The sequence below is a fragment of the uncultured Eubacterium sp. genome, assembly GCF_934295145.1.
Lineage (GTDB): Bacteria > Bacillota > Clostridia > Lachnospirales > Lachnospiraceae > Eubacterium_I.
In genome coordinates, this window is record NZ_CAKRAS010000014.1 from 1 (window position 1) to 56,375 (window position 56,375).

The following is a 56,375-nucleotide window of genomic DNA, read 5'->3' on the forward strand; positions in this document are numbered from 1 at the left end:
AGGTCGATTACCGACGGCGAGAAACTCAAAAACAGTTTCATTTTTCCGTCGCTGACAACAGTGTAGCAGTTCTTTTTATATATGGTCAAGGGTAGCGTACGTTGCTCAACTTTTAAATTCGGTTCATTTTTCAATATGTTAATCTGCACATGCAACATAACAGTTATTTTGCCATTAGCTTATATGCATGCGTATCACGCGGTGCCACGGCGTAAATGGAACAAAGCAGAAACGAACTCCAACGGAAAGAACCATTGTAAAATTTTCGTTGTGACCGCTGCGTCTAGCTCGACCGCGGGAGTGTGTCTGAGCACGCCGGTTTTGCGGGCGAGTTCGCGGGAGCGGTCGGAAATAAGCGACGCAGTGGTCACAGAAAATTTTTCAGGTTCTTGTTGGAGTTCGTTTCTGCTTGTTCCAACTTACCCTAAACAAGAACTTAAAGTAACTGAATGCCAGCTTCTTTCAGCTCGGCTTCCATTTCTTCCGGCCAGAGAGAACACTGTACTTCTCCGATATGTGCCTTACGCAGGAAGAACATACAGATACGGGACTGTCCGATTCCACCACCCATGGTGTACGGAAGTTTTTTCTCCAGAATGGCCTTCTGGAACGGAAGTTCTGCACGTTCCGGGCAGCCGGCTTTGTCAAGCTGCTCTTTCAGAGAAACTTCATCTACACGGATACCCATGGAAGAAAGCTCCAGTGCGATATCAAGAACCGGATAGTAAACAACAATATCTGCGTTCAGAGCCCAGTCATCATAATCCGGTGCGCGGCCATCATGTGGTTCGCCACATTCCAGTTCATCACCGATCTGCATGATGCAGACAGCACCTTTTGCCTGAGCAATATAATATTCTCGCTCCTTTGGTGTATTATCAGGGAACATTTCTTCTAATTCATGTGTTGTTACAAAGAAAATATCTTTTGGCAAAATCTCATGGATATAGTCATACTGAATGGACATATATTTTTCAGTCTTGCGCAGTACTTTGTAAACCTGACGAACCGTTTCTTTTAATGTATCCAGATTACGCTGATTTTTATCAATGACTTTTTCCCAGTCCCACTGATCTACAAAGATGGAGTGGATGTTATCTGTAATCTCGTCACGGCGGATGGCATTCATGTCGGTATACAGACCGGAACCAACTTCAAAATCGTATTTGTCCAGTGCGTAACGTTTCCATTTTGCCAGAGAATGTACAACTTCTCCGATACGTCCGTTCTGCTCTGCAATGTCAAAACTTACCGGGCGCTCCACACCGTTTAAGTTGTCATTCAATCCAGATGCCGGATCTACAAAAAGCGGTGCAGATACACGGGCAAGGTTCAGCTCCTGAGCCAGACGTGTCTGAAAAAAATCCTTTACTGTCTTGATCGCAATCTGAGTATCATGCAGATTGAGGTCAGATTTATAACCTTTTGGAATAGTAATGGTACCCATAAAAATCTCCTCTATTATCATTTCTCATTATTTTTTCATAATTATTCAGCGTCAGGAAATATACCTGATTCTGGATGATTATAAAGTACTTTGTGTCATGCGCTGAGCAAAAAAAATTGGATGACTCAGCCATTGTTTATTATATCATCTAACTATGATTTTTCAAGATTTGATACTTATTTCACATAGAAAAATACAAAAAAAGAATTTTGTTATGAAGGGGAGATTTTTCGTGAAGGGAGGAGCATTCATTCTGAACTGAGAGATAAGATGAATAAAAAATTGCTATTGTGGGGCGGGTGACATATAATAAAAAATAATCGAACAATTTTGGTGGAAAAAATTTAAAAAAGATGTTTCCCAAATAAAAAAGTTCAAGAATGCCCTTGGCATTCTTGCTGCAAGAGGGCTTTGAATCGTGAAAAAGAGGGAGGAATATGATGGACAGAGAACGACTGGAACGTCAGTTTGATTTTATAAAAGAAATTGATAAGGAAAAGTTTATTCAGAGGCAGACGAGATTGTCGGATAATGTGCGCCGGGAAAATGACGCAGAACATGCATGGCATATGGCGATTATGACGGTGCTTCTGTCAGAATACGCCAATGAAAAAATAGATGTGTTGCGGACAGTTATCATGCTTCTGATCCACGATATCGTGGAAATTGATGCGGGAGATACATATGCTTATGACGAGGAAAGACAGAAAACACAACATGAACGGGAAAGTCAGGCCGCGGACCGTATTTATGCGCTGCTTCCGGAGGATCAGCAGAAAAAAATGAGAGATATCTGGGAAGAATTTGAGGAGGCAAAGACCCCGGAGGCAAAATTTGCACATACTATGGATAACCTGCAGCCGGCCATGCTGAATACGGTGAACGGCGGTGTGGCGTGGAAGGAACGTGGTATCGCAATGAGTCAGATCATGAAGCGCAATGTACACACGGCAGAAGGTTCGCAGGATTTGTGGGATTATGCATATGAAAACTTTTTTAAGAAAAATATAGATGCCGGAAATATTGTAGATGACAGTGAAAAGCGACTGCGTTCATGAGCAAGTAGCGAAAGCGGATTGCGAATGTTCGTTTTACACTGTGACAAAAAAGAAACAGAGTGACAGTCTGGGAGGAGATTCTTATGAAAGAAAAAATTGATGTTCATGCACATTATTTTCCGCCTGCGTACAATCAGATGCTGGAAAAAAGAGGAATGAAGTTATTGGACGGCGGCTTTCCAAAACCGGAGTGGAATGAGGAGATTCAGCTGGCTTCCATGGAGACGCTTGGAATAAGCTACAGTGTTCTCTCGATTTCTTCCCCACATTTACATATGGGAGATGCAGCAGAGGCAATTGAGGTTGCAAGAGCATCCAACGAATATGGTGCAGAATTGATGAAGAAATATCCGGAAAAAATCGGTGTGCTGGCAAGTTTACCGTTGCCGGAAATTGATGCTGCGGTAGAGGAAGTAAAATATTGCAGAGAAAATCTGCAGGTGACAGGATTTGCGCTGCAGACCAATTCCTGTGGTCTGTATCTTGGTGACGAAAAACTGGATCCGGTGATGGATGTACTCAATCAGTCAAAAGAAGTGGTGCTGATCCATCCGACAGAACCGGCGGCAATTCCACAGGGAGTTAATGAGACGTTACCATATCCGATGATGGAGTTTTTCTTTGACACCTGTCGCGCAGTGATGAATCTGATTTTGACGGGGACATTGAACAAATACCCGGATATTCGTTTTGTGATTCCGCATGCGGGTGCGTATCTGCCAATCATCAGTGACCGAGTGGCTTCCATGTCAAAAATGCTCTGCCCGGATGGAAGTGTTGATATTCGAAAATGCCTGGCGGCTCTGTATTATGATCTAGGTGGAACAGCTATGCCAAAGCAGTATGGAAATCTCTGCCAGATGACGACGAAGGATCATATTTTATATGGCAGTGACACTCCGTTTACGCCGCTGCCGTTGTGCTGCAAGCTGGCAGAGGCTATGGATGAGGGGCTGACAGCAGAAATGCAGGAACTGGTTTACCGGGAAAATCCGAAGAAGCTGCTAAGTGTCTTCTTATAAATGGATACATATCACGTTGCGTGGTGTCTGCATAAAAAATAGTTTTCAGGAAAATATATAAAAAAGTCACAGTGTAGAAATAATGGAACAATGAGTGAGAAAGAGAAATTTTGGATAACCATTGTTCTGACTTTTAAAAGCTGTGAAAAATAGATACTGACCTGGAGGAAACGGATATGAACAGACAGAAAGCAGCAATCATCGGTTGTGGATTTGTGGGAGCATCCACGGCATTTGCACTGATGCAGAAAGGACTTTTTTCGGAGCTAGTGCTTATTGATGCAGATCAAAAAAAAGCCCATGGCGAAGCGGCGGATATTGCACATGGACGACCTTTTGCACATATGATGCAGATTTATGCAGGAGATTATTCTGATGTAGGAGACTGCGGACTGATCATTATTACGGCGGGAGCGGCACAGAAGCCCGGCGAGAGTCGGACAGCGCTGGTGCATAAAAATGTGGAAATATTCAAGACAATTATTCCGCAGATCACCGCGCAGAATTTTGAAGGGATTTTACTGATCGTCAGCAACCCGGTGGACATTCTGACGTATGCGGCATGGAAGATTTCCGGTTATCCGAAGGAGCGGGTGATTGGCAGTGGAACGGTTCTGGATTCCGCGCGTTTCCGTTATCTGCTCAGTGAACATCTGCAGGTGGATTCTGCCAGTGTACATGCCATGATCATTGGAGAACATGGGGACAGTGAACTTGCGGTGTGGAGTGGTGCCAACGTATCTGGAATTCCAATTCATGATTTTTGTGAAATTCGAGGTCATTATGACCATGAACAGGCGATGGAGCAGATTTATCGCCGGGTGCGGGAGAGTGCGTATCAGATTATCGAAGAAAAAGGAGCCACTTATTACGGTGTTGCCATGGCGGTGACGCGCATCGCGGCGGCGCTGATTCGGGATGAGGGCGCAGTGTTGCCAGTATCAAGCTTGATGCAGGGGGAATACGGACTATCCGATCTGTGTATCAGTGTACCGGCGATCATTGGTGGAAATGGAGTGCAGAAGGTGTTGGAAATCCCATTAAATGAAAAGGAACATACGGAACTTCTTCGTTCAGCAAATGGATTGAAAGAAATCTTGCAGAAAATTTGGCTATAAGAAATGATTTGTATAAAAAATAAGAGGGGGCAGGGGCTTGCGGTTAGGTGCAAGCCCCCGTTTTTATATTAAGAAAGAAGGGGATTGCTGATGTTCCATGAATAGTCTGGATCCTGAACAACACATTTGCCACCGGTAACTTCAAGAACTTCTCCTGTGATACCGCTTGCAAGGTCAGAGGCTAAAAAGACCATAGCTGCGGCAATTTCTTCCGGTTCTCCCATTCGTTGTAACATAGAACTTTTTCCAAGGGAACGATAGTCGTCCGGATCCGGATGATTTTTTTTGACCATATCAGTGCCTACCATGCCGGGAGCAATGGCATTTACCCGAATATTTTTATCGGCTAATTCCTCTGCAAGTGACCTGGTATATACATTTACACAGCATTTGGTGATTGCGTAGATACTTCGCACCGTTGCAGCAATTCGGCCACATAAGGAGGATGTCGACAGAATACAGCCATATCCCTGTCTTTCAAAATATGGAATAATGAGATTGCAGGCATCGATAACGGCGGATAAATTTACATTTATTTCCCGAAACCAGAGGTTATCATCAATCGTAAGAAAACCATCCGGACATCCCATCCCGGCATTATTGATGAAAATATCAATTTTTCCGAATTTTTCAATGGTTCTGTTTAATAAATTTTCCATCTGGGAATGGTTGGTAATGTCTGCAACGATGCCTGATAACGGGAGATGCATGGAAATTGCACGCTCATTTATCTGATCAATCAGATCCTGTCTGACATCGCATACACAGACGGAAGCTCCTGATTCTAAAAACAGATTTGTTGCAGCAGCTCCAATTCCGCTTGTGCCACCAGTGATGACAGCGACTTTCCCTTTTAAATTAATATTCATTTTGTTTGTCTCCATGATAAATGTAAAATAATTGTTTTAAAGTAATGGGCTGACTTCGATCATAGTTCCTGTGATATAAGAAGCCTGTTCAGAGGCAAGAAACATTGCACAGGAAGCAATCTGATCAGGAGTCGCCCTGGTATCTGCAGCAACGGAACATATACGGATTCCAAAGGCAGCGACTTCAGAAGCAAAATTTTTTGTGATTGATTCAATGGAAGCGCTGCACAAGGCAGATAAACTGTTATCTGGTGAGATATGCCGATGGCTGTTAGATATTATAAAAATAACGCTTCCATGTGTTGCATTTTTTAAATATGGGACAGCATACAAAGTAGATTTCCATGCACAATAGGTTGTTTTTAACATTGCCTGCTGTAAAAGTTCCGGAGTTAAGTCTGTTACATTTATTTCTGGAACAGAGTCGGGGATGATGCAAAATACGGTATCAATATGGCCATGAATGTTATAAATTTCCTGAATATTTTCCTGTAAAAAAGTAATGTGTTCAGGCGAAAATGAGTGGTATGTAATGTTAGCTTTTCCTTTGAAATCAAATGACAGAGAAGCACCATATGCATAGATAAATGTATTTTCTCCGTTTAACAGATTCATCAGGGCATATCCGGCAGGATGATTGGCACCAATGATGATGATTACTTTATTTTTGACTTCCATCAGTAAAAATCCTTTCTGTAATAATTAATCAATTCCAAGTTCTTTTCGAATTTCATCCATTTTCAAAGGCGGAATGCCCAGTATTTTACGTGCTTCGGAAGGAGTAGCGACTTCGTTACCGAAAGTTTCAATTGCCGTTACAGCTCTTTGTACAAGCAGTTCATTTGTTGCAAAAATTTTGTTTCCATCTTTATCTTTTCCGTAGACTACATTATCTTCCAGTCCAACCCGGATATGACCGCCCAGTGCAAGACATGCATACATGATAGGCATGTGTCCGGCACCAACACCAAAGCCGGACCAGGTACAGTTCTCAGGCAGATGTCGTACTAAATATTCCAGATTTTCAACCGTGGCATCCATGGCGCCTTTTACACCAAGACACATCTGGTAATGAATGGGATCCGTTAAAATACCCTGTTTTCTGAAATATTCCACGTTGGTCAGCATTCCATAATCAAAAATCTCACATTCTGGCTTAATTCCCTTCTCTTTATATAATGTTCCGAGAGTTTTTAAAAATTCACCGGTATTTTCAAACATTCCGATACATCCCCAGTTAAAGGTTCCAGCATCATAAGTGCCCATTTCAATACCGGGGATTTCTTTATGATGAGCCATACGTTCTTCATTTGTGGCAGGGTGCGCTTTTGAGGCACCGGAGGAAGTACAGTTTATAATTACATCACAATCTTTATGAGAACGAATGAGTTTTATCGTCTGGCGAAAACGTTCTTTATCCATGGCACCGTAACCGTCTTCGCCTCTCATATGCAAATGAACAATAGCGGCACCCAGTTTCCAGCAGTTGTATGCGGATTCAGCAATTTGCTCTGGAGTTTCCGGAATTTGGTATCCTGCCGGTGTGACTGCACCTGTAAGTGCTGCGGTGATAATTGTTTTTTTCATAATATAAAAGATCCTTTCTTCGTATTAGTTTGATATGTAAATAACATGCAAATCAGATGCCAGAGTTTGGACGGGAGATTTGCCCGGAACAGAAATAAAAATATGTTAAACGACATAATTTGTGTGCCAAACGACATAATGTGATTATGCTGATTGACATATTTTGGGAAAAATAAGTACAGACCGAGGAATTTTGAGGCTGGTATTACTGGCATTATATTTGCAATATTGTATGGCGTAAGAAAAATACAAAATGCAAAAGAAGGAATGGAGGATAGAAAAAATGTTGCAGGAAGCAGTAATAGTAGCATATGGAAGAAGTGCTGTATGCAGAGCAAAAAAAGGTGCTCTGGCAAATGTGCATCCGGTGGATTGGGCAGCAGAAACTTTAAAGGGAGTGCTGGCGCAGGTTCCGCAGTTAAAACCGGAATGGATTTCAGACTTGATTCTTGGGTGTGCAATGCCGGTTAAGACATTAAATTTAAATGTTTCGCGTCAGGTGATACAGCGTGCACAGCTCCCGGACAGTATCTGTGCACAGACCATTAACAGATATTGTTCCTCAGGACTTCAGGCAATTGCAACCTGTGCAAATGCGATTATGTGTGGACAGGAGGAAGTCATGATTGCCGGTGGAATAGAAGATATGACACATACTTTTAAATCGGCAGATCCATCAGAGAGAAATCCCTGGCTGGTAAAAAATTGTGAAGGTGCCTATATCAGTATGGGATTAACTGCGGAAAATGTTGCCAGAAAATATGAAATATCCAGAAGAGAAATGGATGAAATGGCAGTAGAAAGCCATCGGCGTGCTGCCAAGGCACAGGACAACGGTTATCTGAATATGTCCATTGTTCCGGTTACAGGAAAAGATACGGATGGAAATACGATTGTTGTAACCCGGGATGAGGGAATCAGAAGAGGGACGACATTGGAAAAAGTTTCATCGTTACAACCTTGCTTTAAAGAAGATGGTGTTGTGACAGCGGCAACATCTTCGCAGATGAGCGATGGCGCCGCTTTTGCAATTTTAATGAGTAGAGAAAAAGCAGAACAGTTAGGAATTAAGCCAATCGCAAAATTTGTATCGTTTGCAGTGGGTGGATGTGACGGCAGATACATGGGGATTGGACCGATTTATGCTGTCCCCAAGGCAATGAAAAAAGCAGATATGAGACTGGAAGATATCGATGTGATTGAATTAAATGAAGCATTTGCGGCACAGGATATTGCCTGTATCAGAGAATTAAAATTACCGAAAGAAAAAATAAATCCATGGGGTGGCGCAATGGCATTGGGACATCCCATGGGGGCAACCGGTATTTTCCTGACCTGTAAGGCCCTGGATTATTTAAAAGTTCACCATAAAAAGCGAGCTTTGGTCACAATGTGTATTGGCGGTGGCATGGGTGCAGCAGGTATTTTTGAAATGTGTTAAGGAAGGAGAGGTAAAAATGAAAATAGCAGAAAATTTATTTGATCTGAATGGAAAAAATGCTGTGGTTGTTGGCGGCGCAGGTGGAATAGGACAGGCAATTGCGCAGGGATTGGCCATGTATGGAGCAAACGTGGTGATTGCAAGTCGAAAAGTGGAAAGTCTGCAGCGGGCACAGAAAGAAATAAAGGAATCCTGCGGATGTGAAGTCATTTATTATATGGTAGATGCAGGAGCAGAAGAAAGTGTAAAAGAATTATATGAGAAAACAGTACAGCAATTAAAGCATATAGATATTCTTGTAAATGCACAGGGATTTAATAAAAAATATCCTATTACAGAAATGGATGCAAAGGTCTGGGATCAGATGTTTCAGGTAAATGTGAAGTCAGTTATGCTGACCATGAAATACTATGGCAGACATATGAAAGAAGATGTTGGAAAAGGAAAAATTATAAATCTGTCTTCGGTTCGTGGAATCCGGGCATGTGGTGGAGGAAATTCCGGTTATGGGGCAACCAAGGGCGCAGTTGATATGCTGACAAGAATGGCCGCAAAGGATCTTGGTCCGAATGTATATGTTAATGCCATCGGCCCAACTATTACATATACTCCGATGATGGAAGGAATTCTTCCGTCTGATCCAAAGGAACGTGCCGCAAAAGCAGCTAATATGCCGCTTCAGAGAATTGGAGAACCGCAAGATTGTGTGGGACCGGCAATTTTTCTGGCATCTGCAGCGTCTGATTTTGTTTCCGGACAGATTATTTATCCGGATGGTGGATTAACAGCAATGGGGTAAGTAAACTATGGAAAAAAAGAAGAAGCTTTTGATTATTAATCCTGGTTCCACGTCAACAAAAGTAGCATTATATGAAGAACGAACACCGGTGCTGGAACGGGATTTGATGGTTGATCTGGAGAAAATAAAAGATTGTGTCAGAATGATCGACCAGTTACAACTGCGTCTGGATACAGTAAAGGATTTTATAAAAGAAGAGAAAATCAATATGTCTGAGGTTGATATGATCGTTGCACGTGGAGGGTCAATTAATGGTGTGAAAAGCGGTGCATATATGATAACGGAGCATGTGGAGACAATGCTTCGCTATGCGCCACGTTCCCAGCATGTATCTTCACTGGCTGGAATTATTGCTTATATTCTCGGAAAAGAATATGGAATACCTTCCATGTTTTATGACGGTGTATCTGCTGATGATGCAGATGAAATTATGCATTATACGGGAATTCCGGAAGTGAAAAGATTTGTTACTTCTCATTGTCTGAATTCAAAAATGGTAGCCAGAGAGATTGCGGAAGAAATGGGGAAAAAATATGAAGACTGCAATATGATTACCGTTCATATGGGAGGTGGCATCACCATGGCTTTTCATTCCGGTGGGCGTATGATTGACACATTACTTGATGATGCCGGACCGATGTCACCGCAGCGAGCAGGTCGTATTCCTGTCACAGATGTTATCAATATGTGTTACAGCGGAAAATATTCTAAAGAAGAAATGGCTCACAAAATGCGGGGGAACAGCGGACTGGTTGCGTATTTTGGTGTTCATGACGCGCGGAATGTGGAAAAAATGATTGCGCAGGGTGATGAGAAAGCAAAAATGATTTACTGGTATATGGCATATCAGATTGCAAAAGGAATTGGAGAACTTTCCGTATGCAACAGTGGAAAGCTGGACTGCATTATTCTGACCGGAGGACTTGCGTATTCTGAAATGCTGGTGAAATGGATTTCGGATCGTGTTTCCTTCCTGGCTCCGGTAAAAGTGATTCCGGGAGAGCATGAAATGCAGGCACTGGCAAATGGTGGCATGCGTGTGCTGTTACATGAAGAATTACCAAAGGAATATACCTGGGTACCGGAAGGATATTCGGATTATAAAGAATTTCTGGAAGCATGTATTCAAAAAAGCGATTATGTTGAATGACATAATGATATGTCAAAAAACATAAAAATTATGCTGTACGACATAAAAAAGGCGCTATATAGAGCATATAATCTGGCATAAAAATTGCAAATATAAGAAGGTAGTAAAAATGAGGAGGTGGATACCATTTATACGAAATTTAACCAGCTAATAGAGCAGGTTTCGAGTATGAATAAAAGGGCAAGATGCGCAGTGGTAGCCGCAGAAGATGCAAATACAATTGCAGCGGTTATACGTGCATACCATGAGTGCCTGATATCACCGATTTTAATCGGAGACAGTGAACTGATCGGCGAAATGCTGGCAGAATATTGCTGCGAGAAGAATAATATCAGGATTATTCATGAAACGGATCATAGAAAGGCCTGCCAGATTGCTGTAGATCTGGCAAATAAACAGGAAGCAGACTGTATTATGAAGGGACTGGTGCATACAAAAGAGTTTATGCACACCATTTTAAAACGGGAGAACAATTTGCGAACGGGAAATCTGGTATCTATGCTGTCAATCCGGGAATTACCGCATTATCATAAGCTGATCGCATTTACGGATGCGGGAATCTGTATGAACCCGACTCTGGACGAAAAGCGGCAGATTATTGAAAATGCAGTGAAAGCGTTAATTGCAATGGGGTATGAGCAGCCAAAAGTAGGTGTTTTAGCTTCGGTGGAAGTTGTAAATCCCAAAATGCAGGACAGCGTTGAGGCAGCAGAACTAAAGCGTATGAACCAGGAAGGTATTATCAAAGATTGTCTGATAGAAGGCCCAATATCATATGATGTTGCGATCAATAAAGAAGCAGCAGAAATTAAAGGATTTCACAGTCCGGTAGCAGGAGATGCAGATCTGCTTGTATTTCCGGATCTGACCTGTGCGAACTGTACAACAAAAGCAATCACACAGACATGCAGAATTCCTGTGGGATCACTGATATTGGGAACGAAAGTACCTGTCATACTGAGCTCGAGAGCTTCAATGGCAGAGACAAAATATATGTGTATTGCATTAGCTGCTGCAATGAAATTAAATGATTAAAAAATGGGAGGAAAAGTATTATGTATGCAGGGACAAATGGAAGAATGTCTATGGATCGACTGGGTGGAATTGACTGGGAACGGATGAGAGCTTATCGTCTGAAAAGAACAAAAGAAGCAATGGAAAAATTCGGAATTGATGTTCTGATCACATGGGATGCCTATTCGATTCGTTATATTTGTGGAGGTTATCCGACGGTTCCATGCCGGTACAGTCAGGCACAGTTTGTTGTGTTACCAAAAAACGGTGAGCCGCACGCATTTTTAACAACGAGTTTTTCAGCTTATGCATTAAGAGAGGAAATGCCATGGATGGAAAATCGTTTATGGGCACCGCCGGCTGGATTAAAATGGTGTTCGAAGGTATCAGATCTCGCACCACATATGGCAAAAATTATTCCGATCATAAAAGAACATGGGTTAATGGATGGTACAGTCGGTCTGGATGGTTGTACATTGGAATTGCTGGTAAGCGCTGCTTTGAAAGCTGAGGGCGTTTCAAAGGTAAAATCTGCACATGATATGATGTTTGAGGCAAGAAAAATCAAAAATGAAGATGAGATTGCCTGCATGCGTCTGGCTTGTGAGTCTGCAGATGCAGCTTTTTATGAAATGAAAAAAGCGATTGTACCTGGAATCAGAGAATGTGATCTGGTAGGAATTGGTATGAAAAAACTTTATGAACTCGGAGCAGATGAAACACAGGAGTTTGTATGCTCATCCGGTCCGAGAACCAATCCACTTCATATTGATTATACGGATCGGGCGATTGCACCTGGGGATGTGATCTGTATCGATGTAAATGGCAATTCCTATATGGGATATAAGTCCTGTTATTATCGTACGTTTGTATGTGGAGAAGCGACAGAAATTCAGAATGCGGTATATGAGGAATGCCGTAATATGTTGTACGAAGGAATGAAAGGAATCAAAGCCGGAAATACAACTGCCGATATCTGTGAAGGCTGGCCAAAAACTCCACAATACTGGGGATATGATCAGTGGCTGGATGTAGCAGGATATGCGTTGGGACATGGTCTTGGATTATCATTACATGAAGCTCCGGCCTGCTTTAAACCGGGTACGGTACAGGCTGGAATTATTGAAAAACTGGAAGAAGGTATGGTAATAGCTGTTGAAACCTGGGCGGGTGGAGAAGACCCGAAATATGGAAAATTCGGTGTTCGTCTGGAAGAAGATGTGGTTGTTACAAAAGATGGTTATGAACTTTTGACAAAATGGCCAGTTGATAAGATTACAGAGTGTCCATTTTAAAAGTGAGAGGAAAAAGTATATAATACTGGGAGGTAAAGTATGGAAAGTACAGCGAAAAAAAATATGTGGTGGGTTCCGATGATAGTCCCGATTCTTATTATTGTGATTATCAGTATCTGTTATCAGGCAATGGCAAATTATTTATCTGTTTATGTGTTAGAATATCTTCATGGATCAGCAACAGTTTATGGAATGATCGGCATGGCATGGACGTTTCTTGCAATGGTTATTCGTCCATCTGCCGGTCCGTTATCACAGAAATTTGGAAGTAAAGCAGTGATGCTGGTCGGACTTGGGATTTTTGCAGCTATGATAGGCGCATGTGGTATCTTTATGACATTTGCCGGATTTTGTGTATTTCGTGTTTTACAGTGTATTGGTCATGGATGGTCCTTCACAACGGCCAATTCGCTGGCAGCAGAGCGTATTCCAAAAGAACATATGGGATTTGCATCCAGCATGTTTGTAGGAATCCCACAGGCAGCAGCGGTTGTACTTGGTCCATGGCTTGCTGTGCTGCTGATCGGTGATACAAGTAATCCGAACTGGTTTAAATTCTTTGTTGCGATTGCGGCAATTATGGCAGCAGGTCTGGTTCTTGCAGCAATTCTTGTTCCTGGCAAAAAGAAGACGGAAGCGCAGACAAAGGTAGTTGCAACAGATAAAAAAGCAGAAGAAGCAGCAAAATATGATGAAAATGGAAAAGAATATAAGGGAATCTGGAAAGTAATTGAAAAATCAGCACTTCCGGCTTCTGTCACAATGATTATTGCATCTTTTGGTCATTGTACCATGTTTTTCCTGACTGCATACGTAGCAGCTACATATGGTGGAGTTTCAGCAGCTATTTTCTTCAGTACGCAGGCACTTACAGAATTTTTAAGCCGTTTTTATCAGGGACCTCTTCAGGATAAATTTGGTTGTAAACCGGTTATTATTCCATGTTGTGCAATTTGTGTAGGGGTATATCTCTGTCTGGCAAATGGAATGACAAACTGGGCTGTTCTGGGATTGATTTATGGTATTGGCCAGGCTGGTATCAAAGCCCCGTTAAATGGCTGTCTGCTTGCCCGGTGCCCGGCAAATCGAATTCCGGTTGCTACAGGAACTTTCCAGATGGCAAATGCAATCGGATTGGGATTTGCAGCACTAATCGCAGGTGTGGTAATTGATTTCGCCGGTTACTCTGCATTATGGTACTATTGTGCGGCAATTTTCGTAGTAGTGGCATTACTGACTATTTTTGTAGTGAAAGATAAACCTGCAAAGAGTAAAACGGTAAAGATGGCAGAAAGTTAAATGATTTTGTAAATGGAATTGTATTAAAAAGGAGATAAATGGTGGAAAACAAAGACTATATTACATCGGAAGCAGAAAAACGGTTATTATTTTTACGAAATGCTATGTTAGTGGAACCGGAAGTTTGTGTGGAAAAAGCAAAATATACAACAGAAACTTTCCGGAAAACAGAAGGATATCCAATTGAATACAGACGCTCAATGGCATTGGAAAATATATTAAGTCATCTGACGATCGGAATCGGTGATCAGGAACTGATCGTAGGACGTCCGACAGGAAAGGTAAGAGGAGGCCCGTTAAGTCCGGAAGTGAATTCATCCTGGTATACAAAAGAAATGGACTCTTTTCATACAAGGGAACAGGAAAACTATGCTGAGGTTTCCGAAGAAGACAAAGAAATCATCAGAGACTGTTGTGAATACTGGAAGGGAAAATCTTTATTTGACCACTGGCAAAAAGAGATACCGGACGAATTCAAGTTTGCAAACGGACCGATTATTGGAGGTGGAGGATTCTGCCTGAATACGCAGTATTTTGGTCATATTGCTACAGATTTTGAAGCAATTTTATCAAAAGGAGTTGTCGGTCTAAAAGCGGAAATAGATGAAAAAATTGAAGAATTAAAAAAAGACACCATTGGAAACATTGACAGTTATAAAAAAGTACAATATTTGCTGTGCATGAAACGCTCATTGAATGCACTGGTTATTTTCGCAAATCGATATGCTGATCTGGCAGAGTCTATGGCAATGCAGGAGAACGATGAGAAAAGAAAGCAGGAATTATTACAGATTGCAGATAATTGCAGAACTGTTCCGGAAAAACCACCGAAAACATTATGGCAGGCATTACAGGCGGCCTGGTTTACTTACTGTGGCTTGAACAATGAAGCATGGGGAGCCGGACCATCTATGGCAAGGGTAGATCAGTATCTGTATCCATATTATCAGGCTGATATCAAAGCCGGAAGAATTACGGATAAAGACGCAGTAGAACTGGTTGGATGCTTTTTGATTCGTCAGAATGGTCAGTTTACGGTTTACTCTACACCGGCAGCTAAAATTTATGGTGGACTTTCTTCCCGGCTTGGAAATACGATTGGTGGAAACAAGCCGGATGGCACAAGTGCAGTAAATGAACTTTCGTACATTTTTATGAAAGCTGCACGATATGGTCTGACAGAAGATTTAATGGTTATGACCAGTGAAAATACACCGCAGGATTTTGTGGAAGAGGCGATAAGAACAGCGGCATATTTACGTGGAAAGATGAAATTCATTGGTACAAATGTTGTTGTAAAACAGTTTCTGAGTATGGGACGTCCGCTGGAAGTTGCAAATACCTGTGCGATTACAGGATGTAATTCACCTTCGGTTCCGGGCTATTCGCTGGATCTTCCGGGTGGAATGATTAATCTGCCACTCATTTTTGATCTGGCATTACATGACGGATATTCTCCGATGTTAAAGAAAAAATTTGGTATATCGACCGGTGATGCAAGGAAGTTTGACTCATTTGAAGAAGTGTACAATGCATTTAAGAAGCAATTCAGTTATTTAGTTCCATATATGCATCTCTATAAAAATATGGATAAGCTGATGTTTGCACAATATTCTCCATGCCTTCTGCAGTCTGCATTGATGCAGGGTTGTATTGATAAGGCAACAGATATTACGAGAGGTGCGGCTGCATACAGATCCTGTGCAATGTCATTGTCCGGTGCACCGAATATGGGCGACAGTTTATATGCGTTAAAAGATCTTGTGTTTGATAAAAAGAAATATACGATGGATCAGGTGATGGATGCGTTAGATGCTAACTGGGAAGGCTATGAATCCATGTATCGTGATTTCTGCGCAGAACCAAAATTCGGAAATGATATTCCGGAAGTAGATTTTTATGTAAATGATGTTTTGGAATATTGTGCAGGTGAAATTGCTAAAATACCGGGACCATTTGATTCAAAATCAATTTGTTGTGCAGGAACGATAACCGCAAATATTATGATGGGAAATGATACCGGTGCACAGCCGGATGGACGTCACGCAGGTGAACCAATTGCAGAAGGTGGAATATCACCACATCAGGGACGAAATGTAAGCGGTATTACTGCTACGATGGCTTCTGTGGCGAAACTGAATCCGCTGTCATTTTGTAACGGTTCGGTCTTAAATATTCGATTGAACCCGGAAGCAGTGTCAAGTGACGAAAAAATAAAGAAACTGGCGATGCTGGTAAGGACGTTTCACAAGATGGGAGGATTTCTGGTACAGTTTAATGTTGTCAGTACAGAGACTCTTCGTGATGCGCAGGCACATCCGGAACAGTACAAAGACCTGCTGGTTCGTGTATCGACATATTCCGCATATTTTGTAGAGTTAAGTACGATATTGCAGAATGATATTATTAACCGGATTGAGATGGAGAGTCTGTAAAATGAGGGGAGATCATTCTCCCCTCAAAAAGAATAAAAATATTTGACGTTTCTGAAAGGAGACATTCATGTGCGATAAAACAAGAGCTATTATTTTTAATAAAGTGCAGGGATCCTTTGTTGATGGCTGGGGAGTACGGACAACTATTTTCCTGAAAGGATGTCCCTTGAAATGTAAATGGTGCTGTAATCCGGAAGGCCAGTCTTTTGCACCGGAATTAAAATTTATCAGAGAGGATTGCGATAACTGTGGCAGATGCGTGCAGCTATGTCCGGAACATGCGATTTCATTTGACGGATCTGAAATAGAAATTGATCGGAAAAAATGTAATGTCTGTGGTAAATGTGCGGATTTCTGTTATCGGGGAGCGTTGGAACCTTTTGGAACATACTATACAGTGGATGAAATGGTTAATTACCTGAAAAAAGACAAGCCATTTTACGATGCGACCGGTGGAGGTGTAACAATCGGAGGCGGGGAAGTAACCTGTTTTCCAGAGTTTGTATTACCTTTGATGGATCGTCTTCATGAGGAGGGCATTCAGGTGGCTGTTGACAGTTGTGGTTATGTGAATACCGAAGAGGGACGCCAGATATTACAGAAGGCAGATCTTGTTTTGTTTGATATTAAAGGTCTGGATCGGGAACGACACAGAGCGAATACAGGTGTTGATAATGAAATCATCTGGAAAAATCTCAGAATGTTAGGAAAATGGCAGAAACCGGTGATTATTCGGATTCCGGTTATTCCCGGTTATAATGATGATATGCAGGAATTATCGGATATTTCAGAACTCCTTACACAGATTCCGTCTGTGAAAAGAATTGATATTTTGCCATATCATCGTTTTGGAGTGAACAAATATAATCAGATAGGGTTAGAATATACCATTCCGGAAAATACAAAATTGGATCCACAAAAGCAGGAAGCAATTGTTGCAATGTTTTCGGAAAAAGGATTTCCAACACAAATCGGTGGATAGGATTGTAGCAGCATACAAAGGAAAAGGAGAATGGTATGAAAAAGGGTAATGTACTGGCTAAAAATGCAAAAAGTAATTTTGGTATGATGCATTGGCTTGTTATTCTGCTGATGATGGGATTCGGATATTTTTCAAACGGAAGTATGAATGACGGTCTGAATACCTATGTTGGATTATTTGTTGATAAATTTGGATGGTCCTCGGCAAATCTGCTTACCTATTCCTCTATTGCTGGGTGGGTGTCGATTATCATTATTATAGGTTATACGCAGTTGGCCAGAAAAGCCGGAGCCAGAAAAACGGCTATTTTGTCAATGACATTGGCAGCAACAGGAATGTTTTTATGGGGAAGAGTGCAAAGTCCGAAAATGTATTTTGTGGCAATTCTGATTCTGACTGCATCATCCAGTGGAATTATGGTTATTCGAAATCTGTGTATTAATAACTGGTTTCCAAGTAAGTCAGGATTAGCGCTTGGATGGGCAACAATGGGCCCGTTGATTGCAACAGCGACTGTATTATGGCTAATTCGCTTTGGTGGAAAAATTGCAGGATTTACCGGATATTTTGATATTATGGCGGTTGGATTTGTTGTGTTGTTGTTAATATCTATTTTCTGGCTTCGGGATGATCCGGAAGATAAGGGATGCTTTCCGGATAATGAAAAAACGATGACCAGAGAAATGGCGCAGAAAATACATGAAAAAGGAATGGAGTATAAGAAAACAAGTCCATGGACGATTAAAAAATTACTGACAAATCGTCAGGTCTGGCAGATTGGAGTCGGAGTAGGCGGATTGAATATGCTTATAGGCAATTCGGTGATGAGTCAGTTGATTCCGTCTATTATGTCACATGGATTTGAACGTTCTACAGCAATGACGATGATGACAGTTGGTGCAATTGTTGCCATCCCACTGAGCTATTTATTTGGTGTAATTGATGCAAAAAAAGGAAGCAGAGCAACGGTAATTATCTTTTTTATCTGGTGTGCCATGGAACTTATTTTGTTGATTCTGCCATTTCAATGGGCGATTTATCCGGCAATTGTCATGGTGGGTGGCATGATTGGAGGCTCCGGAAATATTATGGGAGCCATGACAACTACAGTTTTTGGACGGTATGATTATGCCAATGCATTTGCGGTTATTTACCCAATCTGTGTTGCTGTCCGGTCATGTTCTTATGCGTTTATTGGAAATCTGCGTGAAATAACGGGTGGTTATACTGTGCCATATGTGGTACTGATCGGTGTTGCTGTTCTTGGTATTGTGAATGCGGTCTGCATGAATGATAAGATGATTGGACGTCAGCAGTTTTCGGCAGAGGAGATAAATGATTAGGAAATAAAGCATTTTATATGCCATAAATCTGGTTGTTGATGAATGGAAATAAATGTATAATATAATTCAGGATTTAACGGGAAGATCAGAGGTAAAAGTATGGTTTATAAAGATGAATTATTAGGTATTATCAAAGAATTGCATATTTTAACAAACAGCAGTAAATGTGATTCCAAAATTGCCGGAGAATTAAAAAGAATCGTTCAATATCTGATGAAAGTGAACTGTGAGGCCGTTGATGTGAGAGAATTTTGTCTGAATTATAATCAGGCATTATGCATCACTGATGGTGAGGGCTACATTCAGTATATGAATGAACAGTATATGCGAGATACGGGACTGGATGAACATATCATAGGAAAAAAGGAACCGTATAATATATCCATCAGTAAACAGGTAATTGCGAGTGGAAGAACCATTTCCTTTGGCAATAACGGGTTGAAAGCACCTAATAAAAAGAGTCGTTTTGTAACAGGTGTACCGATTTTTGACAGAGATCATAATCTGATCCATGTAGTGATTACGTTAGCTCCGGAATCTGAAATCTTTCGGAGATTTCAGGAAATGAAAAAACTGGTCAGTGAGCAGAACAGTGTCAGAATATTTGAAGAAGGTAATCCGGCAGAAATAAGTCTTCTTGGAAAAGCACCGGCAATTAAAGAAGTACGGGGATTGATTCGAAAAGTTGCCATAACAGATGCAACAGCATTGATTTGTGGAGAATCAGGAACCGGTAAGGAAGTAGTCGCAAATTGTATTCAGCAAATGAGCCGGAGAAGTAATAAACCTTATGTCCGGGTGAATTGTGCAGCGATACCGGCAAATATGCTGGAAGCAGAGTTGTTTGGATATGAAAAAGGTGCTTTTACCGGCGCGGTATCCAGAAAGCTGGGATTATTTGAAGTGGCAAATCATGGGACCATCTTTTTAGATGAAATCGGAGATTTTCCGCTGGAATTACAACCGAAATTACTCAGAACTTTGCAACAGGGTGAAATTTACCGGATAGGAAGTACGCAGCCTGTACGGTTAGATGTCAGAGTAATTGCGGCAACAAATGCAGATCTGAAAGAGTCTGTGAGAGAAGGAAAGTTTCGGAAAGATTTGTATTACAGAATCAATGTATTCCCAATCAGTCTTCCACCATTAAGGGAGAGACGGGAGGATATACGTGGATTAATTCAGCATTTTCTGTATGAGTATGGTGAACATTATGGTCGGATGGTTCAGATGCCGGAGGATAATATGGAACTTTTAGAAGAGTATAACTGGCCTGGCAATGTGCGTGAATTACAGAATCTGGTTGAATATTATGTGATCTGTTCGGAAGAAAATGCGCTGTTAGATAAAAATGAATTGTTGGAACTTTTACAGAGAAACGGACTGGAATGTGATAATTTGCAGGTAGACCGTTTATTTGAAAAAGTGGAAAATACTCTTTCTGACACAGAAAGCAGTGGGAATGCAGACGATGAACAACTGGCATTTTCATCGCAGACAGGTGATGAATGGACGGTAGAAGACAGGAAAGTAATTCCAGAAGAAAATAAAATGGATTATTTAGACGGAAAAAGAACGTTGTTTGAATTGAGAGATGAATTTGAAAAGCATCTGATTGAAGCTGCCCTAAAGAAAACCGGAAATGCGAACAAGGCAGCAAAATTGCTGGGAATTTATCCGTCTTCTTTCTATCGTAAAGCTCAAAAATATCATTTACCATATTTGGAAGAGGATTAGATGAGGAAAAGGTATGTTAAGTTATCAAGAGATTGTGCCAGATATTATTGCAATAAAAGATGGAAATGTATGGATGTATCTTGTGAAAGGCAGAGAAAGAGCAGTTCTTATTGACACTGGATTTGGAGATCTTTCACTGGAAACAACAGTAAAGGCACTTTATGAAAATCACGTTATTGTGTGCCATACACATACTCATCACGATCATATCGGTGGAGATATTTTTTTCTCTGACCTATATGTTGCAAAAGAAGAAAAAGATGTAATTCAGAATTATCTGGAAATGCATCATAAATCATGCCATATACATACTCTTACGGATGGTCAGATGATAGACCTTGGCAATCGTAAACTGGAAATTATCAGACTGCCGGGGCATACGCCTGGCGGTCTGGGATTCCTTGATCGAAAAGCAAAAGTTTTATTTTCCGGAGACTGTATCTCTGACCGGACGATATATATGTGTCTGCAGGGAGCAAATCTGGATTCTTACAGAAAATCTCTGATCTGGATTGTTGCTCATCAGGAGTGGTATGATACGATACTTGGCTGTCATGGAACACCAATACAATGCATTGCTCAGGCAGAAACACAGATTAAATGTTTGGAATTATACAAAGAAGGAAAAATAAAATGTGAAGATGCCAGAACTTATACAGGAGAAAATGTAAAGAAAATTGTGTATAAAGAAGCATCTTTTTTTGTAAGGTAGCGTGAGTTACGGTTAAAAATTTGGAGGAAACATGAAAACATATAAAATAGCATTTGCAGGTACTGGCATTATTGGCAGTGGTCTGGCCGTAAATGCGATACTTGCAGGTAATAAAGTGTCTCTGTATGATGTGATTTCAGTAGAAAATGTACAGAAAAATATTATGGATATCATGGATATTATGGTACGTCTCGGGGCTGTGGAAAGAGATCAGGCAGAGTTGTTAATGAAGGATATTGTGATTACGAATGATTTGCGGGAGGCAGTAAACGGTGTTGATTTTGTTCAGGAGTGTGTACCGGAAAGAGTGGATTTAAAAAGAGAGACTTATCGGGTGATTCAGGAAGTGAATGGAAAAAATACGGTGATTGCAAGTGCAACTTCTGCAAAGTTCCCTACAGAATTACAGGAAGGTGCATTGTATCCGGAAAAAATTCTGGTGGGTCATCCATATAATCCTTCTTATCTGCTTCCATTGATGGAAGTATGTGGTGGAGCACAGACTGATCAAAAAACGATAGATATGGCGGTATCGGTATATCGATCTATGCGAAAAGTACCCATTGTGTGCAAAAAAGAAGTAAAAGGTTTTATTGCAAATAAAATATCATGGGGGGTTATGGCAGCGGCGAAAGAAATTGTAGAAAATGGTATTTGTTCTGTAGATGATGTGGATAAAGCGATTATGTATGGACCGGGATTGCGTATGGCGGTAACAGGGCAGTTGTTGACGATGTCTCTTGGCGTGCAGGGCGGCTTTCGGGAATATGAAAAGAAATACAGTGGAAAGGAGCAGGCATCGGCAGAGTATCTTGCGTTGGCAGATGGGATTGATGAAGCAATGGCAGCTCGAACTGACAGACAGGGACGTACACCGGAAGATGTGATAAAATACCGGGATATGGTAATTGCTGAAATCCTTAAAGCACAACAGATGTTTTAAAAAGATGAAATGAGTGAGGACTGAATGGCATTTTGCTATTCAGTCCTTGACTATTTAGAGCGGTGCTTTTATGCTGAAAATGTAATCTAAAAGAATAGGTAAAAATAATATGAAAAATTTAAAAGAGACATTGGCACAGCATGAACCGACTTTTATCGGCATGGATCAGTGCCATCAGGCAGCCGTCTGTATTCCATTGCTGAAAAATGCAGCTGGCGGATATGATGTGCTGTTTGAAGTGCGTGCGGCCACTATTGCACACCAGCCGGGGGACGTCTGTCTGCCCGGTGGTATGGTGGAAGAAGGAGAGACACCGCGGGAAGCGGCGTTGCGGGAATTGCAGGAAGAATTATTATTGAACAAGGAGCAAATTTGTTACCTTGGTGATATGGATAAACTGTATACCGGAAGCAGTCTGATCATGTATTCTTTTGCTGCGGAAGTAACAGACTATCAGAATACGTTTAGCCCGGCAGAGGTGGATGAGGTGTTTCGGGTTCCGTTGGAGTTCTTTTTACATACGGAGCCAAAATGCTATGTCGCCCGGGCAAGGGTGGAACCCGGTGAGGATTTTCCTTATGAACTGATCTGTGGCGGCCGGGATTATCAGTGGCGCAGTCGAAAGGAAGAAGTCTGCTTTTATCAGTATGAAGGACATGTCATCTGGGGACTGACGGCTAAAATGATGCGGGCTTTTGCAGAGGTGATAAAAGGTATGCAAAAAATACATACAAACAGAGAGAAAAATGCCCGATAAATTTCTGCCTTGTCAGTTGAAAAAAAAATACGCACATAGTATACTTATTTATATCTGTGCAAAACTGTTTTTTAGTTAAAATACAGATCAGAAAAAGAAAAATCCCAGAAATGGCTTAAAATAAGGAGGAGACAGTAGAATGGAAGCTTACAAACAGGAGTTTATCGAGTTTATGGTAGAAAGTGATGTTTTAAAATTTGGAGAGTTTACCTTGAAAAGCGGCAGAAAATCTCCATTTTTTATGAATGCAGGCGCTTATGTGACAGGTTCTCAGTTAAAGAGACTTGGTGAGTATTATGCAAAAGCAATTCATGATAAATACGGGGATGATTTCGATGTGTTATTCGGACCGGCTTACAAAGGAATCCCGATCAGCGTTGTAACAGCCATCGCATACAGCGAGTTATACGGAAAAGAGGTTCGTTACTGCTCAGATCGTAAAGAAACAAAAGATCACGGTGCAGATAAAGGAAAATTCCTTGGAAGTACTTTAAAAGACGGTGACCGTGTCGTTATGATCGAGGATGTTACCACTTCCGGAAAATCTATGGAAGAAACTGTTCCGAAAGTACGCGAAGCTGCAAACGTAGAGATCGTTGGTCTGATGGTTTCTCTGGATCGTATGGAAGTTGGAAAAGGCGGCGAAAAATGTGCCCTTGAGGAAGTAAAAGATCTGTACGGTTTTGAGACAAATGCCATCGTAACCATGGCAGAGGTAGTAGAGCATCTGTACAACCGTGAGTGCAATGGCAAAGTGGTCATCGATGACACATTAAAAGCCGCCATTGACGCATATTATGAGCAGTATGGTGCAAAATAAGCATTGCGGCAATGTTTATAAACAATCATAAAAAACAAATTCGATTATTATGCAGAGTATTATTTGCGCTGTATATCGCCGGTCTGGTGTATTTCCTGTTTTTTGCGGATATGCTGGACCGTGTCGGAATTGAGCGCAGTTATCATTATAATGTGATTCCGTTCAGGGAGATACGAAGATTTATCGTGTATGCGGATCTTCTGGGATCGATGGCAGTGATTTCTAATTTGTTTGGAAATATTGCTATTTTTATGCCATTTGGTTTTCTGGTCCCAATCCTGGGCAGAAAAAAACGGAAATTCTGGTTCACAGCACTGCTGGGTTTTGAATTGAGTCTGAGCGTGGAATGTATTCAGCTTGTAACAAAAACCGGCTGTTTTGATGTGGACGATATTTTCCTGAATACAATCGGTGGAATGTTGGGGTATCTGGTCTATGCGCTGTTGCAGCGCAAACGGGACCGGGATGCCGATGCCAGAAGATTGAAAGAGTAAAATTTAGCTCAAATTGAGTTGAAATCCCCATTTTTATTAAGTAGGGAGACGTAAAAAATACTGTTTCAATCTGCACCTGTAAAAAATAGTGAAAGATCACTGTTGAATTTTACATGGGTGTAAACAGATCGTGCAAATATATAAGGAGGCAACGTATGGCAAGCAACAGAAGAAAGTATTTTCGCCGGACACGAAAGACCCGGATGAGGGATTTAAAACATTCCCCTACCGGGATTTTGTCTTTTTGTACAGCAATGGCAGCGCTGGCGGTATTTTGTACTGCAGTGATCCAGTCATTTCTGGCGTCCGGTGAAGGTGGATATAAAATAGGAGGCTTGGGATTAGTTGGACTGATCCTGGCACTTGGCGCACTGATCTGCGGTATTTTTGCAGTGAAGGAGCCGAAGATCAGACCACTGCCACCGCGACTTGGTATTGCGTTTGGTGCAGTGCTGACCGTTGGACTTGGCGGCATGTACATATACGGTTTGATGTAGAATTTTGATTCCAACATCATTTTTATAGAAACAAATAAAAAAAATGAGAAAAATGAAGAATCGGTAGGAGATTAAATAATATGGGTGACAGCGTTTGGAATGATTTTTTAGACGAGACAATCGAAGAACGATATGAGCTGGTGGCAGAGCGTGTGGAGGAAATCAGTAAAGAGGCTTTGGTGCCGGAACTTTACAAGGGATATTTTTCAGAGGCAGCAGCTTATCTGAAAAAGACGATGGAACTGTGCCGGATGGCAAAAGATGGAACTTTGCAGCAGCGTAGTCTGGAGACCTGCAAGGCAGATCAGGAGCAGTTATATCATCACATGCTTCCTGAATTTTATGAAGAAAGTTATGCAAATCCGGCGTATGCAGTGGCAATTTTTGGTGAAAAAGAAGGCGAGTTGTTAAGTTTTCTTCGTGCAGAGCTGGATGTGGCGATCACATATGCGTTTGAAGGAAAAATGGCAGAACTGACTTTACTGCTGGAGCTGTTTGTACAGGTTTATAATTGCTTTGAGGAGGAAGATCTGCAGGAAGCAAAACAGACGATTTACTGGTATTTCCATGATTACAGTGAGGTGTTTGTGGAAAATCAGATTCGGGAAATGATCGATCCGGTGGACAGTCTGTACAAAAATATCATTATGAAAGCAGATCTGTCTGATCTCAACTATCTGTATCAGTATGGATTCTATATTGGAGAAAATGAACTTGGCATTGCAGCATTTTTAAATGAACTCTCCGAGGAAGAAATCCAGTCCATGGCGGATACTTATACCGAAGGATACCGCATTGGATTTGAGATTACGGGTAAGGACATCAAAAAGAAAAAGACGGTTCAGATTCATTATCAGGTTGGATTTGAGCGCATGATCCGTGCAGCCATCCAGAATTTTGAGAAAATTGGACTGCAGCCGACCATCAGCAGAGAGCCGTCCTCTTCCTTCAATAACCGTGGTGGTTCCAAACGTGGTGCTTATGCGACCAGTGTAAACCGTCAGTATGATTTTGATCACAAAGAAGACAAAGCATTCTATTTTGATAAAGCCTTTGTGGAGCGTCGTCTGGAAGTACTGCGTACTGTATTTGAGCAGCATAAGATTCAGGCCGCAGAGCACGGTGGACCGGCCGTTCTGGAAGTGTTTGGTGAAGAACCGTTTTCACCGGAGAAAAAAGAGGCAGCGATCCACTATCATGACCGCCAGCAGGAACTGGTTGTTTATAATGCTTCTATGTCCGGCCAGATCACAAATGAGTATATCAAAGGTGAGGAACGCAGTTTCACCATCATTGCGTATCCGATTCCGGAGATTGGCGATCAGTTTAAGGAAATTTTTGCAGAGACAGTTATCATCAATACATTGGATTACGAAAAATATCAGAAGATGCAGCAGTGCATCATTGACGTTCTGGACAGCGGTACAAAGGTACGCATTACCGGCCGTGGCGGCAACCGTACAGATCTGACAGTCGCACTTCATCCACTGACAGATCCGGACAAACAGACTATTTTTGAAAACTGTGTGGCAGATGTCAATATTCCGGTTGGCGAAGTATTTACTTCTCCGGTTCTGGCAGGAACCAATGGAACCCTGCATGTATCAGAAGTATTTTTGAATGGTCTGCAGTATCTTGATCTGGAAATTGTGTTCAAAGACGGTATGATTGAGAGCTATAACTGCGGCAACTTTGCAGATGAGGCACAGAACAAGGCTTATATCCGTGACAATATTTTAATGCGTCATGAGACATTGCCGATGGGCGAGTTTGCGATCGGAACAAATACAACCGCATATCGTATGGCGAAAGAATATCAGATCGGAGCAAAATTGCCGATCCTGATCGCAGAAAAGACTGGTCCGCATTTTGCAGTGGGCGATACGTGTTATTCCCACGCGGAGGACACTGCTGTTTATAACCCAAACGGCAAGGAGATTATTGCCCGTGATAATGAGAAGAGCCTGCTTCGTAAGGAGGATATGTCAAAGGCATATTTTAACTGCCATACCGATATTACCATTCCGTATGATGAACTTGGTGCAATTACAGTTATCCGTCCGGATGGCAGCACTGCTGATATTATCCGTGATGGTCTGTTCCGGGTGGAAGGTGCAGAAGAACTCAACGAGCCGTTATTAAAATAAGAATGTTAAAAAATAAGAGCGGTATGTATAGAGTTTTTTGTAGTACTGATGAATATATAATTGTATCATTAGAAAAACAAATGAAACAAGTGACATATATTAGCTGCTCTTATAAAAAATATAACAATATATAATTGGCAAATTTGCATGATTCAAGGTAAGATGTAAACAGAGTACTAAGCCATCAGAGCAGATGAGATTTTGCTCTGGTGGCGTTATAAACATTTACATAAGGGATGAAAGGAGCACATACAAATGGCTAAAGTAGGAATTGTAATGGGCAGTGATTCAGATATGCCGATCATGGCAAAGGCAGCAGAAATTTTGGATAAATTCGGTATCGATTATGAGATGCGTATCATCTCCGCACATCGTGAGCCGGATGTGTTTTTTGACTATGCAAAATCCGCAGAGGAGAAAGGCTTCAAAGTAATTATTGCCGGAGCAGGTAAAGCAGCTCATCTGCCGGGTATGTGTGCGGCAATCTTTCCGATGCCGGTAATCGGAATCCCGATGAAGACATCTGATCTGGGCGGCGTAGATTCTTTGTATTCCATCGTACAGATGCCAAGCGGAATCCCGGTTGCAACAGTAGCAATCAACGGTGGTGCAAATGCAGGTATTCTGGCAGCAAAGATTCTGGCTACATCAGATCCTGAACTTTTAGAGAAACTGAAAGCTTACACAGAGGAGTTGAAATCCCAGGTGGTGGAAAAAGACGAAAAATTACAGGAAACCGGATATAAAAATTACGCGAAATAATCAAATCTCATACATAACGGAGGAATTCAGAATGGATTACAAAAAAGCAGGTGTAGATATTGAAGCTGGTTACAAATCAGTAGAATTGATGAAAAAACATGTAAAGGAAACCATGCGTGCAGAAGTACTTGGCGGACTTGGCGGATTTTCCGGAGCATTTTCTTTAAATAAGATCAAAGAAATGGAAGACCCGGTACTGTTATCCGGTACAGACGGATGCGGTACAAAAGTAAAACTTGCATTTTTAATGGATAAACATGACACAATCGGAATCGATGCAGTTGCAATGTGCGTAAACGATATTGCATGTGCAGGTGGCGAACCGCTGTTTTTCCTGGACTATATTGCCTGTGGCAAAAACTATCCGGAGAAGATCGCTGATATCGTAAAAGGTGTTGCAGAAGGATGTAAGCAGTCCGGCGCAGCACTGATCGGTGGTGAGACAGCAGAACATCCGGGTCTGATGCCTGAAGATGAGTACGATCTGGCAGGTTTTGCAGTTGGTGTGGTTGACCGCAAAGATATGATTACAGGAAGCGAGTTAAAAGACGGCGATGTGCTGATCGGTATGGCTTCCAGCGGTGTACATTCCAATGGATTTTCTCTGGTTCGTAAAGTATTCCAGATGGATGAGGAAACTCTGAATACCTATCATGAAGAACTTGGAAAAACACTTGGCGAGATGTTATTAGCTCCGACAAGAATTTATGTAAACGCATTAAAATCCATCCGTGAAGCTGGCGTGACAGTAAAAGCATGCAGCCATATCACTGGTGGTGGATTCTATGAGAATATTCCGCGTATGCTTATCGATGGTAAACGTGCAGTAGTAGAGAAAGACAGCTACCCGGTACCACCAATTTTTGCAATGCTTGCAAAAGAAGGTGACATTTCCGAAGAAATGATGTACAACACATTTAACATGGGACTTGGCATGATCGTTGCGGTTGATCCGGCAGATGTTGACAAGACCATGGAAGCAATCAAACAGGCAGGCGATACACCATACGTTGTAGGAAAGATCATCGATGGTGAAAAAGGAGTAGATTTATGCTAAGAATTGCAGTGCTGGTATCCGGCGGTGGTACAAATCTGCAGGCCATCATTGATGCCATCGCAGATGGAAAAATCACAAATACCGAGATCGCAATGGTTATCAGCAATAATAAAAATGCCTATGCACTGGAGCGTGCCGCAAAGGCAGGCATTCCAAACTGCTGCATTTCTCCGAAAGATTATGCGGACAGAGCTCAGTTTCACGAGGCACTGCTGGCTGCACTGGATGAGGCGCAGGTAGATCTGATCGTTCTGGCAGGATTTTTAGTAGTCATCCCAGAGATGATGATCCGAAAATACAGAAACCGCATCATCAACATTCATCCATCATTGATTCCGTCTTTCTGCGGAACTGGATATTATGGTCTGAAAGTGCATGAAGGCGTGTTAAAACGTGGCGTGAAAGTAACGGGAGCAACCTGTCATTTTGTAGATGAAGGAACCGATACCGGTCCGATCATTTTGCAGAAAGCCGTTGAGGTAAAAAATGGTGATACACCGAAGATTTTACAGCAGCGTGTCATGGAAGAAGCAGAATGGATCATCATGCCAAAAGCGATTGATCTGATTGCAAATGGCAAAGTAAAAGTGGTTGACGGAAAAGCAATTGTAGAGGAGAACTGACATGAAAGTACTGATCGTAGGAAGTGGCGGAAGAGAGCATGCCATCGCAACAAGTGTGGCAAAAAGCAGTCGTGTAGATAAAATTTACTGTGCACCGGGCAATGCAGGAATCGGACAGATTGCAGAGTGTGTACCGATCGGTGCCATGGAATTTGACAAACTGGTTGCATTTGCAAAAGAAAATCAGATCGACCTGACCATCATCGGTATGGATGATCCGTTGGTTGGCGGTGTCGTAGATGCTTTTGAGGCTGAGGGACTGCGCGTATTTGGACCAAACAAAGCAGCAGCGATTCTGGAAGGCTCCAAAGCATTTTCCAAAGATTTAATGAAGAAATATCATATTCCAACTGCTGCATATGAGAATTTTGATGATCCAGAGAAAGCGCTGGAATATCTGAAAACTGCAAAAATGCCGATCGTTCTGAAAGCAGACGGACTGGCACTTGGAAAAGGTGTGCTGATCTGCAATACTTTAGAAGAGGCAGAAGCTGGCGTTAAAGAAATCATGCTGGACAAGAAATTCGGTTCTGCCGGCAACCATATGGTTATTGAAGAGTTTATGACAGGCCGTGAAGTATCTGTATTATCTTTCGTAGATGGAAAAACAATCAAGATCATGTCTTCTGCACAGGATCACAAACGTGCAAAAGACGGAGATCAGGGATTAAATACAGGCGGTATGGGAACCTTCTCCCCAAGCCCGTTCTATACAAAAGAAGTAGACGAGTTCTGCAAAAAATATGTGTTTCAGGCAACGGTTGATGCCATGGCAGCAGAGGGACGTACTTTCAAAGGTATCATTTTCTTTGGACTGATGCTGACAGAGGACGGACCAAAGGTTCTGGAGTATAATGCCAGATTTGGTGATCCGGAGGCACAGGTTGTCCTTCCACGTATGAAAAATGATGTCATTGACGTGATGGAAGCCTGCATCGATGGTACCTTGGATCAGATTGATCTGCAGTTTGAAGATAACGCAGCAGTCTGCGTTGTTCTGGCAAGTGACGGTTATCCGGTTTCTTATGAAAAAGGATTCGAAATCAAAGGTCTTGAGAAGTTTGAAAACAAAGATGGTTATTACTGTTTCCATGCAGGCAGCAAGTTAAATGAGGAAGGCAAGATCGTGACAAACGGCGGTCGTGTTCTTGGAGTTACTGCCAAAGGTGCTACATTAAAAGAAGCACGTGCAAACGCTTACGCAGCAACAGAATGGATTGATTTCGCAAATAAATATATGCGTCATGATATCGGTAAAGCCATCGATGAGGCATAATTTATGAAAAAAGCAGTTATTTTTGATATGGACGGTACGTTATGGGATTCTGTGGATGAAATTGTGGAATCCTGGAACAAAACCTGTCCCCAAATGCACATCCGCAGAGAACAGCTCATCGGTCTTATGGGAAAAACCATGGATTGTTTCGCAAAGGAACTTCTTCCGCAGTATGAGATGGATCAGGCGATGGAGATCATTCATGCCTGTGAGGAGGATGAAAATGAGTATCTGAGTCGCGTTGGTGCAAAGCTGTACGGTGATATCCGTAAAGTATTTGAAACCCTGCGTGACATGGGATATGAGATTGGTATTGTCAGCAACTGTCAGTCAGGGTACATTGAAGTATTTCTGGAGTATTACCATCTTGGTGATCTGGTGGCGGATATTGAGTGTTATGGCAATACGCAGCAGCAGAAAGACGCGAATTTGAAGGCACTCATTGAGCGTAATCATTATGAGAAATATTATTACCTTGGAGATACCCAGGGGGATTATAATGCGTGCCAGAAAGCGGGAGTTCCATTTCTATTTGCAGCTTATGGTTTTGGAACCGTGGATGCTAAAGTTCCACAGGTGGAGAGCCTGGAGCAGTTACCGGAAGTAATGAAAAAATTATAATTGAAAAAATATGAAAAGCACTGAAAACCAATGAAAGGCATTCAGTGCTTTTTTTCTTAAATGAAAAAAATTATAAACCAAACATCACATGTGCCATTTCTGTACCGGATTTTGTCTTAAAAATCCGATCAATAGCAGTCTGAATTGCTGGTCTGTCTGCATGATCCTCATAAAGATTGACGAGAAAATCTGCCTCCATCAGAATCTGGTAATCTAACCCATTGATATTATTGTAAGTATGATGATGTCCGATAAGATAGCAGACACGGTCGATCACCGCATCAGGATAAGTACCACATTCTGTCAGCATCTGGCGGGCAGCAGCAGGACCTTCTTTTTCCTGCAACGGTCCTGCCGTACTGTGATATTTTTCTTCAGCTATTTTAATGCCAATGTCGTGGAGAATCGCAGCAGTTTCCAGAATGTGCTGCAATTCATCAGATAAATGCTCTGCGTGTCCGATCATGGATGCATAAGTATATACTTTTGTATAATGCTGGATACGGGCAGGATCGCCGGAATAGTAAGTCAGCATTTTCTGTATCAGTGTTTCATTCATTTCAATTGTATTCTCCATTTCCATAGTTATCCTTTCGCGTTCATGCTCATCACATTATAAAACTCATTCGCGGACATCAGATCCGAAGCACTTTCAATTAATCCCAGATCAATCATTGCCTGAATCGTATTCGTACAGGACTTAGACAAAGAAAATGATACTTCGATGGAGGAGTAATAATTTGCCGGTTTATTATTCTGAGGGTCAGCATTTACCGTATTTTCCGAAGTTGCTTTGTGATCATTGGAAGTACCGGAGGAAGCTTTGAATGGTAACATATCTGCCAAATATTCCACATCCCCCGGAATCTGTCCGTAGAAGTAAAAACTGTCATAGTAAATCGGGTTATCGTCGGTATCATGGATGCCAAGTCCTGCCGGATAGTTGCCTGCAAGGATATCTGCTTTGAGTGCTTCATACAGTGTCTCAGTCTGCTGCTGATTCAGGTTTATGTTTCTATCATGTTCGTATTCGTCCGCATGGCTTAAAGTGCCATTTATGAAGCTGACATCTTCGTAATTGTAGCAGAGCAGATAACGAAGTAGGTCTTCATTTCCTGTTTCCAGTTTGGAAATCTGATAAGCCGGTGTTGTGTCATCCTTCAGTGTTGCATTTGTTACTGGAATTTCATAGCGTCGCATAATTTTACGGCCGTTTTTCAGATAATAAGTAATCTGAATGGAAGATACATAATCCCCTTCACTGTAAACAACAGAGGTGGAAGTACTGGATTTTGTGGTGCCGGAGGATGTTGCAGTTGCATATTCAGCACTTCGTTCTTCTGAATCATTGTAGGCTGTATATTTTTGCTGATAGGAGTATGACAGATACTCCGATTTGTGGTTCAGAATATTTTTATGAATTTTTTCCAGTACTTCGAAATCAGCCGGATCCGTGTATACATGCTCGTAATCCGCGTACATATAAATGGCTGCAATCTGATCCGTTTCCGGAATTTTGCGTTCCATATGGAACGCATCACTTTTGACCAGACCGGTTCCAAGCAGGAAGAGTCCAATGCAGACAGCCCATTCCATCCAGCGCTTCCGTGAAAATACATGGAAGCGTTTTTTTAACAGCATTTCTGAAACAAAGAAACTTGCAAAGGTGCATGGAATCAGAAATACAAAAAGTGATGCTGTCATATGTGCAGTATTGTCAAAAAGCAGACTGGAGAGCAGGAAGGAAAGTCCGAAACCTCCAACAAGTGCCAGCATCCAGCGGAAGCAAGGATGCAGCCAGCCAAAGGCAACCACATCACCGGTGCATTCTAACTGGCGTTTCTGATAAAATACATAGGCGAGAATTAAAAATGCCACAGCTACGAGAACGTATAGTCCAATCAGCAGTCCGCCGCGCATATTGATTGTTTCCAGTGCGGTAAAATCATCATTCATGGACCAGGTCAGGGATACGTGATCCAGCAGGTACAGAAACGGGGAAAGTACCGTATCTCTGGTTTCGGTCAATGTACTGCTTACCTGATCACCAAGGATTCCCATGCCGTAGCACATGGAGGAAATGATCAGTGTGGCAATGGATTTGATGCTGATGTACAGAAAATTCCCTACAAAATAATAAGTTGCGGCGGCAACTGCGTGACCCGTGAGCATACAGCAGAATACCGCGAGGGTATAAAACAGAAAACTCATGCCCATCATGTAAAGTAGCCAGTACAACAGATATTCCACGGACGTAATATTATTTAAAATACAAACAAGCAGATTCAGCAAAAATGTGATCAGCTGCGGGATCAGCAGGAACAAAAAGCCACTGATATAATTTGTTACAAACAATTCACTCCGTTTTACCGGAAGCGCATGGATCATATGACAGCTCCGGGTGGAAAAAAGGTAGGAAAAAACCGTAACGGCGGCCACCAGTGCTGCAAAAAAGATGACATATGGTTCCAGATTTCCACTGATGCATTCCAACATGGTCGTCAGCCGATTTGTGGCTGAAGGGGCAGAATAGTCCAATTGCTGAAAATTCATGTAATTGCGGGTGTTCAGGAACATCCGTATGGTCATGTTAAAAAACAGATACGCAAGGTAAACCGCCCAGACCGGCCAGAACCGGATCATATTTTTACAGAATATTGTTTTATTAAAACAGGATGTCTTTGATTTCATAATTCTTTCCTCCCATTTCATAAATAAAAATTTCTTCCAATGTAAGAGGAAGGATATCGATCAGCATTGGATGTGTCTGCTCCAGTATCATTTTGGCCTGCTCCGGATTGCCTTTTACGATCAATGTGTATACACGACCGGTGTTGGACATGTGTAAAATCTCAAAATCTTTCGGCAGCGTCGGCATGCCTTCCTGAAATGCCACCTGAATTTTAGACACATTTCCCTGCAGATCGGAGAGAGAGCGCTCCACAATGATCTTGCCCTGGTGCATGATGCCTACATGGTCGCAAACGTCTTCCAGTTCACGCAGATTGTGGGAAGAAATCAGGATTGTGGTGCGGCTTTCACTTGCCTTGGATAGTATGATACTCCAGATCTGGCGGCGCATGACCGGATCAAGACCATCCATCGGTTCATCCAGGATCATCAGCTCAGGCATGGCGCAGATAGAGAGCCAGAATGCCACCTGCTTTTGCATACCTTTGGAAAGCCGGCGGATGGCACGTTTGGTATCAATATTCGGGAAAAATTCCTGCAAGCGCTCAAAAAGTTCGGAATCAAATTTTTTGTAAATGCCCTGATAAAACTGCTTCATTTCCAGTGTATTTGCCTGGAAAAAATAGAACATGTCATCCGGGATATATGTGAATTTGATTTTTGCCTCCGGATTGTCATATACTGGCAGACCGTCAATGAGGATGGAGCCGCTGTCTGGGCGGTAAATTCCGGTGAGGTGACGGATCAGAGTGGATTTTCCGGCACCATTTGGACCAACGAGACCGTAAATGGTTCCTTTCGGAACGTGCAGACTCATGTCGTCCAACGCTTTAAAGCCATGGAATGTTTTGGTAATATGTTCTGCCTGGATCATGCTTGAATCCTCCTTCCTGATAAAGAAAGAATGCGGTTCGTGAGCTCATTTGCCGGCATGGACAGATAGAGAAGCTCAGACACAATCTTATCAAATTGTGGCAGCAGTTCCTGCTGACGAAGCTGGTTGGTCTGATCCACTTCTGCAACAAAGGTGCCTTTTCCGGACAATGTATAGATGTAACCTTCGTTTTCCAGTTCCCGGTAGGCACGCTGGATTGTATTTGGATTGATTGCCAGCGAAGCTGCCAGTTCCCGTACGGAAGGCAGTTTGTCATCCTTTTTCAAAGCACCGCTGACCACAAGCTGCCGCACGTTATCTTTTATCTGCTGATAAAAGGGGCGCGTATCGCGGTAATTTAACTGTATCATAGAAGTCTCCTTTTAAATAAAAATAGACGAACGGTGTCAGCTAAATGCCAGATGGAGTATCTATATAAATAGAAAGCATCGCAGATGACATTTGGCGTACTAACCGTGTTAATACAGTTAATATAGCATGCATACGAGGGACATACAAGGAAGAAGCGTGAAAGAAAATCTTAATTCTTTCGAAAGAAAACAGAGGTGAAAAAGAAGAATCAAGGGAAGTCAGTGAGAAAAAGAAAAATAGAGCAGGCATTTTTACCTGCTCTATAGAGTTATCAGTTGTCTTCTTTTTCCAGTTCTGCAACAATGTCATTTAACATCTGCAGTACGTTGTCCTCACCTACATTTTCAAAGTGTTCGGAAATGGATTCCAGTCTATCAAAAAAGCTAGGCTTTCTTTCGCCTGTCTGTGTGTCACAGGAAGAACCACAGCTGTGGCAATTACCTGTACATCCGCCAATCGTATTTTCTGCCATATGAATTACCTCCTTAAAATGTGAATCGAATGATTTTTATGAGTTCAGTATACTATAATATTCTCCGCGTTTCTATAGAAAAAATGTGAATTCATAGAAAATTAATAGAGTTTATATTACAGTTCACTCATCATATGTATTCAAATATTGATCATGCTTGCATGAGGAAATATTTGGATACATAATGATGCAGGGAGCGCCTTTTTATGAGCAAAGGTAGTAGCGTAGCTACGGAGAAGTCCTGAAAGGACACTTTGCGAATGGCGCGTGTGAACAGTAATGAGTTTATCCGGCAACCCTATTTTAGGTTGAGAAAAACCGCAAAAAAAGGTATAATAAAACACATAATTCGGGAAAAATCCCGCTGCAAAAAGCCTTCTTACGGGAATATTTTTTGCAGATTTTGAGAAGGAGTTTTTTAATATGAGAGCAAGTGGTATTTTACTTCCGGTAAGCAGTTTACCGTCAAAATATGGAATCGGATGTTTTTCAAAGAGTGCCTTTGAATGGATTGATTTTCTGCAGGAAAGCGGCCAGACATTCTGGCAGATCCTGCCTCTGGGGCCGACCAGTTACGGGGATTCTCCGTATCAGTCATTTTCTACTTTTGCGGGGAATCCGTATTTCATTTCTCTGGAAGAACTGATAGAGGAAGGTCTTTTAACGAGAGAGGAATGTGAGTCTGCACAGCTTGGCACAAATCCGTCCTATGTGGATTATGGGAAGCAGTATGAAAATAGAAATCCGTTATTACATAAAGCATATGCAAACAGCAAAAAACGGGAAGACGCAGAGTTTCTGAAATTTGAGGAAGAGCAGAAGGAATGGCTCCCAGATTATGCACTGTTTATGGCATTAAAGGATGTGCATGATAAGCAGGCATGGAGTACCTGGGAAAAAGAACTGATCCAGAAGGAGCCGGATGTTCTGGCAAAATATAGAGAAGAGCTTGCGGACGAAATCTGTTATTATGAATATCTGCAGTACTGGTTCTTAAAACAGTGGCTGAAAGTGAAAAAATATGCCAATGAGCGTGGTATCAAGATCATTGGTGATATTCCGATTTATGTGGCTTTCGACAGTGCAGATGCATGGATGAGTCCGGAATTATTTGAGTTTGATGAAGATATGAATCCAATCGAGGTAGCTGGCTGCCCGCCAGATGGATTTACTGCAGACGGACAGCTCTGGGGCAATCCAATCTATGACTGGGAATATCATAAAAAACAGAACTTTGCATGGTGGATCCGGCGGATCAAACACTGTGAAGTGCTGTATGATGTGGTTCGAATTGACCATTTCCGTGGATTTGATGAATATTATACGATTCCATATGGCATGACAAATGCCCGCATTGGCGAGTGGAAAAAGGGACCCGGTATCGCACTTTTTAAAGAAGTACAAAAACATGTGAAAAACATCGAGATCATTGCAGAAGATCTTGGATATATGACACAGTCTGTCCGTGATTTGGTGGCCGAAACCGGTTATCCGGGCATGAAGGTATTACAGTTTGCCTTTGGTGGTGGCAGTGACAACGAATATCTGCCACACAATTATACCCAGAATGCTGTTGTATACCCAGGAACTCATGACAATGAGACTCTGATGCAGTATCTGGACTGCGCGCAGGATCATGTGCGCAATCACATCCGGGAATACATGAACCGTCCGCATGCGTCCAACGGGGAACTTTGTGAAAATCTGATCTGGATGGCAATGTCCAGCGTTGGAAAATATTGTATTGTTCCGATTCAGGACTATCTGGGACTTGGAAAAGAAGCCCGGATGAACTTCCCGTCTACACTGGGACACAACTGGGAGTGGCGTGTGCGTAAGGAGCAGCTGACACATGATCTGGCTGGTTACATTGCACATATGACAGGATTGTCCTATCGCTGGAGAATTGATCCGCCGAAAAAAGAAGAGAAAGAAGCGGAAAAATAATGGAGTTAAAACGACAAAATCATGAATTTCCACCGGTGTATGATGAAAATTCCGAAATACTGATCCTGGGTAGTTTCCCGTCGGTGAAGTCCAGAGAAATGCAGTTTTTTTACGGACATCCGCAGAATCGTTTCTGGAAAGTCATGGCACAGGTTCTGAATGAAAAGGTTCCGCAGACCATTCCAGAGAAAAAAGAGATGCTGCTGCGGCATCATATTGCCCTGTGGGATGTGATCGCAAGCTGTGACATTGCGGGATCCAGTGACAGCAGTATTCGAAACGTGGTGCCAAATGATCTGGCCTATATAATAGGAAGAAGCCGGATTACAAAGATTTATGCAAACGGGGCAAAATCAAAACAGTTGTATGATAAGTATCTGGCAAAACAGCTTGGAATTGAGGCGGTGCAGCTGCCATCCACCAGTCCGGCGAATGCGGCTTACAGTGTGGAGCGGTTGCTGGAATATTGGAAAAATATAGTGGCTTAACAAAAGGGAGCGGGGAATGGAAAACTATATAGTTATGATAATAGGAATTTTACTTTTGATAGTTGCTATTATCTGGATGCTCATAGAAAAAGCAAGTACCGGAGCATTTTTGATTTTGGCAGCTTTCAGTGGTGCCATGATTGAAGATGGTATTCACAGGATAAGAAAGAAGAAAGGAAAATGAAGTTTTTTGAGCTGAAGGTTTATAAATCAGGAACTGAAATCAGCGTGGTGGATAAAATCAATGTATTTTGACGAGGTACGAAATAATGAAAATTCGGTTCCAACCGAGTTAACCAAAACCGAATAAAAATATATCATCCCCCTTTTTATCTATGATGATGAAGTAAAGTACATAGATGAAAGGGGGACGTATGTTATCGGTATAATTCTTCCAAAGGAATCAGTATTCGGTTTTCTGCTTGTTCACAGACAAATCCTGATCTGGAAAAAAATCCATATTTATAGCATTCCAAGCCGGTCAGTGTAACCTGGTGGATTTCATTTTGAACCATGCTTTCAGATATTGGCTCTTTTCTGAATTTTGCTTCATAAAAAATATATCCGTTATCATCCAAGGTAACGATATCAAATTCACCATTTTTTCGTTCAACAGGATCGTCATAATAGTATTTCCCGATTTTTACAAAAATATCATCCATCATTCCTTTTCGATTTTGTCGAATCAGATATTGTTTGCAGACGTTTTCAAAAATTTTTGGAACATATTTTGTCTCGAAATCATTGGCAATATATTTGTCATAAAAAATGTCTGAATCCATAATGTTCATTCTTGATATATTTCTGAAAATATATTTGTAATAAAATAAGGACAGATTATCCGAAATAAAATATCCTGATTTTTTCCTGTTGTTTTCATCGTTGATGGGAGCTTCTTTTGCTACAACATCCATTCGCATTAATTTGTCAAGAATATCCACCAAAGCAGGGCCGCTTGAAACATTTGACTGGTCGAGAAGGTCTTTGTATTTGGAAAAACCTTTCGCAAGTGCTTCAAAAACTTCATTGGCATTTGTAATCTTTGATATTTCTGAATTTAGGTACATAGATACTTCATTTTCCAGTCTGGCTCCTGGAGAGGCGATAAGATCGATAATATTTTCCCTGACGCTTTTATGCGGATCAATTAATCTGTTATAGTACGGAATGCCGCCAAATACACTGTAAAGTCTGACCTTATCTTCATCGGAAAAAACAGAATAAAACAATGCAGAATCATAATAATCCATTGGTTTCAGATTGATGGTAAGATCAATTCTGCCATACAGCGGATTTTGTTTTGCCAGAAGCGCTTTCATGGTGTCCACATAGGAACCGCAAATAATAAATTTAATATTGGAAATATCTTTATAGTTATCAATGACAGATTGAAGGACACTGTCAAGTCCTTTTGCATTTTCGCGCAGGTAAGGATATTCATCTAAAACAAAGATCAGAGGTTCCTGTTCTGATTTTTTAAATAAAAATTGCAATAGATGTTCCATATCGTTAAATGCTGGTTTGGGGAAATCAAATGCTTCGCCGATCAATTCGGCCAGACTATCGACATTATTTTGTTCGGTGGTTTGCTTACATTCATAGTAAATACTTTTTATGTCGGCTTCTTTTAAAACCTGTTTGATCAGCTCACTTTTTCCGATACGTCTTCGCCCATAGATCAGGGAAATCATCTGACCCTTTGAATGAAACATAGAATTCAGTTTTTTTCGTTCCGTTTCTCTTCCATAGAACATGCGTTACCCTCCAATTGCCCGTCGAAAAATTAATATACTATAATAAGTATAATAAGTATTTACAAGGATGTCAAATTTTGTTCGGTTACAACCGAGTCAACCGTGATCGAATAAAAATATATAATAGAGGTACGTGCTATCATATTAAAAGGATTATGTTGCATGCGCAGATTAGGAATAGCACGTATAATGTGTGCTACTATGTAAATAGTTATCATTTCTTTGATTTTTTCACATATATAAAATTGTAACTAATACCATAATCAAGATTTACTTCTAAACCTCGTAAGCCGACGCCCCATTTTCCAGAAAACTCAGCCCATTCATCGTAATCCCCATCAGCAGTTTACCAACCTGCTCAATAGAAAGTTTATAATTACTGCACACCCAGTTCTCCAGAATACCAATCACTCCATTTGCCAGATATGCGTAGGAATAGTCCAGCATCGTTGTATCTGCATTCGGATAAATTTTCTGCCAGACACGCATACTGTTGTCATATCCAAGATACATCAGCTGTCTGATAAAGGAAGAATCTCCATGTGGTCCGATCAGCACCTGACAGAGATCACGGTTCTGATCAATAAGATGCAGGATATCATCAAACCAGTTGTCATTTGCAAGTGTCACTATAATATTTTCAAATAATTCATTCTGAATCTGCGTCAGCAGAGCATATACATCTTCATAATAAGAATAGAAGGTACTGCGGTTAATGTCTGCCATTTTACAAATATCTGTTACTGTGATCTTATTTAATGGTTTTTCTTTCAACAGGTCAAAAAGTGCCTGTCGAATCACCGATTTTGTATATTTTGTGCGGCGGTCTGTTGCCATTTTTTTTTCATCTCCTTTGGTCAATCGTCCTGAAAATTGTTAATTATCCAACAAAGTCAAGAAGAAGTGTGGGATAATTGACAGAAAAAATCAAATTGACGGTTGATATTTAACTTAATTTGATTATAATATACAAGAGTTAAAAATGCAACATGTGTTGTCAAAGACACGGTTGTTGTATAAGAAACAACTGTTATAAAATAGACACCTTTTTATAGTTATAGAAAAGAATCGTGTCTGTTTCACAAAATTGCTTAAATGTTTATATTTAGTAACAAACAGTAATCATATTGGTTAAAGGGAATAGGAAAGGAGAGCATATCGTGGCAAGTTTATCACATACTATGCAGAGAAAAGCGTTCAGTGCAGCAATTGATGTCGCATTAAAGAGACTGAACAAAGACAGAGAAAAAGGATTACTTCAGATCATCGATCTGGCTCAGAGATTCATGGGCGATAATTTCAAACCGGAAGCATATGAAGGGGCAAAAAAAATTGTTCAGAACCCAGATCACAAATGGATGAAATTCGTAAATACCATGCTGGATGAGTTAGATCCGAACGTGGCAAAAATGACAGCATTAAATCTTGGTTTTGAGGCTGCTTTTTATGGTACAAAAACAATCCGTAAAATGCGTGAGGTTCACCACTGCAATATTCCGTGGCTGATCCTTATGGATCCGACAAGTGCATGTAACTTAAGATGTACAGGATGTTGGGCTGCTGAGTATGGTTACAAGCTGAACCTTACATACGAAGAGTTAGATGACATCGTAACACAGGGTAAAGAGCTTGGTATCTACTTCTACATGTTTACAGGCGGAGAACCGCTGGTACGTAAAGCAGATATCCTGAAACTTTGTAAAAAACATCATGATGTAGCATTCCACAGCTTTACAAACGGAACACTGATCGATGAGGAGTTTTGTAAAGAAGTTCAGAAATTAGGAAACCTTTCCTTCTCTCTGAGTCTGGAAGGATTTGAGGAAGCAAACGATGGCCGTCGTGGTCAGGGTATCTTCCAGAAAGTTCTTGGAGCAATGGATCTGATGAAACGTTATGGTCTGTTCTTCGGAACATCTGTATGTTATACAAGAAAAAATATGGATGCAGTTACATCTGATGAGTTCTTTGATCTGCTGATCGAGCATGGATGCCGCTATTCCTGGTACTTCCATTATATGCCGGTTGGAAACGAAGCTGATGTAGAGTTGATGCCGACAATGGAGCAGCGTGAATACATCTACAAACGTATCCGTGAGGTTCGTGCTTTCGAAGGCGGAAAACCGATTATGCTCATGGACTTCCAGAACGATGGTGAGTTCGTAGGCGGATGTATCGCCGGTGGACGTAACTACTTCCACATCAACGCGAACGGAGATGCAGAGCCATGTGTATTCATTCATTATTCAGGAGCAAACATCCGTGAGAACACATTACTTGAGTGTCTGCAGCAGCCATTATTCATGGCATACAGAGACAACCAGCCGTTCAACGACAACATGCTCCGTCCGTGTCCGATGCTTGAGAACCCGGAGAAATTACAGGAGATGGTTCGTGAGACTGGTGCAAAATCTACAGACTTACAGTCTCCGGAGAGCGCAGAGCATCTTTGCGGAAAATGTGAGCCGTATGCAGCAGAGTGGAAAGAACATGCTGACAAGATCTGGGCAGAGCATCCATTCGTAAAGAAAGGATACAAGAACTACAAGAGTGAGATTGAAGGAACTGACGCAAACTAAGGACAGACTTACAGGAGGAATTGAAAGATGGACGTAAAACATGCTGCAGCTAGAAAGTCATTTGAACTGGCTTTTTCAGGAGTTTATAAATACATCAACAAAAACAAAGAAGAGAACCTGGTCAAACTGATGAACCTGGCACATAAAATTGCAGGAAAAAACTTCCCACAGTATTTCTGGGATAATGCAAATGAGGTTCTTGGTAATCCGGAGCAGAAATGGACACAGATGATCTATGATGCAATGGACAGACTTCATCCAAACATTGTAAAACAGCACGTATTAAACATGGGCTTTGAAGCTGGTCTGACAGGTTTCAAGAAAGTAAAAGAGAATCGTGAAAAATACGGATGTAACGTACCGTGGGTTATCCTGATGGATCCGACCAGTGCATGTAACCTGAAATGTACAGGATGCTGGGCAGCTGAGTATGGTCATCAGCTTCAGTTAAGCAATGAGGAACTTGACAGAATCATCACAGAAGCAAAAGAGCTTGGTATTCATTTCTTCGTATTAACAGGTGGTGAGCCGATGGTTCGTAAGAAAGATATCCTGATGCTTGCTGAGAAACACAACGATTGCGCATTCCATATCTTCACAAACGGAACACTGATCGATGAGGAGCTCTGCAAAGAAGTACAGAGACTTGGTAACTTATCTTTCGCACTGTCTGTAGAGGGATATGCAGAGACAAACGATGACCGTCGTGGACAGGGTGTATTTGAGAAAGTTATGCACGCTATGGATCTGATGAAAGAGCATGGTCTGTTATTCGGTACATCTATCTGCTACACAAGCAAAAACTATAAAGTAGTTACATCTGATGAATTCCTTCAGATGCTGGTAGATAAAGGAGCAATTCTTTCCTGGTTCTTCCATTACATGCCGGTAGGAAAAGATGCAAGTACAGATCTGCTTCTGACACCGGAACAGCGTGAGTACATGGTTGAGCGTGTTCGTTTCGTACGAAGCAGAAAATGCCCAATCAAACTTTTTACACTGGATTTCCAGAACGATGCTGAGTTCGTAGGCGGATGTATCGCCGGTGGTAAGAACTACTTACATATCAATCCGAACGGAGATGTAGAGCCGTGTGTATTCATTCACTACTCCAACATCAATATCAAAGAGCATTCCCTGCTTGAGTGCTTACAGCAGCCGCTGTTCATGCAGTATCATGACAATATGCCGTTCAATGACAACCAGCTTCGTCCATGCCCGATGCTTGAGAATCCGGAGATGATCAAGAAGATGGTAGAGGCTTCCGGAGCTCATTCTACTGATATGCAGGCAGAAGAGCCGGTTGACAGCCTGATCGCAAAGACAATTCCATACGCAGAGAACTGGAAACCAGTTGCTGACAGATTATGGAAAGAGCGTCAGGATGAAGTCGCTGAGGCAAGAAAAGAGCGTTTTGAAAAATACGGTGAGTAATCCGTAGAACTTAAAAAAGCCCGGATCGTAAGATCCGGGCTTATTTTATGCTCTTTTTTAGCCTAACAGCAGTAAGCTGAATACCAGTGTGAACAGTGCGACTGTCTCAACGATACCGATTACGATAAAGTAGTTTGCAGTACCTTTACCGGTTGATCCCAAAGCGTCTGCAGCTGCAGCTGCGCATTTGCCCTGGAATAATCCTGAAAGACCGATTGCAAGTCCGCCGAAGAGACCAACACCAAGTGCCAGACCTGCGTCTGCACCGCCAGTTACTGCGGATTTGATAAAGTTCATAAGAAGGAATCCGTAAATTGTCTGTGTCAGCGGCGCACCGGAAAATGCGATCATGATGAACGGTGCTGCTTTTCCGCTTGCGTAACACTTTTTCCAAGCTCCTACTGATGCCATTCCGGCAAATCCTGCACCAAATGCAGATCCTGCTGCTGATAAACCAAGTGCGGCTGCCATACCTATAAATGCGATATTCATAATAATTCTCCTTTTTTAAGCTGTTTTGATTCAGGAATGTTTTTATCATTCCTGTTGCAAGATGCATATCATGTAATCCATGACATAATCCGTAAGTGCATCTTTTGCAAATCTACTACTTTTTAATCTTTTTGTTAAGTTTAAATGGTTCGTATGCAATTCCTGTCCACTCCAGGCCTGCCTGTCCGGAAAACTCCAGAACGTTTAATCGAACGCCGTGTACAACGACGGAAAGGAAACACATGATAATGTTCAGTCCGTGTCCGATCAGTACGACCACAACGCCGAGAATGATGAGTGGGCCGTGGAAACCAGCTGCAATGCCGTTAAAACTCTGGGAGATGGCAAAGCCTGCCATGCCTACCGCAAACAGACGGATGTAACTCATTACATTACCGAAGCAGCTGATCGTATTTAAAAATACAGTAAATGCATCTGCAACACCACTTTTCAGACCCTGTCCAAATGTTTTGTCCGGGGACATGCCACCGAAGAGTACGACCAGGATAAATGCAACACCTACCATGGCGAAGATCGGTACGATATTAAGCTTCTGACCAATAACCAGATACAGAGATAACAGATACATGCCGATGACTGCAACCAGCCATCCAAGGTCTGCCACCCAGCTTAAGTTTTTCTCGCTCAGTTTCTTTTTAATAGAAATCAGACTTCCCAGTGCCATCTGGATTGCTCCGATGGTAAAGGAAAACTTCATGATGGCATTTTGCTGTGTCACAGCGCTTACACCGAAGTATTCCGGGTAGTTTGCAAACTGAGGAATGACCAGAGCCTTCAAGAAAGGCACATGCATTGCTTTTTCCATACCAAACCACGTACCTGTGACAGCACCCCATACGATAGTCGCAATGGAGAGAACCAGTAACAGATAAGTTGTAGTATTAAATTTCTTTGTTTTTGCTACCAGAGCGATCGTTGCGATCAGGATCAGGCAGCCGTAACCGGCATCACCGATGATCATTGCAAAGAACAGGGTGAAAAACAGGAAAAACCAGAGGGAGATATCAGACTCCCGATAACCCGGAAGGATTCCAAGGATATCAAATACCGGCTGGATCAGTCCGGACACTTTTCCGTATTTTACTTTGGTAGGAATATCTGCGTCATCCTCTGACACATCATCCATGGCCCATGCCCATTTATGCTCTGTTGCCGCAGCTTTAAATTTCGGAAGATCTGCCTCCGGAAGGTATCCGGAAATCCATACAAAATCTTCATCATTTTCTGCTGTTTCACTTGCAGAAGAATAGTTTTCTGCATTTTGCGCCTTCAGCATCTGAACCTGAAAACTTGCATCATAGATGCTGGATTTTTTTAGGATTTCTTCACATGCATCGATTTCAGTCCGGCAGTTTTTGATTTCTGCGGTCAGATCATCGATGCCTTTTTCCGGGAGGGTAAATTCTGCTGCCGGAATTGTGAGCGGAAGTGTTCCCAGTACTGCAACCGTGTGCATTTTGTCCACCGGGGTCAGCGCGATCATTTTGATCTCCGGATCCTGCAGTGCCATCTGGTATTCATTTTTACCAAGGCGGTAGAAGTGGAGATCATATCCATCTTCTTTGATGCGTTTTACCTCTTCCGGTGAAAAATTGCCCCATGACCGGATCCGTTCCAGCTCGGCATTGGCAGCACTGATTTCCTGTTCCAGGGAGGACTTTTTATCAAATGTGGTCAGCACATTCTGATACATTTCCTCAAATTCGGAATCGGAGAGAACCGGTGCGGGATCTTTTTTCTTCTTTTTATCCGACGCATAGTCCGTGAGAGCGGAAGCTGTCTTGGACAGCGTTGTAAAACGCTCTGCAACTGCGCGGTCCGGACTTTTCTTTTCTGCCAGATGTAAGAGCCCTAAGGATCGAAGCCCGTCGAGCATCTCGTCTTTTCGGGAGACGGATGACACGACGCAGACCATTTTCATTTTCTCTATCATTGTGCCGCCTCCACTAATTTTTTCTTTGAAATCTTTCCGCGGACAACAGCCGCTGTCTGCTGATCTCCAAGGAAGACACCGATCATGCGGATATTTTCCTTGGCTTCCGGAATCTTGACTTTTTCAAACAGGTTGACTCGCTGGGAAGTAGAGCGTAACTCTTTCTCCAGAAGTGCTTCCTGTTTGCGCAGTGTTGATACCAGAGCATCCAGACGTGCGATCTCGCGGAGTTTTATAATAGCAGTGTCCACCCACAGAGGATAGTCGTCCACATCATACTCGATGTCTTTGAAAGTTAGTTCCTGAAAAGCAGGAACGGTGACACCGGCGATGTTCTCATTCTTACAGATGACGGTATCCGGCTGAACCAGATAGTCCAGTTTTTTGCTTTCCTCGAAGATTTCGTTTTCAGCAAATACTGCAACCCAGTCATCCAGGTCACCGATCATCTGAGCACGCTCGACTTCCTTCTGTTCCAGGTCAGCTTTTGTCTTCGTGATCACGGCCTGCAGCTGTTGCTTTTTCAACTGCAGCGTAGGAAGATAACGCTGATACTGTTTCAGGCGGTCTTTCTGCAATTTCTGCTCATTTTTTGTAAGTTTGATAGCCATCAACTGCTCCTTTTAGTTTAATGCTTCTTTGTTTGGCCATCTCTCCTGCAGAAGACTTGTCTTCAAACCGGTTTCATTTGGCTCGAAGCATTCTGCAAGGATTTCCCAGCCAAGGTCAAGGGCATCTTCAAGTGGAATATTTACACTGAGGTCCATAAGTTTTGTCTCGAAAAGCTCACCATATTTCAGAAGCTTTTCATCCCAGTCGCTCATAAGGAATCCCATGGATTTCTTCTCCAGAGCTTCTTTATATTGAGAGTAAAGGCGGATCATACCATCCATGAGAGCACGGTGGTCATCTCTTGTCTTTCCATTTACATTCTGTTTCAGACGGGAGAGAGATCCAAATGGCTCAATGTGTCCGTTTTTCAGATAATACTGACCTTCTGTGATATAACCTGTGTTGTCCGGAACCGGGTGTGTAACGTCATCACCTGGCATTGTAGTAACACCGAGAATCGTAATGGATCCTGCACCTTCGATGTCAACGGCCTTCTCATAACGGGAAGCCAGACAGCTGTACAGATCGCCCGGATAACCACGGTTGGAAGGTACCTGTTCCATAGTGATCGCCATTTCTTTCTGTGCATCGGCGTAGTTTGTCATATCAGTAAGAAGCACCAGTACTTTCTTTCCATTTAATGCAAACTGCTCTGCAACAGCAAGTGCCATATCTGGAACCAGAGTACACTCTACCGTCGGATCAGAAGCAGTATGGATAAACATAACCGTATGGCTCATGGCACCGCCCTTTTCCAAAGTATCACGGAATGCCAGATAATCATCATATTTCAGTCCCATACCACCTAAAACAATGACATCTACTTCTGCCTGAAGTGCGATACGGGAGAGCAGTGCATTGTAAGGTTCTCCGGAGATAGAGAAGATTGGAAGTTTCTGACTCTCTACCAGTGTGTTAAATACGTCGATCATCGGGATACCGGTACGGATCATATTTTTCGGTAAAATACGTTTTGCCGGGTTGAAGGACGGTCCGCCGATCGGAATCATATTTTCTGTCAGCGCCGGACCGTGATCTCTTGGAACACCGGCACCGTCAAAGACTCTTCCAAGCAGGTGATCAGAGAAGGAAACCATCATTGGTCTGCCAAGGAAGCGGACCGGATCACTGGTTCCGACACCCTGTGCACCAGCAAATACCTGAAGGGACACCAGGTCTTTATCAAGTTTTATAACAGTCGCATAACTGTCACCTACGAGAGCCAGATCGCCCAGACGGACATCTTTTGCTCTGACCGTAACTACGTTACCGACGATTGATTCTATTTTTGTATATACTTTCTGCACGCTAACATCCTCCTACTCAACAGCTTTTGATTTGTAGAATTCTGAGATTTTCTTTTCCTGTGCGTAGAATTCCGGTGATTTGAATTCTGTACCGTGCCAGTCAAGGAATTCCTGTCTTAACTGGTTGAAGAAACCTCGGATCTCATTTTTGTCATCCAGATCATAGGATGCCATCAAAGCATCGTAAAGGACGCTGAATTCTTCCCGCTGTCTGTCCGGAGAGCATGCTGCATCGATCGGATCGAAAGAGTTCTGCTGCAGATATACAGAATCGAGAAGCTCACCTTTCTGATAAATAATGTAATCTTCTGCGGAAGTTCCTTCCTCACCGACTACCTTCATCATCTGGTTGATTTCATTTCCTCTGTGCAGAATGGAACGCGCTTCTTCCACACGGGTCATATCGACAACGCCGTCATATTTTGACCAGGAATCCATCGGATGGATCGCCGGGTATTTACGTGCATCAGAACGCTCTCTGGAAAGTCCGTGGAATGCACCAACTACCTTCAGGGTTGCCTGTGTAACCGGCTCCTCGAAGTTACCACCTGCCGGTGATACGGTACCACCGATGGTTACGGATGCGATCTTGCCGTTTTTCAGTCTTACTTTACCTGCACGCTCATAGAAAGAAGCGATAGTGGATTCAAGGTAAGCCGGGAAAGCTTCTTCACCAGGAATCTCTTCCAGACGTCCGGACATCTCACGCATTGCCTGAGCCCAGCGGCTGGTGGAATCTGCAAGCAGAAGAACATCCAGACCCATCTGTCTGTAATACTCAGCAAGTGTTACGGCTGTGTAGCAGGAAGCCTCTCGTGCAGCTACCGGCATGGAAGAGGTGTTACAGATAATGATCGTACGCTCCATCAGAGATCTGCCTGTTTTCGGATCTTCCAGTTCCGGGAATTCTTTTAAGATTTCTACAACCTCGCCGGCACGCTCACCACATGCGGCAACGATAACGATATCGGCTTCACCATTTTTTGCTTCCATATGCTGAAGAACCGTTTTTCCTGCTCCGAAAGGTCCCGGTACACAGAAGGTTCCGCCTTTTGCTACCGGAAGGAAAGAGTCGATACAACGAATCTGTGTTACAAGTGGTTCGTCCGGACGAAGTCTTTCATCGTAGCATTTTACAGCCTGTTTAATTGGCTGGGAAATAACCATGCTCAACTCTTTTTCCTCGCCATCCCCATTTTCAATAACGCAAATGGTTGCACGTACATGGTAAGAACCTTTTTCTTTGATTGATTTTACTTTCCAGTCATGGCCTTTCAGAGTGAATGGCACCATGATTTCATGTGTGAATAATCCTTCCGGAACACTTCCAATGGAGTCACCTGCCTCTACGGCATCACCGACTTTTACGGATGGGGTAAATTCCCATTCTCTGTCCGGAATCGGGTCAAGGTATACACCTCGCTCAAGGAAGAATCCGCACTGCTCGGCCAGATCCGGCAACGGATTCTGCAGACCGTCAAATACCTGTGTGAGCAGACCCGGTCCAAGTTCTACGCTCATCAGTTCACCGGTAAATTCTACTGGGTCTCCGACTTTAATGCCGTTTGACATCTCGTAGATCTGCATGCTGGCTACGCCGTTGTTGATTCGGATAACCTCGCCTTTTAAGCGTTTTCCGTCAACAAGGATATAACCAACTTCATTTTTATGAACGGAACCGTCGAAACTTACATTTGCCAGGTTCCCGTTAATACCAGTTACATATCCTGTTACTGTTTCCATTCAATTTTCTCCTGTTATTAATAGTTTTCCGTTTTATCAGTGAAGATGTGTATTTCTTCTATAACTGATAAACGCGCTGCTGCACCTGATCAAAAAGACGTTTGAATTCCTTTTTGCCTTTTTCCTGTACAAAACAGTTCTGGCGCTCCAGCAGTTTCAATTTCACCGCATACCCAAAGAGATATACATCGTCAAAGGTATGCAAACCTACCAGGGAATCAAGATTTTCAAATTCGTAATCCAGCAGGATCTTTTCGGCTTCCAGCGGATTCTTTGCTGCAAGCACCGTTCCAACTATCTGGGTGAGCACTGCATCCTTGTCGTAGGATTTTAAGTAGGCCCGTCCAAGGTTTGCGCTTCTCTGATAATTCAGTTCACTCATCAGGTTGTTATAAAAAACGGCCCAGTCTTTTAAGAGTGGCCCCTCATCAGAGGAGAGAGTGAGATTACTTAAAAATTCGTATTTTGATTCACTTACATTTGACTGGCACATGCCAAGAAACTCTTCATAGGAAAATGGCATATCACCGTCGGTCTTAAGGTCTGGCAGGCTGGATATCAGATAATAATATGAAGCCATAAGCACCTCCTGTTAGAAATCAAGATTTCTGAAGTATGGCATCAGCATCTGCATGATCTCATCATCGGAACAGTCAAAATAACCGGAACCATCCTTTGCTGACAGGCGGAAGCCTGCGCGTACGCCTTTGGCTGGTCTGATCTCGAGACCGTTTTTGATTTCTTCTGCAAGTTCTGCTTTCAGAGCATCACTTACTTCTGCAACTTCTACGGAATAACTATCTACCCCTTCGTCTGTAATAACAGCTTTGATCAGTTTCCCAAGTGCAGCATCCGAGAGATTGTCTTTCACTTTTGCAGAAAGAATTTTTTCAAATTCTGCTTTCACCTCGGTTTTAAATGCGAGTATCGCGTCACGTTTTGCCTGTTCTGCACTGATGGCAGCGCTTTCTTTCAGAATACCGATTTCTTTTTCTGAAGCTTCCTGTATACTTTTTGCTTCGGATTTTGCATCTGCGATAATGGCGTCTGCTTTTTTCTTAGCTTCTGAAATAATTGCTTCTGCTTCTGCATTGGCTGCGTCAATTCCGTCTTTGCGGATGGAGGAAACTAAGTCCTGAATCTGTAATTCCATACGTTCACTTCCCTTCTTGTATTGAAATTGTACTGAATAAAATACAATTTAGAACTCATTATAATATACAATGGTTTGACATGCAAGTGTTTTTTGAATAGTTTAAAATTAGACAATCTTACCAGTTATTATGCCGGAAATTGGATAAATTTTACAAAAATAGTGTTTTTTTTTAAGTACGCTTTTGGTATCCTCTTTTCTTGTGCAAAGAGATAGGCGTATGTTATACTTATTTTCATGAAAGAAAATGAAGAATTAAAGCGGCGGGTGCTGGATCTGGCAAACCGCTGTTATCAGCAAAATATTTATACGTTTTCCGGGTTTTTAAATGCAGCGGAGGTATCGGATGTATATGCCATGGAACGGGAACTTGATTTTGTACCATGGAAACTGTTTGGCGGCACGGAAGGCTGCGAGCGGCAGATACTGCGGTTCGGGTCAGAGGAAACTTTAGGGTATGAGGAGGAGTTTCCCATCAGCTGCGTGATGATCCGCCCTTTGGCGCCGAAATTCGCGGAGGAGTTAAGTCACCGTGATTTTTTAGGTGCATTGATGAATCTCGGAATAGAGCGGGATGTTCTTGGTGATATTATTGTCAGAGAGGCCACAGGTTATGTATTCTGTGAGGATGCAATGGCGGTCTATCTGGCGGAGCATATCAGTCAGGTGCGCCACACATCCATGATCACGGAGATCACAAAGGAATGCCCAAAGCAGGCGGAACCGCAGTTTGCGGAAGAAGAATTCGTGGTCAGTTCAAATCGTTGTGACGCAGTGGTGGCAAAGGCGTACAAACTGTCCCGCACCCAGAGTACGGACCTTTTCCGGGCAGGAAAAATATTTGTAAATGGCAGACAATACGACCGGAATAGTGGTATACTGAAAAGCGGAGATATTGTATCCGTGCGCGGATTCGGAAAATTTGTGTTCCGGGGCTTTTTGCAGGAGACCAAAAAAGGAAGGATCCGTGTGGGTATTGCCCGATATGTGTAAGCGCGTAATAATAAAACAGGGATGTAATTAGAATCTATGAGTAAAGAAGAAAAAAGACAGCTGAAAGCTGAGAAAAAACAGCAGAAAGCGCAGGAAAAGCAGGTGCGGAAAGAAGTCCGGTCTGCTTATAAGGAAACAAAGGGAGGCAAAGACCGTGAGATCAAGTGGGGAAAACTTGACAACACGGCGCATCTTTTTCCGGTTATTGCCGGGGAAGGCATGACAAATGTCTACCGTGTGGCGATCATTTTAAAAGAAGAGATACAGCAGGAACTGCTGCAGCAGGCCTTAGACATGGTACTGCCGAAATTTTCTGTATTTAACTGCAGACTGCGCCAGGGTATGTTCTGGTACTATTTTGAAGAAAATGGAAAAAAATCGCCGACGGTGCATGAGGAGCATACGTATCCGTGCCGTTACATTGACGAACATCGCAACCGGAGCTATCAGTTCCGTGTGACTTATTACGGATGCCGTATTAATCTGGAAGTATTTCATTCCCTGACGGACGGCAATGGCGCCTTAAATTTCCTGAAGGAGCTGACGTATCAGTATTTGCGTCTGTCTCATCCGGAGCTTGGTGAGAAGTATGGAAATCGGCTGCACAAGGACACTTCACTGAATACCGAAGACAGCTTTTTGCAGAATTATAAAAAGAGCCGGTTTGAAAAATCCTACAAATCGGAGAAAGCCTATATTTTAAAAGGCAGCATGTTCCCGGAAGGAAAAATGGGAATCATTCACGGACATATGCCGGTGGATGCGGTGAAACGTGCAGCGAAGAAATACGGTGCCACCATCAATGAATTTCTGGTATCGGTATTTATCTGGGCGATCTATCAGGAATATTTGAAAGGGATGCCGTCGAAGCGGCCGATCACCACAAGTATTCCGGTAAACCTGCGGCCGTATTTTAATTCCGTGACGACGAAAAACTTTTTCGTTATGGTTACGGCGACTTTTCATCCAAAGGCAGAAAACCAGTCATTTGAGGATGTCATCGGGGAAGTAAAAGAATCCCTGCGGGAGCAGATCACAAAAGAACATCTGGAGGATATTTTTTCCTATAATGTAACCGGAGAAAAAACCATGATCCTGCGGACCATCCCACTGGTATTTAAAAAAATCGGCATGAAATACATTTACAATATGGCGGCAAGTGCCAATACAGCTACCATCACAAACCTTGGAAATATTCAGGTGGCGCCGGAATACGAGGATTATGTGGATCATTTCAGTGTTATCCTGTCACGTTCCAAAGGACAGAATCTGAAAATGTGTCTGTGTTCTTATAAGGGTACGCTAACATCTACGATCTCATCTGTGATGAAAGATACGAAACTGCAGAAAGCATTTTACCGTTATCTGGTGGCAAATGATATTCCGGTAACAATAGAAAGTAATGGTGTGTATTATGAATAAATGTTGGAACTGCGGAGTGGAATTTATCGATCCGACTAACGTATGTCCACTTTGCAAATGTATTACGGAGCGAGACGGAGATGAGGCACTGGAAATGAAACCGACCTACCCGTTTCATCCGGACAAAGAGATAAAGAAAATTCAGATGGCACTGAGTATTTATACGTTAGCTGCCATCATTGCGGAGGCAATCCTGGTAATCGTTGATTTTCATGTGGGAGACCGGATCGGGTGGTCCATCATGACCGGAGCATGCCTCGTATACGCGTATATTACATTGAAATTTTCGATTCAGAAGCACAATGGGTATCAGTTTAAAATACTGTTGCAGACGCTACTTGGCGTGGCCGTCGTTACGCTGATCGATTTTTTGACAGGATTTTCCGGTTGGTCAGTAAACTATGTACTGCCGGCGGCCTTTATCCTGATCGATGTGACCATTATTGTACTGATGATCGTAAACAGCAGAAACTGGCAGAGTTATATTCCGATGCAGATGCTGATCATAGTACTGAGTGTTATACCATATATTTTACATCATTTTGGAATTTCCAGTGACAGTATCATGTGTCTGATCGCACTGTGCGTGGCCATTTTTGTGTTTATTGGCAGTGTGATCCTGGGAGGACGTCGGGCTGTAGATGAGTTGTATCGTCGTTTTCACGTATAGTATTGCCGGCATCTGAAATGCATTTTATATTCAAAGAGCAAAAAATAGTATCAGTAATAGGAGAAAAGTGAATGTTACAGACTGACAACAGTATTCGCGGAAAAGTAATGCGTGAATTGATCGCAAGAGTCGCATCCGACAATCTGATTGGAAGAAAGTTAAAAAGCGGCGAACTGCGCAAAAAGATGACAGAACCCGAGTGGAAAGTGCCGGAATTTTATAATCTGCGCGTGATTGAAGAGAAAAATTGCCGTCTGGAATTATTGGAGTGTGATATCAAAAATGAGCGCCTGGTGCTGCTTCAGCTGCACGGAGGTGGATATATCGGGGGCATGCGCAATGCGTACCGCAGTTTTGCGGGACTTTACAGTGAACTGGGCCGGGGCATGAGCGTTCTGACGGTGGATTACCGTGTGGCACCGGAGCATCCGTATCCGGCGGCACTGGAGGATGCTATCACCGGTTATAACTGGTTACTTCAGCAGGGCTGGCAGGAGCATGAGATCGTAGTTGCCGGAGATTCCGCCGGTGGCGGACTGGCGCTGGCACTTTGCATGTACCTGAAAAATCAGAACCGGAAGCTTCCAGCGGGGCTTATCTGCATGTCGCCGTGGACGGATCTCACCCAGTCCGGTGAATCTTACAATTTTAATTATGAAAGAGATCCGCTGTTTGGAAATACCAGAGACAGTCTGATCTACAGCAAAGACTATATTCAGGATGAAGATCCGACCAATCCGTATATTTCCCCACTTTATGGCAATTTCAGCGGCTTTCCGCCGATGCTGATCCAGGTGGGAAGTTACGAGATGCTGCTGAGTGATTCTGAGCTCGTGGCAGAAAAGGCAAAGCATGCCGGCTGTAAAGTACGGCTCAGTGTGTACGAGGGAATGTTTCATGTTTTCCAGATGGCGATGTTGATGATTCCAGAATCCAAGCATGCGTGGCAGGAGATTGGGCGTTTCTTAGAGATTATCGAGCATCATCTTCCGGCAGAGCATTTGGATGAGGAAGACAAGGAAATCGAGTCCAAATTTGGAGAAGTTGAATATGAATAAATTTACTGATTGCTGTCTGTGTCCGAGAAACTGCCATGTGGACCGGACACAGGGAAAAACAGGTTACTGTGGACAGACCGATCAGATACGTGCGGCACGGGCTGCATTGCATATGTGGGAGGAACCCTGCATATCCGGCGATGCGGGCTCCGGAGCCGTGTTTTTTTCGGGCTGTACCTTAGGCTGCGTGTTCTGCCAGAATCATTCCATTGCAGCAGGAAACGTGGGAAAAACAATTTCCACGGAGCGGCTGGCAGAGATATTTTTAGAACTTCAGGACCAGAACGCATGGAATATCAATCTGGTGACGGCAGGGCATTTTGCACCGCAGGTAGTCCGGGCTTTGGAGATTGCCAAGTTGCAGGGACTGCAGCTTCCAATTGTATACAATACATCCGGCTATGAAAAAGTCGAAACACTGCAGATGTTTGAAGGACTGGTGGATATTTATCTGCCGGATTTTAAATATCTGAGTGCAGAGATGGCCGCTACTTATTCTCATGCAGCGGATTATCCGCAGGTGGCGAAACTTGCGTTGCAGGAAATGGTGCAGCAGGTGGGAACTGCGCGGTTTGAGATGGTTTCTGGGAAAAACTCTGGGATAATCACAGATGAACTGTCTGTTGATGTGGATTACGGAGATAGCGATTTGGAACGAATGCTGTGCGGGGTAGTAGTTCGTCACTTAGTACTTCCGGGACATGTGGAAGAATCCAAGAAAGTGATCCACTATCTGTATGAGACATATGGAGACCGTATATATATCAGCATTATGAACCAGTATACGCCAATGCAGGGAATCGAGGTGCGTTATCCGGAACTTGGAAGAAAAATAACACCGCGGGAATATGATGAAGTCGTGGATTATGCGATTGAAATTGGGGTGGAAAATGGATTTATCCAGGATGGAGAGACGGCAGAGGAGAGTTTTATTCCGGAATTTGATATTTCCGGAATTTAAAATTCTTGTTTAGGGTGATTTGGAACAAGCAGAAACGAACTCCAACAAGAACCTGAAAAATTTTCTGTGACCACTGCGTCGCTTATTTCCGACC

The 56,375-nt window shown here is 42.4% G+C and carries 53 protein-coding genes; 35 read left to right on the forward strand and 18 right to left on the reverse strand.

Going from position 1 to position 56,375, the window contains the following annotated elements; translation table 11 throughout:
* Nucleotides 1-436: 436 nt before the first annotated feature.
* The gene (asnA, locus tag Q0I54_RS04240; RefSeq protein WP_296116714.1) at nucleotides 437-1,447 is read right to left on the reverse strand and encodes an aspartate--ammonia ligase; all 1,011 of its coding nucleotides are present in this window, start codon (nucleotides 1,445-1,447) and stop codon (nucleotides 437-439) included.
* Between the two features lie 437 nt (nucleotides 1,448-1,884).
* On the opposite strand from asnA, the gene Q0I54_RS04245 reads away from it, so the two are divergent.
* The 3 genes from Q0I54_RS04245 to Q0I54_RS04255 all read left to right on the forward strand — a co-directional run bounded on the left by Q0I54_RS04245 (nucleotide 1,885) and on the right by Q0I54_RS04255 (nucleotide 4,645).
* Nucleotides 1,885-2,505: an HD domain-containing protein gene (locus tag Q0I54_RS04245; protein ID WP_367270778.1), complete on the forward strand. Its 621-nt coding sequence runs from the start codon at nucleotides 1,885-1,887 to the stop codon at nucleotides 2,503-2,505.
* A gap of 83 nt (nucleotides 2,506-2,588) precedes the next feature.
* Nucleotides 2,589-3,527 (forward strand): amidohydrolase family protein, encoded by a 939-nt coding sequence (locus Q0I54_RS04250; RefSeq protein ID WP_296116716.1) that lies wholly within the window; start codon nucleotides 2,589-2,591, stop codon nucleotides 3,525-3,527.
* 176 nt (nucleotides 3,528-3,703) lie between these two features.
* Nucleotides 3,704-4,645 (forward strand): L-lactate dehydrogenase, encoded by a 942-nt coding sequence (locus Q0I54_RS04255; RefSeq protein ID WP_296116718.1) that lies wholly within the window; start codon nucleotides 3,704-3,706, stop codon nucleotides 4,643-4,645.
* 68 nt (nucleotides 4,646-4,713) lie between these two features.
* Here Q0I54_RS04255 and Q0I54_RS04260 read toward each other — a convergent pair whose 3' ends face one another.
* From Q0I54_RS04260 to Q0I54_RS04270, 3 genes are read right to left on the reverse strand one after another with little or no spacing between them, the layout of a single operon-like run.
* A complete protein-coding gene (locus tag Q0I54_RS04260) occupies nucleotides 4,714-5,514 on the reverse strand; it encodes an SDR family NAD(P)-dependent oxidoreductase (RefSeq protein ID WP_296116720.1) in 801 nt (266 codons plus the stop codon).
* Nucleotides 5,515-5,550: 36 nt separating this feature from the next.
* Entirely contained in the window at nucleotides 5,551-6,192 is a 642-nt protein-coding gene (locus Q0I54_RS04265; protein WP_296116721.1) for an SDR family oxidoreductase, read from the reverse strand.
* A gap of 24 nt (nucleotides 6,193-6,216) precedes the next feature.
* Nucleotides 6,217-7,101, reverse strand: coding sequence for a 3-keto-5-aminohexanoate cleavage protein (locus Q0I54_RS04270; protein ID WP_296116722.1), 885 nt, complete (start codon nucleotides 7,099-7,101; stop codon nucleotides 6,217-6,219).
* Between the two features lie 283 nt (nucleotides 7,102-7,384).
* Between Q0I54_RS04270 and Q0I54_RS04275 the strand changes: the two genes are divergently transcribed.
* The 22 genes from Q0I54_RS04275 to Q0I54_RS04380 all read left to right on the forward strand — a co-directional run bounded on the left by Q0I54_RS04275 (nucleotide 7,385) and on the right by Q0I54_RS04380 (nucleotide 31,305).
* Complete coding sequence (locus tag Q0I54_RS04275; protein ID WP_296116723.1) at nucleotides 7,385-8,542, forward strand: thiolase family protein; 1,158 nt, start codon at nucleotides 7,385-7,387, stop codon at nucleotides 8,540-8,542.
* 16 nt (nucleotides 8,543-8,558) lie between these two features.
* Nucleotides 8,559-9,341 carry an SDR family NAD(P)-dependent oxidoreductase gene (locus Q0I54_RS04280; RefSeq protein ID WP_296116725.1) on the forward strand — a complete coding sequence of 261 codons (783 nt, stop codon included), beginning with the start codon at nucleotides 8,559-8,561 and terminating at the stop codon, nucleotides 9,339-9,341.
* A gap of 7 nt (nucleotides 9,342-9,348) precedes the next feature.
* Nucleotides 9,349-10,491 carry a butyrate kinase gene (gene buk, locus Q0I54_RS04285; protein WP_296116726.1) on the forward strand — a complete coding sequence of 381 codons (1,143 nt, stop codon included), beginning with the start codon at nucleotides 9,349-9,351 and terminating at the stop codon, nucleotides 10,489-10,491.
* Between the two features lie 168 nt (nucleotides 10,492-10,659).
* Nucleotides 10,660-11,526: a phosphate acyltransferase gene (locus Q0I54_RS04290; RefSeq protein ID WP_296116729.1), complete on the forward strand. Its 867-nt coding sequence runs from the start codon at nucleotides 10,660-10,662 to the stop codon at nucleotides 11,524-11,526.
* A gap of 20 nt (nucleotides 11,527-11,546) precedes the next feature.
* Nucleotides 11,547-12,800: a Xaa-Pro peptidase family protein gene (locus Q0I54_RS04295; RefSeq protein WP_118702724.1), complete on the forward strand. Its 1,254-nt coding sequence runs from the start codon at nucleotides 11,547-11,549 to the stop codon at nucleotides 12,798-12,800.
* 39 nt (nucleotides 12,801-12,839) lie between these two features.
* The gene (locus tag Q0I54_RS04300) at nucleotides 12,840-14,099 is read left to right on the forward strand and encodes an MFS transporter (protein ID WP_296116731.1); all 1,260 of its coding nucleotides are present in this window, start codon (nucleotides 12,840-12,842) and stop codon (nucleotides 14,097-14,099) included.
* 38 nt (nucleotides 14,100-14,137) lie between these two features.
* On the forward strand, nucleotides 14,138-16,534 hold the full coding sequence (locus tag Q0I54_RS04305; protein ID WP_296116732.1) for a pyruvate formate lyase family protein: 2,397 nt from the start codon (nucleotides 14,138-14,140) through the stop codon (nucleotides 16,532-16,534).
* Between the two features lie 67 nt (nucleotides 16,535-16,601).
* The gene (locus tag Q0I54_RS04310) at nucleotides 16,602-17,516 is read left to right on the forward strand and encodes a glycyl-radical enzyme activating protein (RefSeq protein WP_296116733.1); all 915 of its coding nucleotides are present in this window, start codon (nucleotides 16,602-16,604) and stop codon (nucleotides 17,514-17,516) included.
* A gap of 35 nt (nucleotides 17,517-17,551) precedes the next feature.
* Nucleotides 17,552-18,859 (forward strand): nitrate/nitrite transporter, encoded by a 1,308-nt coding sequence (locus Q0I54_RS04315; protein ID WP_296116735.1) that lies wholly within the window; start codon nucleotides 17,552-17,554, stop codon nucleotides 18,857-18,859.
* Nucleotides 18,860-18,958: 99 nt separating this feature from the next.
* Complete coding sequence (locus Q0I54_RS04320) at nucleotides 18,959-20,596, forward strand: sigma-54-dependent Fis family transcriptional regulator (protein ID WP_296116737.1); 1,638 nt, start codon at nucleotides 18,959-18,961, stop codon at nucleotides 20,594-20,596.
* 13 nt (nucleotides 20,597-20,609) lie between these two features.
* Nucleotides 20,610-21,308, forward strand: a complete 699-nt coding sequence (locus Q0I54_RS04325) for an MBL fold metallo-hydrolase (protein ID WP_296116739.1) — start codon at nucleotides 20,610-20,612, stop codon at nucleotides 21,306-21,308.
* Between the two features lie 31 nt (nucleotides 21,309-21,339).
* On the forward strand, nucleotides 21,340-22,251 hold the full coding sequence (locus Q0I54_RS04330; RefSeq protein ID WP_296116740.1) for a 3-hydroxyacyl-CoA dehydrogenase NAD-binding domain-containing protein: 912 nt from the start codon (nucleotides 21,340-21,342) through the stop codon (nucleotides 22,249-22,251).
* A gap of 109 nt (nucleotides 22,252-22,360) precedes the next feature.
* Nucleotides 22,361-23,008: a CoA pyrophosphatase gene (locus Q0I54_RS04335; RefSeq protein ID WP_296116742.1), complete on the forward strand. Its 648-nt coding sequence runs from the start codon at nucleotides 22,361-22,363 to the stop codon at nucleotides 23,006-23,008.
* Between the two features lie 139 nt (nucleotides 23,009-23,147).
* The gene (gene pyrE / locus Q0I54_RS04340; RefSeq protein ID WP_296116744.1) at nucleotides 23,148-23,828 is read left to right on the forward strand and encodes an orotate phosphoribosyltransferase; all 681 of its coding nucleotides are present in this window, start codon (nucleotides 23,148-23,150) and stop codon (nucleotides 23,826-23,828) included.
* A gap of 11 nt (nucleotides 23,829-23,839) precedes the next feature.
* The gene (locus Q0I54_RS04345) at nucleotides 23,840-24,322 is read left to right on the forward strand and encodes a VanZ family protein (RefSeq protein ID WP_296116746.1); all 483 of its coding nucleotides are present in this window, start codon (nucleotides 23,840-23,842) and stop codon (nucleotides 24,320-24,322) included.
* Between the two features lie 155 nt (nucleotides 24,323-24,477).
* Complete coding sequence (locus tag Q0I54_RS04350; RefSeq protein WP_296116748.1) at nucleotides 24,478-24,819, forward strand: DUF6142 family protein; 342 nt, start codon at nucleotides 24,478-24,480, stop codon at nucleotides 24,817-24,819.
* Between the two features lie 80 nt (nucleotides 24,820-24,899).
* On the forward strand, nucleotides 24,900-26,966 hold the full coding sequence (locus tag Q0I54_RS04355) for an aminopeptidase (RefSeq protein ID WP_296116749.1): 2,067 nt from the start codon (nucleotides 24,900-24,902) through the stop codon (nucleotides 26,964-26,966).
* Between the two features lie 255 nt (nucleotides 26,967-27,221).
* On the forward strand, nucleotides 27,222-27,728 hold the full coding sequence (gene purE / locus Q0I54_RS04360; protein ID WP_109216730.1) for a 5-(carboxyamino)imidazole ribonucleotide mutase: 507 nt from the start codon (nucleotides 27,222-27,224) through the stop codon (nucleotides 27,726-27,728).
* Between the two features lie 31 nt (nucleotides 27,729-27,759).
* Entirely contained in the window at nucleotides 27,760-28,785 is a 1,026-nt protein-coding gene (purM, locus tag Q0I54_RS04365; RefSeq protein WP_296116751.1) for a phosphoribosylformylglycinamidine cyclo-ligase, read from the forward strand.
* A complete protein-coding gene (gene purN, locus Q0I54_RS04370; protein ID WP_296116752.1) occupies nucleotides 28,779-29,408 on the forward strand; it encodes a phosphoribosylglycinamide formyltransferase in 630 nt (209 codons plus the stop codon). The genes purM and purN overlap by 7 nt, the downstream gene beginning before the upstream one ends.
* A 1-nt stretch (nucleotide 29,409) precedes the next feature.
* Nucleotides 29,410-30,684, forward strand: a complete 1,275-nt coding sequence (purD, locus tag Q0I54_RS04375; RefSeq protein WP_296116753.1) for a phosphoribosylamine--glycine ligase — start codon at nucleotides 29,410-29,412, stop codon at nucleotides 30,682-30,684.
* A 3-nt stretch (nucleotides 30,685-30,687) separates the two neighbouring features.
* A complete protein-coding gene (locus tag Q0I54_RS04380; RefSeq protein ID WP_296116754.1) occupies nucleotides 30,688-31,305 on the forward strand; it encodes an HAD family hydrolase in 618 nt (205 codons plus the stop codon).
* Between the two features lie 70 nt (nucleotides 31,306-31,375).
* On the opposite strand, the gene Q0I54_RS04385 is transcribed toward Q0I54_RS04380, so the two are convergent.
* The 5 genes from Q0I54_RS04385 to Q0I54_RS04405 form a co-directional block, all read right to left on the reverse strand.
* Entirely contained in the window at nucleotides 31,376-31,888 is a 513-nt protein-coding gene (locus Q0I54_RS04385) for an HD domain-containing protein (RefSeq protein ID WP_296116755.1), read from the reverse strand.
* Between the two features lie 2 nt (nucleotides 31,889-31,890).
* Nucleotides 31,891-33,996 (reverse strand): ABC transporter permease, encoded by a 2,106-nt coding sequence (locus Q0I54_RS04390; protein WP_296116757.1) that lies wholly within the window; start codon nucleotides 33,994-33,996, stop codon nucleotides 31,891-31,893.
* On the reverse strand, nucleotides 33,971-34,870 hold the full coding sequence (locus Q0I54_RS04395; protein ID WP_296116759.1) for an ABC transporter ATP-binding protein: 900 nt from the start codon (nucleotides 34,868-34,870) through the stop codon (nucleotides 33,971-33,973). Before Q0I54_RS04395 ends, Q0I54_RS04390 begins: the two co-directional genes overlap by 26 nt.
* Nucleotides 34,867-35,241, reverse strand: a complete 375-nt coding sequence (locus tag Q0I54_RS04400) for a GntR family transcriptional regulator (protein ID WP_296116760.1) — start codon at nucleotides 35,239-35,241, stop codon at nucleotides 34,867-34,869. The genes Q0I54_RS04395 and Q0I54_RS04400 overlap by 4 nt, the downstream gene beginning before the upstream one ends.
* 272 nt (nucleotides 35,242-35,513) lie before the next feature.
* Complete coding sequence (locus Q0I54_RS04405; protein ID WP_296116762.1) at nucleotides 35,514-35,714, reverse strand: hypothetical protein; 201 nt, start codon at nucleotides 35,712-35,714, stop codon at nucleotides 35,514-35,516.
* Nucleotides 35,715-36,137: 423 nt separating this feature from the next.
* Here Q0I54_RS04405 and malQ point away from each other — a divergent pair, with 423 nt between their 5' ends.
* Genes malQ through Q0I54_RS04420 form a run of 3 tightly spaced genes read left to right on the forward strand, consistent with a single transcriptional unit; the run spans nucleotide 36,138 to nucleotide 38,333 of the window.
* A complete protein-coding gene (gene malQ, locus Q0I54_RS04410; protein WP_296116764.1) occupies nucleotides 36,138-37,661 on the forward strand; it encodes a 4-alpha-glucanotransferase in 1,524 nt (507 codons plus the stop codon).
* Entirely contained in the window at nucleotides 37,661-38,149 is a 489-nt protein-coding gene (locus Q0I54_RS04415) for a DNA-deoxyinosine glycosylase (protein ID WP_296116765.1), read from the forward strand. The genes malQ and Q0I54_RS04415 overlap by 1 nt, the downstream gene beginning before the upstream one ends.
* 16 nt (nucleotides 38,150-38,165) lie before the next feature.
* Nucleotides 38,166-38,333, forward strand: coding sequence for a hypothetical protein (locus Q0I54_RS04420; RefSeq protein WP_296116767.1), 168 nt, complete (start codon nucleotides 38,166-38,168; stop codon nucleotides 38,331-38,333).
* Nucleotides 38,334-38,526: 193 nt separating this feature from the next.
* On the opposite strand, the gene Q0I54_RS04425 is transcribed toward Q0I54_RS04420, so the two are convergent.
* Together Q0I54_RS04425 and Q0I54_RS04430 are read right to left on the reverse strand one after the other, a co-directional pair.
* Nucleotides 38,527-39,903, reverse strand: a complete 1,377-nt coding sequence (locus Q0I54_RS04425) for an ATP-binding protein (protein WP_296116770.1) — start codon at nucleotides 39,901-39,903, stop codon at nucleotides 38,527-38,529.
* Between the two features lie 276 nt (nucleotides 39,904-40,179).
* Nucleotides 40,180-40,740, reverse strand: a complete 561-nt coding sequence (locus Q0I54_RS04430; protein WP_296116773.1) for a TetR/AcrR family transcriptional regulator — start codon at nucleotides 40,738-40,740, stop codon at nucleotides 40,180-40,182.
* 344 nt (nucleotides 40,741-41,084) lie between these two features.
* On the opposite strand from Q0I54_RS04430, the gene Q0I54_RS04435 reads away from it, so the two are divergent.
* A complete protein-coding gene (locus Q0I54_RS04435; RefSeq protein ID WP_367270779.1) occupies nucleotides 41,085-42,482 on the forward strand; it encodes a radical SAM protein in 1,398 nt (465 codons plus the stop codon).
* Between the two features lie 27 nt (nucleotides 42,483-42,509).
* Entirely contained in the window at nucleotides 42,510-43,916 is a 1,407-nt protein-coding gene (locus tag Q0I54_RS04440) for a radical SAM protein (protein WP_296116777.1), read from the forward strand.
* Between the two features lie 57 nt (nucleotides 43,917-43,973).
* On the opposite strand, the gene Q0I54_RS04445 is transcribed toward Q0I54_RS04440, so the two are convergent.
* The 7 genes from Q0I54_RS04445 to Q0I54_RS04475 all read right to left on the reverse strand — a co-directional run bounded on the left by Q0I54_RS04445 (nucleotide 43,974) and on the right by Q0I54_RS04475 (nucleotide 51,177).
* Nucleotides 43,974-44,408, reverse strand: coding sequence for a V-type ATP synthase subunit K (locus Q0I54_RS04445; protein WP_294901189.1), 435 nt, complete (start codon nucleotides 44,406-44,408; stop codon nucleotides 43,974-43,976).
* A gap of 115 nt (nucleotides 44,409-44,523) precedes the next feature.
* A complete protein-coding gene (locus Q0I54_RS04450; RefSeq protein WP_296116779.1) occupies nucleotides 44,524-46,362 on the reverse strand; it encodes a V-type ATP synthase subunit I in 1,839 nt (612 codons plus the stop codon).
* The gene (locus Q0I54_RS04455) at nucleotides 46,359-46,973 is read right to left on the reverse strand and encodes a V-type ATP synthase subunit D (protein ID WP_296116781.1); all 615 of its coding nucleotides are present in this window, start codon (nucleotides 46,971-46,973) and stop codon (nucleotides 46,359-46,361) included. The genes Q0I54_RS04450 and Q0I54_RS04455 overlap by 4 nt, the downstream gene beginning before the upstream one ends.
* Before the next feature lie 12 nt (nucleotides 46,974-46,985).
* Complete coding sequence (locus Q0I54_RS04460; protein WP_270367430.1) at nucleotides 46,986-48,281, reverse strand: V-type ATP synthase subunit B; 1,296 nt, start codon at nucleotides 48,279-48,281, stop codon at nucleotides 46,986-46,988.
* A 12-nt stretch (nucleotides 48,282-48,293) separates the two neighbouring features.
* Nucleotides 48,294-50,024 (reverse strand): V-type ATP synthase subunit A, encoded by a 1,731-nt coding sequence (locus Q0I54_RS04465; protein WP_296116783.1) that lies wholly within the window; start codon nucleotides 50,022-50,024, stop codon nucleotides 48,294-48,296.
* Between the two features lie 58 nt (nucleotides 50,025-50,082).
* A complete protein-coding gene (locus Q0I54_RS04470; RefSeq protein ID WP_296116785.1) occupies nucleotides 50,083-50,604 on the reverse strand; it encodes a DUF2764 family protein in 522 nt (173 codons plus the stop codon).
* 12 nt (nucleotides 50,605-50,616) lie between these two features.
* Nucleotides 50,617-51,177, reverse strand: coding sequence for a hypothetical protein (locus Q0I54_RS04475; RefSeq protein ID WP_296116787.1), 561 nt, complete (start codon nucleotides 51,175-51,177; stop codon nucleotides 50,617-50,619).
* Nucleotides 51,178-51,414: 237 nt separating this feature from the next.
* Between Q0I54_RS04475 and Q0I54_RS04480 the strand changes: the two genes are divergently transcribed.
* The 5 genes from Q0I54_RS04480 (at nucleotide 51,415) to Q0I54_RS04500 (ending at nucleotide 56,281) form a co-directional block, all read left to right on the forward strand.
* Nucleotides 51,415-52,170, forward strand: coding sequence for a YlmH/Sll1252 family protein (locus Q0I54_RS04480; RefSeq protein ID WP_296116789.1), 756 nt, complete (start codon nucleotides 51,415-51,417; stop codon nucleotides 52,168-52,170).
* 36 nt (nucleotides 52,171-52,206) lie between these two features.
* Nucleotides 52,207-53,592 (forward strand): hypothetical protein, encoded by a 1,386-nt coding sequence (locus Q0I54_RS04485; protein ID WP_296116790.1) that lies wholly within the window; start codon nucleotides 52,207-52,209, stop codon nucleotides 53,590-53,592.
* Entirely contained in the window at nucleotides 53,585-54,262 is a 678-nt protein-coding gene (locus tag Q0I54_RS04490; RefSeq protein ID WP_296116792.1) for a DUF6320 domain-containing protein, read from the forward strand. Before Q0I54_RS04485 ends, Q0I54_RS04490 begins: the two co-directional genes overlap by 8 nt.
* Nucleotides 54,263-54,333: 71 nt before the next feature.
* Nucleotides 54,334-55,320, forward strand: a complete 987-nt coding sequence (locus Q0I54_RS04495) for an alpha/beta hydrolase (RefSeq protein WP_296116794.1) — start codon at nucleotides 54,334-54,336, stop codon at nucleotides 55,318-55,320.
* Nucleotides 55,313-56,281 carry a radical SAM protein gene (locus tag Q0I54_RS04500; RefSeq protein ID WP_296116797.1) on the forward strand — a complete coding sequence of 323 codons (969 nt, stop codon included), beginning with the start codon at nucleotides 55,313-55,315 and terminating at the stop codon, nucleotides 56,279-56,281. The genes Q0I54_RS04495 and Q0I54_RS04500 overlap by 8 nt, the downstream gene beginning before the upstream one ends.
* Nucleotides 56,282-56,375 lie beyond the last annotated feature (94 nt).

Coding starts and splice junctions, on each gene's coding strand:
- Q0I54_RS04320 (WP_296116737.1), top strand. CDS start 18,959: ATGGTTTATAAAGATGAATTATTAGGTATTATCAAAGAATTGCATATT.
- Q0I54_RS04260 (WP_296116720.1), bottom strand. CDS start 5,514: ATGAATATTAATTTAAAAGGGAAAGTCGCTGTCATCACTGGTGGCACA.
- Q0I54_RS04355 (WP_296116749.1), top strand. CDS start 24,900: ATGGGTGACAGCGTTTGGAATGATTTTTTAGACGAGACAATCGAAGAA.
- Q0I54_RS04250 (WP_296116716.1), top strand. CDS start 2,589: ATGAAAGAAAAAATTGATGTTCATGCACATTATTTTCCGCCTGCGTAC.
- Q0I54_RS04445 (WP_294901189.1), bottom strand. CDS start 44,408: ATGAATATCGCATTTATAGGTATGGCAGCCGCACTTGGTTTATCAGCA.
- Q0I54_RS04430 (WP_296116773.1), bottom strand. CDS start 40,740: ATGGCAACAGACCGCCGCACAAAATATACAAAATCGGTGATTCGACAG.
- Q0I54_RS04265 (WP_296116721.1), bottom strand. CDS start 6,192: ATGGAAGTCAAAAATAAAGTAATCATCATCATTGGTGCCAATCATCCT.
- Q0I54_RS04395 (WP_296116759.1), bottom strand. CDS start 34,870: ATGATCCAGGCAGAACATATTACCAAAACATTCCATGGCTTTAAAGCG.
- Q0I54_RS04420 (WP_296116767.1), top strand. CDS start 38,166: ATGGAAAACTATATAGTTATGATAATAGGAATTTTACTTTTGATAGTT.
- Q0I54_RS04485 (WP_296116790.1), top strand. CDS start 52,207: ATGAGTAAAGAAGAAAAAAGACAGCTGAAAGCTGAGAAAAAACAGCAG.
- purD (WP_296116753.1), top strand. CDS start 29,410: ATGAAAGTACTGATCGTAGGAAGTGGCGGAAGAGAGCATGCCATCGCA.
- Q0I54_RS04275 (WP_296116723.1), top strand. CDS start 7,385: ATGTTGCAGGAAGCAGTAATAGTAGCATATGGAAGAAGTGCTGTATGC.
- Q0I54_RS04405 (WP_296116762.1), bottom strand. CDS start 35,714: ATGGCAGAAAATACGATTGGCGGATGTACAGGTAATTGCCACAGCTGT.
- Q0I54_RS04305 (WP_296116732.1), top strand. CDS start 14,138: ATGGTGGAAAACAAAGACTATATTACATCGGAAGCAGAAAAACGGTTA.
- Q0I54_RS04310 (WP_296116733.1), top strand. CDS start 16,602: ATGTGCGATAAAACAAGAGCTATTATTTTTAATAAAGTGCAGGGATCC.
- Q0I54_RS04400 (WP_296116760.1), bottom strand. CDS start 35,241: ATGATACAGTTAAATTACCGCGATACGCGCCCCTTTTATCAGCAGATA.
- Q0I54_RS04415 (WP_296116765.1), top strand. CDS start 37,661: ATGGAGTTAAAACGACAAAATCATGAATTTCCACCGGTGTATGATGAA.
- Q0I54_RS04385 (WP_296116755.1), bottom strand. CDS start 31,888: ATGGAAATGGAGAATACAATTGAAATGAATGAAACACTGATACAGAAA.
- Q0I54_RS04450 (WP_296116779.1), bottom strand. CDS start 46,362: ATGATAGAGAAAATGAAAATGGTCTGCGTCGTGTCATCCGTCTCCCGA.
- Q0I54_RS04380 (WP_296116754.1), top strand. CDS start 30,688: ATGAAAAAAGCAGTTATTTTTGATATGGACGGTACGTTATGGGATTCT.
- purE (WP_109216730.1), top strand. CDS start 27,222: ATGGCTAAAGTAGGAATTGTAATGGGCAGTGATTCAGATATGCCGATC.
- buk (WP_296116726.1), top strand. CDS start 9,349: ATGGAAAAAAAGAAGAAGCTTTTGATTATTAATCCTGGTTCCACGTCA.
- pyrE (WP_296116744.1), top strand. CDS start 23,148: ATGGAAGCTTACAAACAGGAGTTTATCGAGTTTATGGTAGAAAGTGAT.
- Q0I54_RS04350 (WP_296116748.1), top strand. CDS start 24,478: ATGGCAAGCAACAGAAGAAAGTATTTTCGCCGGACACGAAAGACCCGG.
- Q0I54_RS04500 (WP_296116797.1), top strand. CDS start 55,313: ATGAATAAATTTACTGATTGCTGTCTGTGTCCGAGAAACTGCCATGTG.
- Q0I54_RS04455 (WP_296116781.1), bottom strand. CDS start 46,973: ATGGCTATCAAACTTACAAAAAATGAGCAGAAATTGCAGAAAGACCGC.
- Q0I54_RS04435 (WP_367270779.1), top strand. CDS start 41,085: ATGCAGAGAAAAGCGTTCAGTGCAGCAATTGATGTCGCATTAAAGAGA.
- Q0I54_RS04490 (WP_296116792.1), top strand. CDS start 53,585: ATGAATAAATGTTGGAACTGCGGAGTGGAATTTATCGATCCGACTAAC.
- Q0I54_RS04465 (WP_296116783.1), bottom strand. CDS start 50,024: ATGGAAACAGTAACAGGATATGTAACTGGTATTAACGGGAACCTGGCA.
- Q0I54_RS04280 (WP_296116725.1), top strand. CDS start 8,559: ATGAAAATAGCAGAAAATTTATTTGATCTGAATGGAAAAAATGCTGTG.
- Q0I54_RS04295 (WP_118702724.1), top strand. CDS start 11,547: ATGTATGCAGGGACAAATGGAAGAATGTCTATGGATCGACTGGGTGGA.
- Q0I54_RS04245 (WP_367270778.1), top strand. CDS start 1,885: ATGATGGACAGAGAACGACTGGAACGTCAGTTTGATTTTATAAAAGAA.
- Q0I54_RS04475 (WP_296116787.1), bottom strand. CDS start 51,177: ATGGAATTACAGATTCAGGACTTAGTTTCCTCCATCCGCAAAGACGGA.
- Q0I54_RS04290 (WP_296116729.1), top strand. CDS start 10,660: ATGAATAAAAGGGCAAGATGCGCAGTGGTAGCCGCAGAAGATGCAAAT.
- Q0I54_RS04495 (WP_296116794.1), top strand. CDS start 54,334: ATGTTACAGACTGACAACAGTATTCGCGGAAAAGTAATGCGTGAATTG.
- Q0I54_RS04270 (WP_296116722.1), bottom strand. CDS start 7,101: ATGAAAAAAACAATTATCACCGCAGCACTTACAGGTGCAGTCACACCG.
- Q0I54_RS04480 (WP_296116789.1), top strand. CDS start 51,415: ATGAAAGAAAATGAAGAATTAAAGCGGCGGGTGCTGGATCTGGCAAAC.
- purN (WP_296116752.1), top strand. CDS start 28,779: ATGCTAAGAATTGCAGTGCTGGTATCCGGCGGTGGTACAAATCTGCAG.
- asnA (WP_296116714.1), bottom strand. CDS start 1,447: ATGGGTACCATTACTATTCCAAAAGGTTATAAATCTGACCTCAATCTG.
- Q0I54_RS04315 (WP_296116735.1), top strand. CDS start 17,552: ATGAAAAAGGGTAATGTACTGGCTAAAAATGCAAAAAGTAATTTTGGT.
- Q0I54_RS04345 (WP_296116746.1), top strand. CDS start 23,840: ATGTTTATAAACAATCATAAAAAACAAATTCGATTATTATGCAGAGTA.
- purM (WP_296116751.1), top strand. CDS start 27,760: ATGGATTACAAAAAAGCAGGTGTAGATATTGAAGCTGGTTACAAATCA.
- Q0I54_RS04255 (WP_296116718.1), top strand. CDS start 3,704: ATGAACAGACAGAAAGCAGCAATCATCGGTTGTGGATTTGTGGGAGCA.
- Q0I54_RS04440 (WP_296116777.1), top strand. CDS start 42,510: ATGGACGTAAAACATGCTGCAGCTAGAAAGTCATTTGAACTGGCTTTT.
- Q0I54_RS04325 (WP_296116739.1), top strand. CDS start 20,610: ATGTTAAGTTATCAAGAGATTGTGCCAGATATTATTGCAATAAAAGAT.
- Q0I54_RS04470 (WP_296116785.1), bottom strand. CDS start 50,604: ATGGCTTCATATTATTATCTGATATCCAGCCTGCCAGACCTTAAGACC.
- Q0I54_RS04425 (WP_296116770.1), bottom strand. CDS start 39,903: ATGTTCTATGGAAGAGAAACGGAACGAAAAAAACTGAATTCTATGTTT.
- Q0I54_RS04330 (WP_296116740.1), top strand. CDS start 21,340: ATGAAAACATATAAAATAGCATTTGCAGGTACTGGCATTATTGGCAGT.
- malQ (WP_296116764.1), top strand. CDS start 36,138: ATGAGAGCAAGTGGTATTTTACTTCCGGTAAGCAGTTTACCGTCAAAA.
- Q0I54_RS04335 (WP_296116742.1), top strand. CDS start 22,361: ATGAAAAATTTAAAAGAGACATTGGCACAGCATGAACCGACTTTTATC.
- Q0I54_RS04390 (WP_296116757.1), bottom strand. CDS start 33,996: ATGAAATCAAAGACATCCTGTTTTAATAAAACAATATTCTGTAAAAAT.
- Q0I54_RS04300 (WP_296116731.1), top strand. CDS start 12,840: ATGGAAAGTACAGCGAAAAAAAATATGTGGTGGGTTCCGATGATAGTC.